This window comes from Blastococcus sp. SYSU DS0753 (assembly GCF_054051175.1).
Genome location: NZ_JBJHAT010000007.1, coordinates 56,765 through 114,435, shown reverse-complemented (window position 1 = coordinate 114,435; position 57,671 = coordinate 56,765). Strand labels below are relative to the sequence as shown.

Annotated in this window: 46 protein-coding genes (2 of these 46 running past the window's edge); 29 read left to right on the top strand and 17 right to left on the bottom strand. The window is 73.7% G+C overall.

The window, feature by feature from the left end:
- From ACI799_RS08550 to ACI799_RS08530, 5 genes are all read right to left on the bottom strand, one after another.
- Positions 1–592, bottom strand: partial view of an alkaline phosphatase D family protein gene (locus ACI799_RS08550; RefSeq protein WP_456598857.1) — the 5' end (the start) only. 989 nt of this gene lie to the left of the window's left edge; 592 of the gene's 1,581 nt are visible here — the first part of the coding sequence; the start codon lies at positions 590–592; its stop codon lies beyond the left edge, outside the window.
- A gap of 134 nt (positions 593–726) precedes the next feature.
- Positions 727–1,794 (bottom strand): DNA polymerase domain-containing protein, encoded by a 1,068-nt coding sequence (locus ACI799_RS08545; protein ID WP_456587794.1) that lies wholly within the window; start codon positions 1,792–1,794, stop codon positions 727–729.
- A gap of 34 nt (positions 1,795–1,828) precedes the next feature.
- Positions 1,829–3,388 (bottom strand): alpha/beta hydrolase, encoded by a 1,560-nt coding sequence (locus ACI799_RS08540; protein ID WP_456587795.1) that lies wholly within the window; start codon positions 3,386–3,388, stop codon positions 1,829–1,831.
- Positions 3,389–3,474: 86 nt separating this feature from the next.
- Positions 3,475–4,545 carry an ATP-dependent DNA ligase gene (locus ACI799_RS08535; RefSeq protein ID WP_456612876.1) on the bottom strand — a complete coding sequence of 357 codons (1,071 nt, stop codon included), beginning with the start codon at positions 4,543–4,545 and terminating at the stop codon, positions 3,475–3,477.
- A 60-nt stretch (positions 4,546–4,605) separates the two neighbouring features.
- Positions 4,606–5,208 carry an NUDIX hydrolase gene (locus tag ACI799_RS08530; RefSeq protein WP_456598854.1) on the bottom strand — a complete coding sequence of 201 codons (603 nt, stop codon included), beginning with the start codon at positions 5,206–5,208 and terminating at the stop codon, positions 4,606–4,608.
- Between the two features lie 93 nt (positions 5,209–5,301).
- On the opposite strand from ACI799_RS08530, the gene ACI799_RS08525 reads away from it, so the two are divergent.
- The gene (locus ACI799_RS08525) at positions 5,302–5,886 is read left to right on the top strand and encodes a maltokinase N-terminal cap-like domain-containing protein (RefSeq protein WP_456587798.1); all 585 of its coding nucleotides are present in this window, start codon (positions 5,302–5,304) and stop codon (positions 5,884–5,886) included.
- Between the two features lie 21 nt (positions 5,887–5,907).
- Here ACI799_RS08525 and ACI799_RS08520 read toward each other — a convergent pair whose 3' ends face one another.
- Both ACI799_RS08520 and treZ read right to left on the bottom strand, forming a co-directional pair.
- Positions 5,908–6,648, bottom strand: coding sequence for a dihydrofolate reductase family protein (locus ACI799_RS08520; RefSeq protein ID WP_456587799.1), 741 nt, complete (start codon positions 6,646–6,648; stop codon positions 5,908–5,910).
- Between the two features lies 1 nt (position 6,649).
- Positions 6,650–8,404: a malto-oligosyltrehalose trehalohydrolase gene (gene treZ / locus ACI799_RS08515; RefSeq protein WP_456612875.1), complete on the bottom strand. Its 1,755-nt coding sequence runs from the start codon at positions 8,402–8,404 to the stop codon at positions 6,650–6,652.
- A gap of 479 nt (positions 8,405–8,883) precedes the next feature.
- Between treZ and ACI799_RS08510 the strand changes: the two genes are divergently transcribed.
- Positions 8,884–9,777, top strand: coding sequence for an ATP-grasp fold amidoligase family protein (locus ACI799_RS08510; protein WP_456612874.1), 894 nt, complete (start codon positions 8,884–8,886; stop codon positions 9,775–9,777).
- A 2-nt stretch (positions 9,778–9,779) separates the two neighbouring features.
- Here the strand turns inward: ACI799_RS08510 and ACI799_RS08505 are convergent, their stop codons facing one another.
- Entirely contained in the window at positions 9,780–10,520 is a 741-nt protein-coding gene (locus ACI799_RS08505; protein ID WP_456612873.1) for a hypothetical protein, read from the bottom strand.
- Between the two features lie 201 nt (positions 10,521–10,721).
- On the opposite strand from ACI799_RS08505, the gene ACI799_RS08500 reads away from it, so the two are divergent.
- Together ACI799_RS08500 and ACI799_RS08495 are read left to right on the top strand one after the other, a co-directional pair.
- Positions 10,722–11,486, top strand: coding sequence for a hypothetical protein (locus ACI799_RS08500; protein ID WP_456612872.1), 765 nt, complete (start codon positions 10,722–10,724; stop codon positions 11,484–11,486).
- A gap of 241 nt (positions 11,487–11,727) precedes the next feature.
- A complete protein-coding gene (locus tag ACI799_RS08495; RefSeq protein WP_456587804.1) occupies positions 11,728–12,687 on the top strand; it encodes an ATP-grasp fold amidoligase family protein in 960 nt (319 codons plus the stop codon).
- Between the two features lie 49 nt (positions 12,688–12,736).
- Here the strand turns inward: ACI799_RS08495 and treY are convergent, their stop codons facing one another.
- A complete protein-coding gene (gene treY / locus ACI799_RS08490) occupies positions 12,737–15,085 on the bottom strand; it encodes a malto-oligosyltrehalose synthase (protein WP_456612871.1) in 2,349 nt (782 codons plus the stop codon).
- On the bottom strand, positions 15,082–17,193 hold the full coding sequence (gene glgX, locus ACI799_RS08485; RefSeq protein ID WP_456598848.1) for a glycogen debranching protein GlgX: 2,112 nt from the start codon (positions 17,191–17,193) through the stop codon (positions 15,082–15,084). The genes treY and glgX overlap by 4 nt, the downstream gene beginning before the upstream one ends.
- Before the next feature lie 505 nt (positions 17,194–17,698).
- Between glgX and uvrB the strand changes: the two genes are divergently transcribed.
- The 5 genes from uvrB to ACI799_RS08460 all read left to right on the top strand — a co-directional run bounded on the left by uvrB (position 17,699) and on the right by ACI799_RS08460 (position 26,454).
- Positions 17,699–19,813 carry an excinuclease ABC subunit UvrB gene (gene uvrB, locus ACI799_RS08480; RefSeq protein WP_456587807.1) on the top strand — a complete coding sequence of 705 codons (2,115 nt, stop codon included), beginning with the start codon at positions 17,699–17,701 and terminating at the stop codon, positions 19,811–19,813.
- A 286-nt stretch (positions 19,814–20,099) separates the two neighbouring features.
- Positions 20,100–21,245, top strand: coding sequence for a TerC family protein (locus ACI799_RS08475; RefSeq protein ID WP_456587808.1), 1,146 nt, complete (start codon positions 20,100–20,102; stop codon positions 21,243–21,245).
- Positions 21,246–21,387: 142 nt separating this feature from the next.
- A complete protein-coding gene (locus ACI799_RS08470) occupies positions 21,388–22,488 on the top strand; it encodes a TerC family protein (protein ID WP_456612870.1) in 1,101 nt (366 codons plus the stop codon).
- Positions 22,489–22,545: 57 nt separating this feature from the next.
- Entirely contained in the window at positions 22,546–24,510 is a 1,965-nt protein-coding gene (locus ACI799_RS08465) for a S9 family peptidase (protein ID WP_456590307.1), read from the top strand.
- 273 nt (positions 24,511–24,783) lie between these two features.
- Positions 24,784–26,454: a M28 family metallopeptidase gene (locus tag ACI799_RS08460; RefSeq protein ID WP_456590308.1), complete on the top strand. Its 1,671-nt coding sequence runs from the start codon at positions 24,784–24,786 to the stop codon at positions 26,452–26,454.
- Positions 26,455–26,561: 107 nt separating this feature from the next.
- On the opposite strand, the gene ACI799_RS08455 is transcribed toward ACI799_RS08460, so the two are convergent.
- The gene (locus ACI799_RS08455; RefSeq protein WP_456596471.1) at positions 26,562–27,149 is read right to left on the bottom strand and encodes a sugar O-acetyltransferase; all 588 of its coding nucleotides are present in this window, start codon (positions 27,147–27,149) and stop codon (positions 26,562–26,564) included.
- Positions 27,150–27,235: 86 nt separating this feature from the next.
- Between ACI799_RS08455 and ACI799_RS08450 the strand changes: the two genes are divergently transcribed.
- The 7 genes from ACI799_RS08450 (at position 27,236) to ACI799_RS08420 (ending at position 35,523) form a co-directional block, all read left to right on the top strand.
- On the top strand, positions 27,236–27,517 hold the full coding sequence (locus ACI799_RS08450; RefSeq protein ID WP_456590310.1) for a hypothetical protein: 282 nt from the start codon (positions 27,236–27,238) through the stop codon (positions 27,515–27,517).
- Positions 27,518–27,676: 159 nt separating this feature from the next.
- Positions 27,677–28,975 (top strand): glycosyltransferase family protein, encoded by a 1,299-nt coding sequence (locus tag ACI799_RS08445; RefSeq protein WP_456590311.1) that lies wholly within the window; start codon positions 27,677–27,679, stop codon positions 28,973–28,975.
- Positions 28,962–30,227 (top strand): glycosyltransferase, encoded by a 1,266-nt coding sequence (locus ACI799_RS08440; RefSeq protein WP_456590312.1) that lies wholly within the window; start codon positions 28,962–28,964, stop codon positions 30,225–30,227. Before ACI799_RS08445 ends, ACI799_RS08440 begins: the two co-directional genes overlap by 14 nt.
- Positions 30,227–31,402 (top strand): glycosyltransferase family 4 protein, encoded by a 1,176-nt coding sequence (locus ACI799_RS08435; RefSeq protein ID WP_456590313.1) that lies wholly within the window; start codon positions 30,227–30,229, stop codon positions 31,400–31,402. The genes ACI799_RS08440 and ACI799_RS08435 overlap by 1 nt, the downstream gene beginning before the upstream one ends.
- A complete protein-coding gene (locus ACI799_RS08430; protein WP_456598844.1) occupies positions 31,399–33,285 on the top strand; it encodes an ABC transporter ATP-binding protein in 1,887 nt (628 codons plus the stop codon). Before ACI799_RS08435 ends, ACI799_RS08430 begins: the two co-directional genes overlap by 4 nt.
- Positions 33,272–34,483 (top strand): aminoglycoside phosphotransferase family protein, encoded by a 1,212-nt coding sequence (locus ACI799_RS08425; RefSeq protein WP_456598843.1) that lies wholly within the window; start codon positions 33,272–33,274, stop codon positions 34,481–34,483. Before ACI799_RS08430 ends, ACI799_RS08425 begins: the two co-directional genes overlap by 14 nt.
- On the top strand, positions 34,480–35,523 hold the full coding sequence (locus tag ACI799_RS08420; RefSeq protein WP_456598842.1) for a phosphotransferase family protein: 1,044 nt from the start codon (positions 34,480–34,482) through the stop codon (positions 35,521–35,523). The genes ACI799_RS08425 and ACI799_RS08420 overlap by 4 nt, the downstream gene beginning before the upstream one ends.
- Positions 35,524–35,585: 62 nt before the next feature.
- On the opposite strand, the gene ACI799_RS08415 is transcribed toward ACI799_RS08420, so the two are convergent.
- A complete protein-coding gene (locus tag ACI799_RS08415) occupies positions 35,586–36,251 on the bottom strand; it encodes an MBL fold metallo-hydrolase (RefSeq protein ID WP_456590317.1) in 666 nt (221 codons plus the stop codon).
- Positions 36,252–36,298: 47 nt separating this feature from the next.
- On the opposite strand from ACI799_RS08415, the gene ACI799_RS08410 reads away from it, so the two are divergent.
- Positions 36,299–37,756 (top strand): amidase, encoded by a 1,458-nt coding sequence (locus ACI799_RS08410; protein WP_456590318.1) that lies wholly within the window; start codon positions 36,299–36,301, stop codon positions 37,754–37,756.
- 162 nt (positions 37,757–37,918) lie between these two features.
- Complete coding sequence (uvrA, locus tag ACI799_RS08405) at positions 37,919–40,816, top strand: excinuclease ABC subunit UvrA (RefSeq protein WP_456590319.1); 2,898 nt, start codon at positions 37,919–37,921, stop codon at positions 40,814–40,816.
- Positions 40,817–40,880: 64 nt separating this feature from the next.
- Here the strand turns inward: uvrA and ACI799_RS08400 are convergent, their stop codons facing one another.
- Positions 40,881–42,146 carry a cytochrome P450 gene (locus tag ACI799_RS08400; protein WP_456590320.1) on the bottom strand — a complete coding sequence of 422 codons (1,266 nt, stop codon included), beginning with the start codon at positions 42,144–42,146 and terminating at the stop codon, positions 40,881–40,883.
- Positions 42,147–42,437: 291 nt separating this feature from the next.
- Between ACI799_RS08400 and ACI799_RS08395 the strand changes: the two genes are divergently transcribed.
- The 11 genes from ACI799_RS08395 (at position 42,438) to ACI799_RS08345 (ending at position 53,936) form a co-directional block, all read left to right on the top strand.
- Positions 42,438–42,713 (top strand): hypothetical protein, encoded by a 276-nt coding sequence (locus ACI799_RS08395; RefSeq protein ID WP_456612869.1) that lies wholly within the window; start codon positions 42,438–42,440, stop codon positions 42,711–42,713.
- A gap of 134 nt (positions 42,714–42,847) precedes the next feature.
- On the top strand, positions 42,848–44,884 hold the full coding sequence (uvrC, locus tag ACI799_RS08390) for an excinuclease ABC subunit UvrC (RefSeq protein ID WP_456596477.1): 2,037 nt from the start codon (positions 42,848–42,850) through the stop codon (positions 44,882–44,884).
- A complete protein-coding gene (gene rapZ / locus ACI799_RS08385) occupies positions 44,881–45,855 on the top strand; it encodes an RNase adapter RapZ (RefSeq protein WP_456590323.1) in 975 nt (324 codons plus the stop codon). Before uvrC ends, rapZ begins: the two co-directional genes overlap by 4 nt.
- Positions 45,856–45,890: 35 nt before the next feature.
- Positions 45,891–46,823: a gluconeogenesis factor YvcK family protein gene (locus ACI799_RS08380; protein ID WP_456590324.1), complete on the top strand. Its 933-nt coding sequence runs from the start codon at positions 45,891–45,893 to the stop codon at positions 46,821–46,823.
- 140 nt (positions 46,824–46,963) lie between these two features.
- Complete coding sequence (whiA, locus tag ACI799_RS08375; protein ID WP_456590378.1) at positions 46,964–47,938, top strand: DNA-binding protein WhiA; 975 nt, start codon at positions 46,964–46,966, stop codon at positions 47,936–47,938.
- A 338-nt stretch (positions 47,939–48,276) separates the two neighbouring features.
- Positions 48,277–49,281, top strand: a complete 1,005-nt coding sequence (gap, locus tag ACI799_RS08370; RefSeq protein ID WP_456590325.1) for a type I glyceraldehyde-3-phosphate dehydrogenase — start codon at positions 48,277–48,279, stop codon at positions 49,279–49,281.
- On the top strand, positions 49,281–50,486 hold the full coding sequence (locus ACI799_RS08365; protein ID WP_456612868.1) for a phosphoglycerate kinase: 1,206 nt from the start codon (positions 49,281–49,283) through the stop codon (positions 50,484–50,486). The genes gap and ACI799_RS08365 overlap by 1 nt, the downstream gene beginning before the upstream one ends.
- Before the next feature lies 1 nt (position 50,487).
- A complete protein-coding gene (gene tpiA, locus ACI799_RS08360; protein ID WP_456612867.1) occupies positions 50,488–51,297 on the top strand; it encodes a triose-phosphate isomerase in 810 nt (269 codons plus the stop codon).
- A gap of 71 nt (positions 51,298–51,368) precedes the next feature.
- Entirely contained in the window at positions 51,369–53,120 is a 1,752-nt protein-coding gene (locus tag ACI799_RS08355) for an ABC transporter substrate-binding protein (protein WP_456612866.1), read from the top strand.
- A gap of 110 nt (positions 53,121–53,230) precedes the next feature.
- Positions 53,231–53,467 (top strand): preprotein translocase subunit SecG, encoded by a 237-nt coding sequence (gene secG, locus ACI799_RS08350; RefSeq protein WP_456590329.1) that lies wholly within the window; start codon positions 53,231–53,233, stop codon positions 53,465–53,467.
- A gap of 82 nt (positions 53,468–53,549) precedes the next feature.
- The gene (locus tag ACI799_RS08345; RefSeq protein WP_456598837.1) at positions 53,550–53,936 is read left to right on the top strand and encodes an RNA polymerase-binding protein RbpA; all 387 of its coding nucleotides are present in this window, start codon (positions 53,550–53,552) and stop codon (positions 53,934–53,936) included.
- A 1-nt stretch (position 53,937) separates the two neighbouring features.
- Here the strand turns inward: ACI799_RS08345 and pgl are convergent, their stop codons facing one another.
- The 4 genes from pgl to ACI799_RS08325 form a co-directional block, all read right to left on the bottom strand.
- The gene (gene pgl / locus ACI799_RS08340) at positions 53,938–54,753 is read right to left on the bottom strand and encodes a 6-phosphogluconolactonase (protein ID WP_456596482.1); all 816 of its coding nucleotides are present in this window, start codon (positions 54,751–54,753) and stop codon (positions 53,938–53,940) included.
- Complete coding sequence (locus ACI799_RS08335) at positions 54,750–55,790, bottom strand: glucose-6-phosphate dehydrogenase assembly protein OpcA (RefSeq protein ID WP_456590332.1); 1,041 nt, start codon at positions 55,788–55,790, stop codon at positions 54,750–54,752. Before ACI799_RS08335 ends, pgl begins: the two co-directional genes overlap by 4 nt.
- Before the next feature lie 49 nt (positions 55,791–55,839).
- Positions 55,840–57,357, bottom strand: coding sequence for a glucose-6-phosphate dehydrogenase (gene zwf, locus ACI799_RS08330; protein ID WP_456598835.1), 1,518 nt, complete (start codon positions 57,355–57,357; stop codon positions 55,840–55,842).
- Positions 57,358–57,462: 105 nt separating this feature from the next.
- A protein-coding gene (locus tag ACI799_RS08325; protein WP_456612865.1) for a glucose-6-phosphate isomerase crosses the window boundary here: on the bottom strand, positions 57,463–57,671 show its 3' portion. It continues 1,396 nt past the right edge of the window; the window shows 209 of its 1,605 coding nt (coding positions 1,397–1,605); its start codon lies off the right edge, out of view; the stop codon is at positions 57,463–57,465.

Sequence of the window (57,671 nt, the reverse complement as noted above, 5' to 3'; positions counted from 1 at the left end):
CGGAGTGGATGAAGAAGTCCGGGGAGAGCCGGCGAACCGCCTCGAACCCGGTCATGCCGCCGGTGTCGGGGTTGATGCCCCACCCCTGGCCGGCGACGTCCCCGGACCAGGCGAAGCTCACGTCCCGGCGGTCGCCCGGGGCGGTGCGGAGCCGACCGGTCAGCGGCTCGCTGGTCTGCCCCGCGTCGTGCTCGGCGAAGCTGACCCGGTAGAACAGCTCGGTCCCGGCCGGCAGGCCGGAGAGGAGCACCTTGCCCGTGTGGTCGGTGTGCGGCCCGACGTCGACCGACCACCGGCCACGGGGCGTGCGGAAGTCCTCGGTCGCCGCCACCTCGACCACCATGCGCGCGGGGCGGTCGGTCTTGGACCAGACGACCGCCGAGCGCGCGGTGACGTCCCCGCTCTGCACGCCCCAGCGCACCTCCGGCCGCGACCGGGCCAGGCCCGGCGCGGCGAAGGCCCGGGGGGCGGGGCCCAGCACGGTGCCCGCCCCGATGCCGGCCCCGACCACGGCGGCGGCCTGCAGCAGGCGCCTCCGGGTCAGCGCGGCCTCGGCCGACGAGCCGTCCAGGGAACTCGATGATCCGGTCACGTGTGCCTCCTCGACGTGGGGTGTCCGGCGGACAGCGTCGTGTCCGGGGAGGACGCCGGGAGGACGGCATGGCGACCCGCGGAGGAGCATCCGGTGAACGCAGTGACCGCCGGCTCCGGGGAGGCGCTCGGGGATCAGTCCCCGGTGGGGGCGGTGCGGCGGGCGCGGCTGGGCTGCACCCTCATGGGCTCGCCCGGCATCTTCGGGTAGTCCGGTGGATAGGGCAGGTCGCCGAGGCCGTCGTCGGCGGCCTGGCGCTCGGCCAGCTCCAGCAGCGGTTCGATGCCGAAGGCGTGCTCGGCCAGCCCGGCGTGCTTGTCACCCACGGCCGCGAAGCGGGCCGGCATGCTCAGCACGTCGAAGTCGGTGGGGTGCACGTCGGGCAGCTCGTCCCAGTCGACCGGCGCGGAGACGGGGGCGTGCGGCCGGGGCCGGATCGAGTAGGCCGACGCGATCGTGCGGTCCCGGGCCATCTGGTTGTAGTCGATGAAGATCTTCTCGCCGCGCTCCTCCTTCCACCAGGACATCGTCACGCGGTCGGGGAGACGGCGTTCCAGCTCGCGGCCGAAGGCGATCACCGCCCGGCGGACGTCGGTGAAGGTCCAGCGCGGCTGGATGGGCACGTAGACGTGCACCCCGCGGCCGCCCGAGGTCTTCGGCCACCCCTCCATGCCGAACTCGTGCAGCAGCTCCCGCACGTGCGGCGCCACCCACACCGCGTCGGAGAAGTCGGTGCCCGGCTGGGGGTCGAGGTCGATGCGGATCTGGTTCGGCGACTCGACGTCGGTCTTGTCCACCGGCCAGGGGTGGAACGTGAGCGTGCCGAGGTTCGCGCACCACGCGACGACGGCGACCGAGTCCGGGGCGATCTCGTCCGCGGTGCGCCCGCTGGGGAAGGTGATGTGCGCGGTCGGCACCCAGTCCGGGGCGTTCTTGGGCACCCGCTTCTGGTAGAACGCGTCGCCGTGGGTGTCCGCCCGCGTGGCCATCTTCGCGTCGGGGGAGTAGCCGCCGGGCCAGCGCTCCAGCGTCGTCGGCCGGTCCTTCAGCGCGAAGAGGATCCCCTCGCCCACGGCGAGGAAGTACTGCACGACGTCGATCTTGCGGATCCCGCGATCGGGGAAGTAGGGCTTCTCCGGGTTGGACACCCGCACCTCGTGCCCGTCGACGTCGAGGACGACGGCGTCCTTGCTCGTGGCCATGCAGTCGCTCCGCTCGCTCCGGGGCCGACGAGTGTCACGCCGGACAGGTCAGCCCGTCCATGGGGGGCGCCAGGTCGATGAGGTAGGCGTTGATCGCCCCGGTGACGCAGTCGGTCTTGGGGTAGGCGGTGTGGCCCTGCCCCTCCCAGGTCAGCAGCACGCCGTTGTCGAGGTCCTCGGCGAGGTCGACGGCGCCGGCCAGCGGGGTCACCGGGTCACCGGCGTTCCCCGCGACGACGATCGGGTTGCTGCCCTCGGCGTCGCGCTCCGGAACCGGGGTGCGGTCGGCCTCCCACACCGAGCAGGTGAACAGCCCGGCGGCGGAACCGGCGCCGAAGAGCGGGTACCGCTCGCCCCACTCGGCGGCGAGCTGGCGGACCCGGCTCTCCTCCACCGTCTCCTCGGTGTCGGCGCAGTTGATGGCCACGTTGGCGTCGAGGAGGTTGGAGTACGACCCGTCCTCCAGCCGCCCGCTGTAGTCGTCGGCCAGCGAGAAGAGCGCCCGGGCGTCGCCGTCGCGGGCGGCGGCGAGGCCCTGCGCCAGCTGCGGCCACGACGCGGTGTCGTAGAGCGCCGCCTGCACCGCGGTGAGGACGACGCCGGGCGTGGCCTGGCGGGTCTCGCCCTCCTCGCTGCTCGGGATCGGCGCGGCCTGTGCCTGTGCGAGCAGGTCCTCGAGGAAGCGCCGGGGGTCGTCGCCCAGCGGGCAGCCGGCGATCAGGCCCCGGCAGTTCTCGGCGAAGGCGTCGAAGCCGGCCTCGAACCCGGCGGCGCTGGCCTCCGCCTCGGCGATGGCGTCGTCGTCGGGGTCGACCGCGGCGTCGAGGACCATGGCGCGCACCCGGTCGGGGTAGAGCTCGGCGTAGGTGGAGCCCAGCGTGGTGCCGTAGGAGTAGCCGAGGTAGTTGAGCTGCTCCTCGCCCAGGGCCTCGCGCAGCCGCTCCATGTCGTGCGCGGTGTCCACGGTGTTGAACGTGCCGAGCGCCTCGCCGTACTCCTCGGCGCAGCCCTCGGCGATCTCGCGGGAGAGTGCGAAGACGCTGTCGAGCTGCTCGTCGGTGGTGGGGCGGGGCTCCGCGGCGATCGCGCGGTCCTTGAGCTCCTTCGGGATGCACTCGACGGGTGTGGACAGACCCACGCCGCGCGGGTCGAAGCCGACGACGTCGAAGCGGCGCAGCACGTCCTCGGGGAGGGTGAGCGCCAGCCCGATGGCGGCGTCCGCGCCGGAGCCGCCCGGTCCACCGGGGTTGACCATGAGGGAGCCGATGCGGTCGGTCTGCCCGGCCAGCACGGCGCGCACCAGGAAGAGCGGCAGCGTGGCGCCCCCGGGCTCGTCGTAGCTGATCGGCACGTCGGTGCGGCCGCACTCGAAGGCGATGTCGCGCTCGCTGCCGGGCTGGCCCTCGATCAGCGGCTCGATCTGCGCGTCGCAGTCGGTCCACTCGATCGGCGCCGCCTCGGGCTCGGCCGGGGCCGTGGTGGTCGCCGCCGGTTCCTCGGCGCTCTCCCCGAACGACGTGCAGCCGCTCAGCGCGAGGGGCAAGGCCAGCAGCAGGCCGGACGCGGCGGCCGGGAGGCCTCGGTGCAGACGCATGATCACGAGCATAGGGACCTTTCTGCCCCCCACCGCTCGCACGCTCGCGGCGGGCCCCAGCAGAAAGGCCGCCGCGGAGCACCGTCTCAGCCCTCCAGGACCTCGCCCAGGTCGTAGCGGACCGGCACTTCGAGCTGGTCGTACGTGCAGCTGCGGGGGTCGCGGTCGGGGCGCCAGCGGAGGAACTGACCGGTGTGACGGAGTCGACGGCCCTCGAGCTGGTCGTACTTGATCTCCACGACCAGCTCCGGCCGCAGCGGGACCCACGAAAGGTCCTTCTTCGCGTTCCACCGGCTCACCGCTCCGGGCATCCGCTGCTCGCCGTCGGCCTGCATCTGGGCGTTCGCCCAGTCCTGCCAGGGGTGGCCGTCGAGCGCCTCGGCGCGGTAGGGCGCGAGCTCCTCGACCAGCTCGGCCCGGCGCTTCATCGGGAAGGACGCCGCGACGCCGATGTGCTGCAGCTCGCCGCCGTCGTAGAGCCCGAGCAGCAGCGAGCCGACGATCGGCCCGCTCTTGTGCCAGCGGAAACCCGCGACGACGCAGTCCGCCGTCCGCACGTGCTTCACCTTGGTCATCAGCCGCTGGTCGGGGCCGTAGGGCAGGGCGGCCGACTTGGCGACGACGCCGTCCAGGCCGGCGCCCTCGAAGGTCTCGAACCAGCGCTCGGCGGTCGCGGGGTCGCGGGTGACGCCGGTCAGGTACACGGGCGCCCGGGCGCCGGCCAGCGCGGTCTCCAGCCGGGCCCGCCGGTCGGCGAACGGCGTCTCGAGCAGCGACTCGTCGCCCACGGCCAGCAGGTCGAACGCCACGAACGACGCCGGCGTCTGCTCGGCGAGCAGGGTGACGCGGGACTCGGCGGGGTGGATGCGCTGCAGCAGCGCCTCGAAGTGCAGCCGGTCGCCCCGCGGCACGATGATCTCGCCGTCGACGACGCAGCGCTCCGGCAGGTTGGCCTTGACCGCCGCCACGACGTCGGGGAAGTAGCGGGTGAGCGGGCGCTCGTTGCGGCTGCCCAGCTCCACCTCGTCGCCGTCGCGGAACACGATGCAGCGGAAGCCGTCCCACTTGGGCTCGTAGAACCAGTCGTCGCCGGTCGGCACCTTCGTCGCGGCCTTGGCCAGCATCGGCTTCACCGGCGGCTGCACGGGCAGATCCATGCCGGTCAGTCAAGCAGCACCACCGCACCGGCGGCGGCCGCGTCGCGGCGGTGGCCACGGCTAGCGCCAGGCGAAGACCGGCTGCTCGTAGTGGACGACCCGCTGCACCTCGCCGCGGCAGGCGATCCGGCAGAACTGGTGGACCACCGCCGCCGTGGGCGCGTGCACGTGGCCGCCCAGCAGCGGCAGCCGGATCACCGGCGCCTCGGACTCGGGGATGGTCTCGACGACCGGGTCGACGTCGAGATCGGCCAGCGGCACCTCGTGGACGGCGGCCACCTCGCGTTCGGACCCGGTGAGGCGGTCGACCGGACCGGCCCAGCAGGCCACCGGCGTCATCACGTAGCCCGAGCGCGTCACGTAGTCGTCGAGCAGCCCGAGGACGGCCGAGGGCCCCAGGTCGAGCCCGACCTCCTCGCGCAGCTCGCGGAGGGCGCCCTCGACGGGGCCCTCACCGGCGTCGAGCCGCCCGCCGGGCAGCGCCCACTGACCCGCGTGCGCCCGCAGCCCCGCGGCGCGGCGGGTGATCACCAGGCAGGGAGCGCCGTCGCGGACGGTCACGCACACGGCGACGGCCGCCTGCTTCAGCTCGGGCCGCTCCGCGGCCACCCGCGGGAAGCCGGCGAGACGCCCGGCCATGCCGTCCCGGTCCAGCGGTTCCACGGGCTCTCCTCGTACCGGCTCGCGGGCCTCGTCCGTCGCCCCACCCTCGCACGCCACCTGCTGCGGTGCCGTCCACGGGAGCAGGATGGGGCCATGGCGACGATCCACCGGACGACGATGGTGCCGACCAAGCTCGAGCTGATCGGCGGGTGGCTGCCCCGCCAGCCCTGGTACCGCCCGCCGGGCGCGCCGCCGGCGCTGCGGCGCGCCGGGGGGTTCCGGCTGGACGACCCCGCGGGCGAGGTCGGGCTCGAGTTCATCGTGGTCGCCGACGGCCCCCCAGGGCGGGAGACGACCTACTTCGTGCCGCTGAGCTACCGCGGCGCACCCCTCGCCGGGGCGGAGGAGGGGCTGCTCGGCACGTCCGAGCACGGCGTCCTCGGCACGCGCTGGATCTACGACGCCGCGCACGACCCGGTCGCCGTCGCCCAGGTGCGGGCATTCGTCGCGGGGGCGGCCGAGGCGCAGCACCAGGACGACAGCGACACACCCGATCCCTCGGTGGCGCGCCGCTGGACCGGTGCCGGCGCGCCGGAGGCCACCGGCTCGGTCGAGTTCGTCCGGGTCCTGCAGCCCGGCGACGGCGCACCGGGGGAGGGCGCGGGCTCGATCGAGGCCGAGTGGACCGCGGCGGACGGCACCGTCGTGCGCGGGACCGTCGCCGTCGTCCGGGCGTGACCCCGGGCCGACGGTTCCTCCCTACGCGAGCGACGCGCCGTCCACGCCGTACCGGGTGAAGAGCATCCCGTCCTCCTCGAGCACCTGGCGCAGCGTCAACCGCACCGGTGCCGGCAGGGCTGCGTCGAGCAGCCGGGCCTCGCCGCCGACCAGCGCCGGTGACACCGACAGGTCCAGCTCGTCGACGACCCCGGCCGCCAGCGCGGTGCGCAGCAGCTGCGGGCCGCCCTCGCAGGTCACCTGCTCCAGCCCGCGCCCGGCGAGCGCCTCCAGGGCGGCGGGCAGGTCCACGTCGTCGTCGCCGCAGACCAGCACGTCGACACCGGCATCGGCCAGCGCCGAGCGGCGGCCGGGGTCGGCCGCCGCGCAGGTGACCAGGACGGTCGGGCGGACGGCGTCGGCCACCAGCCTGCTCGCGGGGTCCAGCGACGCCCGCCGGGACACCACGGCGACCGGCATCGCGGGCGTGCGGCCGAGGGACTCCCGCAGCCGGCCGACCGGCGAGTCGGGCAGCACCGGCCGGTAGCCCTCGGTCGCCGCCGTGCCGTGCCCGACGAGGACGACGTCGGCGAGCGCGCGCAGCACGCGGAACACCCGGCGGTCGCCGGGCGATCCCAGGCCGGCGCTCACCCCGTCGACGGTGACGGCGCCGTCGAGCGAGGCGATGAAGTCCATGCGCAGCCACCGCCCGGGCGGGCAGCGGTAGGCCTCGACGAGGCCGGCGTCGTCGAGCTCGGCCGGCTCGGGGAACAGCCGGCGCACGTCAGCGGGTGCCGAGCACGGCCGCGCTCTCCGGCGGGAGCGTCACCGTGCGTCCGTCGAGGTCCGGCAGCTCACCGGTCGCGAAGAGCACGTCACCGGCCGGCACGTCGAGGTCGATCTCCCGCGGCTGGTCCGCCAGGTTCGCCACCACCCGCAGGGAGCCCCGGTGCACGACCAGCCAGCGGTCGGCGTCGTCCCAGTTGACCTGCACGGCGGAGAGGTCGGCGTCCACCAGGTCCGGGTGCGCCCGGCGCAGGGCGAGCAGCGAGCGGTGCACGGCCAGCAGCCGGTCGTGGGGCTCCGCGCCCAGCTCCGACCAGTCCAGCTTCGACCGGGTGAAGGTCTCGGGGTCCTGCGGGTCGGGCACCTCGTCGGCGTCCCAGCCGTGCTCGGCGAACTCGCCCTTGCGCCCCTCCGCCGTCGCCCGGCCGATCTCGGGGTCGGTGTGGCTGGTGAAGAACTGCCACGGCGTGGCGGCGCCCCACTCCTCGCCCATGAACAGCATGGGGGTGAACGGGCTGGTCAGCACGAGCGTCGCACCGACGGCCAGCAGCCCGGGGGAGAGGGAGGCCGAGATCCGGTCGCCCACGGCACGGTTGCCGATCTGGTCGTGGTCCTGCAGATAGGTGATGAACTTCCAGCCCGGCAGCCGTGCGGTGTCCACCGGCCGGCCGTGGTGCCGGCGCCGGAAGCTCGACCACGCGCCGTCGTGGAAGAAGGCGCCGGTGAGGGTCTTGGCCAGGCCGCCCAGCCCGGCCTGCGCGAAGTCCCGGTAGTAGCCCTGGTCCTCGCCGGTCAGCGTGGCGTGCAGCGCGTGGTGGAAGTCGTCGCTCCACTGGGCGTGGATGCCCGTGCCGCCCGCCACCCGCGGGGTCACCATCCGGGGGTCGTTGAGGTCGCTCTCCGCGATCAGGGTCAGCGGCCGCCCGACGGCCGCCGAGAGGCGGTCCACCTCCTGCGCCATCTCCTCCAGGAGATGGGTGGCCCGCTCGTCGACCAGGGCGTGGACGGCGTCCAGCCGCAACCCGTCGACGTGCATGTCGCGCAGCCACATCAGCGCGTTGTCGAGGATGTAGCGGCGCACCTCGTCGGAGTCCGGCCCCGAGAGGTTGACCGATTCCCCCCAGGTGTTCGCGCCGCCCTCGCTGAAGATCGGCATGAACAGCGGCAGGTAGTTCCCCGACGGGCCGAGGTGGTTGTAGACGACGTCCTGGATCACGCCCAGGCCGCGCTGGTGGCAGGCGTCGACGAAGCGCTGGTAGGCGGCGGGGCCGCCGTAGGTCTCCTGCACCGCGTACCAGAGCACGCCGTCGTAGCCCCAGTTGTGGGTGCCGTCGAAGGCGTTGACCGGCAGCAGCTCGACGAAGTCGATCCCGAGGTCGACCAGGTGGTCCAGCCGCGCGACCGCGGCGTCCAGCGTCCCCTCCGGGGTGAAGGTGCCCACGTGCAGCTCGTAGACGGAGCCGCCGGCGAGCTGGCGGCCGGTCCACGCACCGTCGCCCCAGCGGTGGGCGGACGGGTCGAACCGGCGGGACAGCCCGTGCACGCCCTCGGGCTGGCGACGGGACCGCGGGTCGGGGCGGGGCGTGCTGTCGTCGTCCACGAGGAAGCCGTAGTCGGCCTCCGGCCCGGCCTCCACCTCGGCGCGCCACCAGCCGCCCTCGTCCCGGCGCATGTCGTGGACGGTGCCGTCGACCTGGACCCGCACGCGCTCGGGCAGCGGGGCCCAGACGGAGAACTCGACGGGTGCGGACATGCGGGGGCCTCCAGGGGGGCGGGCGGGACGGACCTGGCCGAGGGGTTCCAGGCGCGAGCTTCATGCCCGCACCGCCGGCGCCCAACCACGCGATCGAGGTCGCTGCGCTCGACGGCGCGATCGAGGTCGGTGCGCTCGACGCCGCGACCGGCCGGGGAGTCGCGTGACCGGCGTCCTCGGCGCGTTGTCGGAGGCCCGGGACGAGGACGTCCGGCCGGAACTTCTCCGCGGTGGTGCTGGAGAGCGTCTGCGCGACCGCGCTCGCCGGGCTGCTGCCGGTGATCATCGCCGTCCGTGCGAAGGTGATCGATGCGATCCGCTTCTGAGCGGCCCGGATCCGCCGGCGGCGTGCGTCCACCGCGGCGGGGTTCCGGGACGGTAGCTCCCATCCAGACCCTCCGCGGCCGCGGGGTACCCGTGTGCGCCACGGAGAGACGACCGCCGGAGATGCCGGCGTCCCGCGCAGGGAGGACTCCACGATGCCCCGCAGTCGGCTGAACTCGGCTCTCCGCTCCTACCTGCAGCCGGCGCACCGCCGGGTCGCGGGGCTGCTGCCGCCGACGGCCCGGCGGCGGTACCTGTACCTGGCCGGACACTGGCGGCTGCCTCGGCTGCGGGACCCGCGGACGTTCTCGGAGAAGGTCAACTGGCGCATCCTGAACGACCGGCGGCCCGAGCTGGCGTGGACGTGCGACAAGCTGGCGATGAAGGAGCACGCCTCCCGGCTGCGGGACGAATCCGGGATCGCCGTGCCCGAGACGCTGTGGTGGGGCGAGGATCTCGGAGCGGTGGTCGGCCGCGCCTTCGACCGTCCGTGGGTGCTCAAGCCGAACCACCGCAGCGGTCTCGTGCGGTTCGGGGCGGCCACGCAGGTGATCGACGCCTCGACGGTGGAGGCGACGCGGGACTGGTCGCGGGACGACGAGGGAGTGCTGCTGGGGGAGTGGGCCTACCGCCAGGCCCGGAAGCTGTTCCTGGTCGAGGAGCACATCGCCGCCGGTGAGCCGCTGGACGACTACAAGTTCTTCGTCTTCCACGGGAAGGTCGCCGCGATCCAGGTGGATCGGGGCAGGTTCACGACGGGGCAGGCGAGGAACTTCTACACGCCCGACTGGGAGCCCCTCCCCGTGCAGAAAACCGTGCGGAGCGGGCCATCGACGGCAGCCCCGAAGAACCTGGCCGCGATGCTGCGCGCAGCGGAGGTGCTCGCCCACCCCTTCGACTTCATGCGGGTCGACCTGTACGACGCGGGGGGCATCGTCTGGTTCGGCGAGCTCACGCCGTACCCGGGCGGCGGTGTCACGCGGTTCGAGCCGGTGGAGTTCGACGCGTGGCTCGGGGCGCGGTGGTCGGTGCCGCAGCCGCCGCGCTGAGCTCAGCGCCGTCGCAGCACGTCCAGCGCCGCGGCGGGTTCCCGTAGCGCCTTCCTCGTCTTGCGGCCGAGGTCGCGCACCGCGACGAGGACGGGATTGGCGAACCGGACCCCCTCGTCGTGCGTGAGCCGGCAGGGCCGGCACCGGCCGCACGGCTTGCCATCCAGCGGGCGGAAGCAGGACCAGCGGAGCAGGAGCAGATCCAGGAAGCCGTGGGCCTGCGCGACCTGCCGCATCTCCTCCTTGGTCAGGTGGATCACGGGGAACGACCAGAACCGGAAGAGCTCCGACTCCGGTGAGCCGTTGAGCTGCCCCGGCTCGTCGAAGACCCTGCGCTGCCAGTCGCTGAGGCCGGACTCGTAACGCTCGATGCAGAGCTCGACGTCCGACCACCCGAGCGCCTCGGCGGGACCACTCAGCCAGACGTACTGGGTGCCCATCGTCGTCTCCCGGCGCAGGCGCTCCCCGATCGCCGCGTCACGTGGGCCGGGCGGGTGGTCGCTCGCCAGGACGAATGCGGTCGGGGCCAGGAGGGAGGGGTCCCCCAGCCGTGCGAGCACCCCTGCGCGCATGGCCTCCATTGCGCGGAGCTCGAAGAGCGTGCTGGGTCGACCGGTGTCGATCACGTAGATCGGCTGCACCGGGCGCCGCTCGACGAGCAACAGCTGCAGCAGCCGGAACGACGAGTCCCAGCCGCCGGTCCACAGCAGTCGCACCGGCTCCGCGTCTCGTCCTGCTGTCACGCAGCCGGATGCTACCCACGGGGAGTCGCTCGGCTCGGCCGGCGACCGGGGGCTTCGCCGTTCGGCGCCACGACCGGCTCCGACCCGGCCGTCTGCGTTCGCGCAGGGCACGACCGAGGACGGCGACAGGAGAGGCGGGGCTAAGGTCGCCGGATCGATGACTGCCCACGGGGCTCGAGATGGCGGGAGACGGTCACGATGGTGCCGATCGGCAATACCCGACGCTTGCTCGTCGCGCTCAGCGTGGCCGCGATCGTCATCAACCTCGTGAGCGTCGTGCTGCGGGTGGTCGCGGCCCAGCCGGCGAACGCGGCCGAGCTCGACAGCGGCGTGCGGCAGCCGGTCTTCTTCGGCTTCCAGGGCCTGCTGCGGATCTTCAGCGTCGACCAGGAGGCCAATCTGGCGTCCTGGCTGTCCGCGACGATCCTGCTGCTCTCGGCCCTGGTCGTCTGGGGGATCGCGGTGGACCGTCGCACCGCGGAGGACAGGTGGTGGCGGCACTGGGCGTTCCTCGCCGTCGCCTTCGCCTACCTCTCCGCCGACGAGGCGGCCAGGTTGCACGAATCGGCCGAGGTGGTGGTCGATTCGCTGATCGACGCCCGCGGCATCTTCTCGTTCGGCTGGATCCTGGTCGCGGCGCCCGTCGTCGTCGCCTTCGCGCTGGCCTACCTCGGATTCCTGCGCGCGCTGCCCACCTCCATCGGTCGACTCGTCGTGATCGCCGCCGTGCTGTACGTCGGAGGGGCGATGGGCGTCGAGGCCATCGGCGGCCTCGCCTACGACCTCAACGGTGGCCAGAAGGGCAGCCTGGCGTTCGTCGTGGCCTCCTCGATCGAGGAGTCACTGGAGATGGCCGGTGCCATCGTCTTCCTGGCGGCGATGATCTCGGTGTCCCGGTCGACGGTGCGGCTCGCCCGACGACCGGTCGACCTCGCCGAGCACCGGCCGGGCACCTCGCTGTCGTGACCACCTGAGCCACCTGCGGTCCGACGGCCGCGGAATGCCGCCTGCTCCCTGAGCGATCCCCGCTCGCCGGGGACGCCGTCTCGACGGGTCACGTGGCCCAGCCCGCCGGCGGCTCTCGCTCGACGGAGGGAGGTGGGGGGGCGTTGTCCGCACTAGCCTCTCGGCCACGGTGGGATACCTGTGTCCACCACGGTCAGGAGAACGTCGGACGAACAGGTGCCCCGCGCGGAAGGAGCTCGTGATGCCCCGGAGCCAGCTCAACGCGGTTCTCCGCTCGCGCCTGCAGCCCGCGCACCGCCGGTTCGCCGGCTTCCTGCCGCCGGCCGCCCGGCGGCGGTACCTCTACCTGGCCGGGCAGCGGCGCCTCCCTCGGCTCCGCGACCCGCGGACGTTCACCGAGAAGGTCAGCTGGCGCATCCTCCGGGACCGCCGGCCCGAACTGGAGTGGACCTGCGACAAGCTGGCGATGAAGGAGCACGCGCGTTGTCTCCAGCAGGAGGCCGGCGTGCTGGTGCCCGAGACCCTGTGGTGGGGCGAGGACCTGGGCGAGGTGGTCGGTCGCGCGTTCGACCGCCCGTGGGTGCTCAAGCCGAACCACCGCAGCGGCCTGGTGCGCTTCGGGGCGGCCTCGGAGGTGATCGACGCGTCGACCGTGGCGGCGACGCGGGAGTGGCTGCGGGACGACCAGAGTGCGCTGCTGGGGGAGTGGGCCTACAGCAGGGCGCGCAAGCTGTTCGTGCTCGAGGAGCACATCGCCGGGGGAGCGCGCCTGGACGACTTCAAGTTCCTCGTCTTCGACGGCGAGGTCGCCGCGATCCAGGTGGACCGGGGCAGGTTCACGCGCGAGCAGACGCGCAGCTACTACACCCCCGAGTGGGAGCAGATCCCCGTCCAGCTCGTCGCCCCGTGCGGGCCGCCGATGGCGGCGCCGGAGAACCTGGCCGCCATGCTGCACGCCGCGCGGGTCCTCGGGCGGTCCTTCGACTTCATGCGGGTCGACCTCTACACCACGGGGAACGCGGTCTGGTTCGGCGAGTTCACGCCGTACCCGAGCGGGGGCACGATGCGGTACGAGCCCCGTTCGTTCGATGCCTGGCTCGGGGAGCACTGGTCCCTGCCGACGGCACCGCACCCGGTGCCGGAGCCAGGACCCCGGCGGCGTCGTGCGACCGCACCGCCCGAGGCCCGGATGGTGTCGTGACGTCGGCTGGTGGCGCGGGAGGATGCTCCGGCGCCACCGGCGGTGCCGCCTACTCCCGCACGAGCAGCGCCACCGGCAGGCGGGAGAGCACGACGTCGGCAGCGATACCGGCGACGTCCGAGACCGCCCGTCCACCGGTGAGCAGGTCCCGCCACGCGCCGTTCGGCAGCTGGAGCGCGGTGTCGCCCCAGCCGTCCTGCGCCAGCTTCGCCGGCAGCCGCGTGCCGACCACGACGACACCACCGCGGTCGTAGGCGATCACGTGGTCGGCCGCCGCCCCGGTGACCGCCACCGGCTCGTAGGCGGTGAACCACTCGGGGTGGTCCCGGCGGGCGCGCAGGGTGCGCGACACGACCAGCAGCTTCGCCGCGCCGGTCTCGTCCACCGCGGGCACCTCCCCGCCGTCGAGCCGGGCGAGCAGCTGCCGGCGCAGGGCGTAGTCCACGGGGCGGCGGTTGTCCGGGTCGACCAGGGAGAAGTCCCACAGCTCGGTGCCCTGGTAGACGTCGGGGACACCGGGCATCGTCAGCTGCAGGAGCTTCTGGGTCAGCGAGTTCGACCAGCCCAGCGGCGCGATCCGGGTGACGAAGGCGTCGATCTCCGACCGCGTCGTGGGGTCGTCGAACGCGGCGTCGACCAGGGCGTGCAGCTGCTCCTCGAACTCCTGGTCCGGAGCGGTCCAGGTGGTCGAGGTGCCGGCCTCGCGGGCCGCCTTCTCCGCGTAGGTGTGCGCCCGCTCCCGGGAGAGCGGCCACGCGCCGACCAGGTTCTGCCACACCAGGTGGGCCAGCGAGCGGTCGGCCAGCGGGTGCCGGGTGATCCAGCCCCGCACGAGCCGCGCCCAGTCGGCGGGGAGCTCGGCGAGTACCGCCAGCCGGGCGCGCACGTCCTCGCTGCGCTTGGTGTCGTGCGTGGACAGCGTGGTCATCGACCGCGGCCGCAACGCCAGCCGCCGGCGCTGTGCCTCGTGGAACTCGGCCACCGTGCTGCCGAAGCGGGCCGGGTCACCGCCCACCTCGTTCAGCGCCGCGAAGCGCGCCCACCGGTAGTACGCGCTGTCCTCGACGCCCTTGGCCATGACCGGCCCGCTGGTCTGCTCGAAGCGGGTGGCCGCCTCGGTACCGGCCTGCGAGAGCACCGGGTGCAGCGCCTCCAGCGCCGGCGCCAGGTCGGGGCGGCGTTCCCGGACCGCGGCCACGGTCCGGTCCAGGTGCTCCCGGCCGTCGGGCAGGTAGCTCCGGTAGACCGGGAAGGAGGCGAGCAGCTCGGCCAGCGCCTCGGTCTCCTGCTCCCGGTCGACCGCGCCGCCGCCCGCCCCTCCGAGCGCGCCGATGACCCGGACCAGCCGGGCGACCTCCGAGCCGAGCATCCCGTCGGTGACCTCGCGCTTGCAGTCGTGGACCAGCTGGGCGTAGTCGACCCGCCGGCCGGCGAGTTCGGTGTCCAGCGCGGTCAGCGCCGGCTCCCCGGCCGGGTCGACGAGCACCTCGTCCACCTCGGCGAGGGCGTCGTAACCCGTCGTCCCCGCCGTCGCCCAGCTCTCGGGGAGGTCCTCCCCGGGTTCGAGGATCTTCTCCACGACCGTCCACCGGCCGTCCGACGCCTGGGCCAGGCGGTCCAGGTATCCCTTCGGGTCGGCCAGCCCGTCCGGGTGGTCGATGCGCAGCCCGTCGACGGCGCCGTCGTGCACCAGTCGCAGCACCAGCTCGTGCGTGGCCTGGAAGACCGCCGGGTCCTCGACCCGCAGCCCGGCGAGCGTGTTGATCGCGAAGAAGCGCCGGTAGTTCAGGTCGCTGTCCGCGCGGCGCCAGTCCACCAGCTCGTAGTGCTGCCGCGCGTGCACCTCCTGCGGCGTTCCGTCCCCGGTTCCGGGGGCGATGGGGAAGCGGTTGTCGTAGTAGCGGAGCTCCCCGTCCACCACCTCGAGCTTCTCGACGTCGTCCGCGGAGCCCAGGACGGGGATGCGGACCTTCCCGCCGCCGAAGTCCCAGTCGATGTCGAAGGCGTCCGCGTGCGCGCTGTCCCGGCCGTGCTGCAGCACGTCCCACCACCACGGCGCCGCCGCCGGGTCGTCGACGCCCATGTGGTTGGGCACCAGGTCGAGCACCAGCCCGAGCCCGTGCTCGTGCAGCGCGGCGACGAACCGGTCGAAGCCGGCCTGCCCGCCCCGCGCCTCGTCGATGTGCGCGTGATCCACGGTGTCGTACCCGTGGTTGCTGCCCTCGGCCGAGCGGAGCAGCGGGGAGGAGTAGGCGTGGGTGACGCCGAGGTCCGCGAGGTAGCCCGCGACCTCGGCGGCGTCCTGCAGCGGGAAGCCGGCGTGCACCTGCAGCCGGTACGTCGCCGTGGGGTCCGCGCGGCGACGCTCGTCCCCGGGCACCTGGATGGGCTCGCTCACTGGGCGGGACCCGTCAGGACGATGATCGAGCGGGCCTGCACGGTCACCGTCTCGCCGGGCTTCACCTCGACCGGCTCCACCTCGTGCATCTCGGCGGTGTCGAGCACCGGCGTCCAGCTCCGCGAGTAGTCGGCGCTGGGCAGGGTGAACTCGATCGGCTCGTGCGAGGCGTTGAACGCCAGGTAGAAGTGGTCGTCGGAGACGTACTCGCCGCGCTCGTCGGTCTCCCGGATCCCGACGCCGTTGAGGTAGACCGCCAGCGACTTGGCGTAGGCGGCGTCCCAGTCCTCGTCGGCCATCTCCTCGCCGGTCGGGGCGAGCCAGGCGATGTCGGGCACCGGGTCGCCCAGCCCGCGGCGGACCGGCCGGCCGTGGAAGAACCGGCGACGGCGGAACGTCGGGTGGTCGGCGCGGAGCTTGGTGACCTTCTTGGTGAACTCCAGCAGCCCCTCGTCGACGTTCTCCCAGTCGATCCACGTCAGCGGCGAGTCCTGGCAGTAGCCGTTGTTGTTGCCGCCCTGCGAGCGGCCGAGCTCGTCACCGTGCAGCAGCATGGGCACGCCCTGGCTCAGCATCAGCGTGGTGATGAAGTTGCGCTGCTGGCGGGCCCGGCAGGCCAGCACGTCGGGGTCGTCGGTCTCGCCCTCGACCCCGCAGTTCCAGCTGCGGTTGTGGCTCTCGCCGTCGTTGTTGCCCTCACCGTTGGCCTCGTTGTGCTTATCGTTGTAGGAGACGAGGTCGCGCATGGTGAAGCCGTCGTGCGCGGTGACGAAGTTGATGCTGGCCACCGGTCGCCGGCCCGAGTGCTGGTAGAGGTCGGAGGAGCCGGAGATGCGGTCGGCGAACTCCCCGATCGTGCCGCCTTCGCCGCGCCAGAAGTCGCGGACCGTGTCGCGGTACTTGCCGTTCCACTCGGTCCACAGGGCCGGGAAGTTGCCGACCTGGTACCCGCCCTCGCCGACGTCCCAGGGCTCGGCGATCAGCTTCACCTGGCTGACGACCGGGTCCTGGTGCACGAGGTCGAAGAAGGTGGCCAGCCGGTCGACGGCGTGCAGCTCGCGGGCCAGGGCGGAGGCGAGGTCGAAGCGGAAGCCGTCGACGTGCATCTCGGTGACCCAGTAGCGCAGCGAGTCCATGATGAGCTGCAGCGCCTGCGGCGTCCGGACGTTGAGCGTGTTGCCGGTGCCGGTGTAGTCCATGTAGTACTGCTCGTCGCCCTCGACGAGCTTGTAGTACGCCCGGTTGTCGATGCCCTTGAACGACAGGGTCGGGCCCAGGTGGTTGCCCTCGGCCGTGTGGTTGTAGACGACGTCGAGGATGACCTCGATGCCCGCCTCGTGCAGGGCGCGCACCATGCCCTTGAACTCCTGCACCTGCTGACCCGCCGTCGTGTCGCTGGCGTACTCGTCGTGCGGCGCGAAGAAGCCGATCGAGTTGTAGCCCCAGTAGTTGCGCAGGCCCTTCTGCTGCAGGGTGTCGTCCTGCACGAAGCGGTGCACCGGCAGCAGCTCGAGGGCGGTGATGCCCAGGTCGGTGAGGTGCTCGATCGTCGCCGGGTGGGCGATGCCGGCGTACGTACCGCGCAGCTCCTCGGGGATCCGCGGGTTGGTCATCGTCAGCCCCTTGACGTGGGCCTCGTAGATGACCGTCTTGTTGTAGGGGGTCTTCGGCGGGCGGTCGACGCCCCAGTCGAAGAACGGGTTGACGACGACGGACTTCGGCATGTGCGGGGCCGAGTCCTCGTCGTTGCGCTCCTGGGTCTCGAAGTCGTAGCCGAAGACCGAGGGGTGCCAGGCGACCTGGCCGTCGATCGCCTTGGCATACGGATCGAGCAGCAGCTTGTTCGGGTTGCAGCGCAGGCCCTGCGAGGGGTCGTAGGGCCCGTGCACCCGGAAGCCGTACTTCTGGCCCGGGTGGACGCCGGGGAGGAACGCGTGCCAGACGTACCCGTCCATCTCGGGCAGCCGGACCCGCTCCTCGTTGCCGTCCTCGTCGAACAGGCACAGCTCCACCTTCTCGGCCACCTCGCTGAAGATCGCGAAGTTGGTTCCGGTGCCGTCGTACGTGGCACCGAGGGGATAGGCGCTACCGGGCCACACCTGGGTCATCTGGGTCGTTCCTCCTGCGCAGGGCGCCCCGGGGCTGGGGGCGGGAGACCCGGGCGCGTGCTCGCGTGACCGGGTCGGGACGGACGTCGGGACCCCGGTGCCCGCGTCCGGGGCTCGCCACACCTCCGGCGGGCGTGAGACCGGCGACCGTGCCCCGGGTCTCCGGCGGGACGCCGCTCCGACGGACGACGACGCCCCCCGCGGCGGACCGCGGGGGGCGTCGTGCGCAGGTCCGGCCGGGATGCCACCGGGGGCCCGGCCGACCGGGGGGCGGCGGTGCCACCTGCCCGGTGGGGTGGGGCCGGCGGCGCGCCGGGTCCGACCTCGCCCGGGGAGCCCCGGGTGGCGCTGGTCCTCGGCGCGGACCGCTCCTGCGACTGGGCACGCTAGGGGTGCGAGCCGGAGCAGACAAGTACCGGCCCCGCCGCCGCCGTCCCCTCCGCCCCAGCCACCGCCCGGTGCGCGCGCGACGCCTTCTGTCACACCGCCGACGTACCGTCGTCGCGTGCGCACGACCACCGATCTCCGGCCCACGCAGGGGCGCTTCCGCGTCGTCAGCGAGTTCGAGCCCGCGGGCGACCAGCCGGCGGCGATCAAGGCGCTCGCCGAGCGGGTGAACGCCGGGGAGAAGGACGTGGTCCTGCTCGGCGCCACCGGCACCGGCAAGTCCGCGACCACGGCGTGGCTGATCGAGCAGGTGCAGCGCCCGACGCTGGTGATGGCGCCGAACAAGACCCTCGCCGCGCAGCTGGCCAACGAGTTCCGCGAGCTGCTGCCCGACGCGGCGGTCGAGTACTTCGTCTCCTACTACGACTACTACCAGCCCGAGGCCTACGTCCCGCAGACGGACACCTACATCGAGAAGGACTCCTCGATCAACGAGGAGGTCGAGCGGCTGCGGCACTCGGCCACGAACAGCCTGCTCACCCGGCGCGACGTCGTGGTGGTGTCCACGGTCTCCTGCATCTACGGCCTGGGCACGCCCGAGGAGTACGTCGACCGCGCGCTGAAGATCTCGGTGGGGGAGGAGCGGGACCGCGACGAGCTGCTGCGCACCCTGGTCACCGAGCAGTACACCCGCAACGACCTCGCCTTCACCCGTGGCACGTTCCGGGTGCGCGGCGACACGATCGAGGTCTTCCCGGTCTACGAGGAGCTCGCCGTCCGGATCGAGATGTTCGGCGACGAGGTGGAGCGGCTGTACTACCTGCACCCGCTCACCGGCGAGGTCGTGCGCGAGGTGGAGGAGCTGTTCGTCTTCCCGGCCAGCCACTACGTGGCCGGCCCCGACCGCATGGAGCGGGCGATCGCCTCCATCGAGGCGGAGCTGGAGGTACGCCTGGCGGAGCTCGAGAAGCAGGGCAAGCTGCTGGAGGCGCAGCGGCTGCGCATGCGCACCACCTACGACATCGAGATGATGCGCCAGGTCGGGTTCTGCTCCGGCATCGAGAACTACTCGCGGCACATCGACGGCCGGGCGGCCGGTAGCGCCGGTGCCTGCCTCATCGACTACTTCCCCGACGACTTCCTGCTGGTCATCGACGAGTCGCACGTGACCGTGCCGCAGATCGGCGGCATGTACGAGGGCGACATGAGCCGCAAGCGCACGCTCGTCGAGCACGGGTTCCGGCTGCCGTCGGCGATGGACAACCGCCCGCTGAAGTGGGAGGAGTTCGCCGACCGGATCGGCCAGACGGTGTACCTCTCGGCAACGCCCGGGGACTACGAGCTCGGCCGCGTCCAGGGCGACGTCGTCGAGCAGGTCATCCGGCCGACGGGGCTGGTCGACCCGGAGGTGGTGGTGAAGCCGACGAAGGGGCAGATCGACGACCTGGTGCACGAGATCCGCCTGCGCACCGAGAAGGACGAGCGGATCCTGGTCACCACGCTCACCAAGAAGATGGCCGAGGACCTGACCGACTACCTGCTCGAGCTGGGCATCAAGGTGCGGTACCTGCACTCCGAGGTCGACACCCTGCGCCGCGTCGAGCTGCTCCGGGAACTCCGGCAGGGCGAGTATGACGTGCTCGTCGGCATCAACCTGCTGCGCGAGGGGCTGGACCTGCCCGAGGTGTCGCTGGTGGCGATCCTCGACGCCGACAAGGAGGGCTTCCTCCGGTCGGGCAAGTCGCTGATCCAGACGATCGGCCGCGCGGCGCGCAACGTCTCCGGCCAGGTGCACATGTACGCCGACAAGATCACCCCGTCCATGGCCCAGGCGATCGACGAGACCAGCCGCCGGCGCGAGAAGCAGATCGCCTACAACACCGAGCGGGGCATCGACCCCCAGCCGCTGCGGAAGAAGATCGTCGACATCCTCGACGGCATCTACCGCGAGGCGGAGGACTCCGAGTCGGTCGAGCTCGTCGGCGGATCGGGGCGGCAGCAGTCCCGCGGCAAGGCCCCGGTGCCGGGGCTGTCGTCGAAGGGCAAGGTCAAGGCCGGCTCGATCGACGTGCAGGGCCTGCCGCGTGCCGAGCTGGCCGACCTGATCACGCAGATGAACGAGCAGATGCTCGCCGCCGCCCGCGAGCTGCAGTTCGAGGTCGCCGCCCGCCTGCGGGACGAGCTGAACGAGCTGAAGAAGGAGCTGCGCCAGTTCGACGCCGCGCACGCCTGACGGCGGCCGGTCGGTGGGCCCGGGAGCGGGGCCGGGCGGCGCGCCTGGACGCACGGGCGGTGGTTCCGGCGCCCTCGGGGTAGCGTGTCGCCCAGCACCCCGGCGCCCGCATCCGACGACGTCTGCACGGCGGCGGGATGCACAATGGAGGGGAGTATCCCCGCGCGGCAGCGTCGTCATCACGAGGTCCCATGGCCTCCGGTGCTGCCGGCCGCAGGCCTCGGGCCGGCGGCGGGAGAGACCTCCGGTGCCGGATGGCTGGCAGTGATACCGGAGGTCTTCTGCAATGGACGTGCCCTTCTGGGTGTGGGCGGTCACGGTCGGCGCGATCGTGGGCATGCTCGTGTTCGACTTCTACGGGCACGTGCGCACGCCGCACGCGCCGACCCTGCGGGAATCGGCCACCTGGTCGGCCATCTACGTCGGGATCGCGGTCGTCTTCGGACTGCTGATCCTGTGGGCCTACGGCGGCACGTACGGCGGTGAGTACTTCGCCGGCTACATCACCGAGAAGAGCCTCTCGGTGGACAACCTGTTCGTCTTCGTGCTGATCATGGCGAGCTTCGCGGTACCGCGGGAGCTGCAGCAGAAGGTGCTGCTGTTCGGGATCGCGTTCGCGCTGGTCCTGCGGACCGCCTTCATCCTCGTCGGCGCCGCGGCGATCAACAACTTCAGCTGGGTCTTCTACCTCTTCGGCGGATTCCTCATCTACACCGCCTGGGCGCAGGCGCGCAGCGGCGGGCACAACGAGGACGAGGAGTTCAAGGAGAACCTCCTCCTCCGCCTCACCCGCAAGGCCGTGCCGACGACGAAGGAGTACCACGGCGACCGGATGGTCACGAAGCTCGAGGGCAAGCGCTACATCACGCCCCTGGCGATCGCACTGGTGGCCATCGGCAGCGCCGACATCCTCTTCGCCGTCGACTCCATCCCGGCGATCTTCGGGCTGACCCAGGAGACCTACCTGGTGTTCAGCGCCAACGCCTTCGCGCTGCTCGGGCTGCGGCAGCTCTTCTTCCTGATCGACGGCCTGCTGGACCGCCTGGTCTACCTGGCCTACGGCCTCGCGGTGATCCTCGGCTTCATCGGGATCAAGCTGCTCATCCACGCCCTGCACGAGAACGAGCTGCCGTTCATCAACGGTGGGGAGCACGTCACCGTGGTGCCCGAGATCCCGACGTGGCTGTCCCTGACGGTCATCCTCGTCACCCTGCTGATCACCACCGTCGCCAGCCTGGCCAAGAACAAGCGCGACGAGGCAGCCGGCTACACCAGCCCGACGGGTGCCGGGGACCCGGGCGCCGACCGGACCGGGCGCAACGTGCCCGCTCCGGGGAGCCACGACGGTCTGGACACCCCCGGGCGCGGCGAGGGTCCGCCGGACCCGAGGAACGCCCCGGTGACTTCGCGGGACGACGGCTCGACGGACTGAGCCCCGGCCGGCTCCGCCCGGGGTGGTCTCCCCGGGCGGAGCCGGCCGTCCGGCGGGCCGCGGCGGCACGTGAGCAGCCTCACCGCCCCCGGCCCGTCGTTCGCCGGGCGGGCCGCCGTTCCGGTACGTAGCGTTCCGGCGCGTGGCCCTCCCCGTCTGGTTCGAGGTCGCGACGCTGGTGGGGCTGACCGTCCTGCTGCTCGCCGACCTCGCCATCGTCGCCCGCCGCCCGCACGAACCCAGCACGAAGGAGGCGGGAGGCTGGGTCGCGTTCTACGTGGCGCTGGCCCTCGTGTTCGGCGGAATCCTGTTCTGGGTCGCCGACGGCACCTCCGCGACCGAGTTCTACGCGGGCTGGCTGACCGAGTACTCGCTCTCGGTCGACAACCTGTTCGTGTTCGTGATCATCATGGCCCGCTTCCGGGTGCCGCGGCACCTGCAGCAGGAGGCCCTGATGGTCGGCATCATCATCGCGCTGGTCCTGCGCGGCATCTTCATCCTGCTGGGCGCCGCGGTGATCGAGCGCTTCACCTGGGTCTTCTACGTCTTCGGCGCGTTCCTCGTCTACACGGCGATCAACCTGGTCCGCCACCGCGGCGAGGACGAGGACTACGAGGAGAACCCGTTCATCCGGCGCATGCGCCGGGTGCTGCCGATGACCCAGGACTTCCGGGGCGCCAAGGTCCGGGTCACGGAGAACGGCGCGAAGCTCTGGACGCCGATGATCATCGTCTTCCTCGCCCTGGGGACGACGGACCTGCTCTTCGCGCTCGACAGCATCCCGGCGATCTTCGGCCTCACCCAGGAGGCGTTCATCGTCTTCACGGCCAACGTCTTCGCGCTCATGGGGCTGCGTCAGCTCTACTTCCTGCTGGGTGGCCTGCTCAAGCGCCTGGTCTACCTCTCGCTTGGCCTCGCCGTGATCCTCGCCTTCATCGGGGTCAAGCTGGTGATGGAGGCGCTGCACACGAACGAGCTGCCGTTCATCAACGGCGGCGAGCACCTCGAGGCCGTTCCCGAGATCCCGATCTGGCTGTCGCTGTCGGTCATCCTCGGCGTCCTCGTGGTCGCCACGATCGCCAGCCTGCTGCGCACGCGGGGCCAGCTCGTCTCGGCCGACGAGCCGGTGATCGAGCCGGAGGAGGCCGAGGCGGTGGCGCCGGGAGGGCCCGAGGCCGCAGCAGCGGCCGAGGCGCGGATCGCCGACACCAGCGGCCCGGGCGGAGGCGGCGCAGCACGCTGACGGCGACGGCCCGGCCGCCGGGCGGCCGGCCCCGATCCCTCGGCTAGCGTCGCCGGCATGCGCCCGTCGGACCTCGCCCTCCTGCGCACGCCGGGGACGCCGACGGTCTCGCCCGACGGTCGGATGGCGGTCGTGGCCGTCGGCTGGCCCGACCCCGTCGCCGACGAGTACCGCAGCCAGCTGTGGGCGGTGCCCACCGACGGCTCCGCGCCCGCGCGCCCGCTCACCACCGGCCGGTGCGACACCGACCCGCAGTTCTCCCCGGACGGTCGGTGGTTGGCCTATCTGGGCGCGGAACCAGGTGGCCGTCCGCAGCTGCAGGTGCTGCCCGCCGCCGGTGGCGCGCCGCGCCGGCTGACCGACCACCCGCTGGGTGCCGGTGCGCCGGCCTGGTCCCCGGACTCCCGCCGCATCGCCTACGTCGCACGGGTGCCCGAGCACGGCCGGTACGGCACGGTCCCCGGTGTGAGCCCGGAGGCCGAGCCGCCGCGCCTGATCACCACGCTGACCTACCGCCGGGACGGGCTGGGCTTCTTCCGCGACCGCCCCGCCCAGGTCTTCGTCGCCTCGCTGCCGGCCGACTTCGCCGACGACACCGCCGCGCCCCCGCAGCCGGTGCAGGTGACGGCGGGGGAGGCGGACTGCGCGGACGTGGCCTGGCACCCGGGCAGCGCCGAGCTGGCGTTCGTGTCGGCGCGCCACGACCGGGCGGACCGGGACCTGGTCCGGGACGTGTACGTCATCGGCCCCGACGGGTCCGCGCTCCGTCGCGTCACGCAGTCCCGCGGCGACTGCTCCTCCCCGGCGTACACGCCGGACGGCGCCACGATCGTGCTCACCGCGATCCCCGACCTGGGCCCGGACGGCGTGGACGCGGCCGCCCGGCAGGCGGTGCCCTGCCGGGTCCCCGTCGACGGCGGCCCGCTGGCGGTGCTCCTCGACCCCGAGCAGCACGGGCGGGGCGACACGACCCCCGCGACCGTGCTGGCCGACGGAGCGGTGCTGGTCGGCGTCCAACGACGGGGCGCGGTCGAGCTGCTGCGGGTTCCGCTGGACGGCGGGCCACCCGAGACGCTCGTCGACGGCCCGTTCACCGTCCGGGGCATCGCCGCCGGGGGCGGGGTCGTCGTCGCCACGGTGGGCCACGACCGGTCGGCCGGGGAGCTGCTGGCCGTCGGCGGTGGGGGGCGCCGGCTGCTCACCGGCTTCGGCCGCCACCTCGGTGCCACCGGTCGGCTGCACCGGATGCGGGAGTGCACCGCGCACGCCCCCGACGGGTACCCGGTGCACGGCTGGGTGACCGCGCCACCGGGGCCGGGCCCGCACCCGGTGCTGCTCGTGGTGCACAGCGGGCCGTTCCGCCAGTGCGGATGGGAGCTGGCGGAGGAGGTCCAGGTCCTCGTCTCCGCCGGGTACGCGGTCGTGCAGTGCAACCCGCGTGGTTCCTCCGGCTACGGCGCGGCGCACGGGCGGGCCGTCCGGGGCGCGTGGGGCGGCCCGGACGCCGAGGACGTCCTGGCCTTCCTCGACGCGGTGCTCACCGAGCCGGCGCTGGACGCCGGTCGGGTGGGGATCATGGGCAGCGCCTACGGCGGCTCGCTGGCCGCGCTGCTGATCGGCCGGACGAACCGGTTCGCGGCGGCCGTGGTGGAGGGGGCGCTCATCGACCCGGTCGCCTTCGCCGGTACCTCCGACGCGGGCTGGTACCTGGTCGACACGCATCTGGGCAGCGACCCCGAGCGGTTGGCGGCGCAGAGCCCGCTGGCCCGGGCAGGGACGATCCGCACCCCGACCCTGGTCGTCCACGCGGAGGAGGACCGGCGGACGCCGCTGGAGCAGGGGCAGCGGCTGTACGCGGAGCTGGTCCGGCGCGGGGTGCCGGCAGAGCTGCTCCTGTTCCCCGGCGAGGGGCACGAGCTGGCGCGACGCGGCCGCCCCCGGCACCGGGTGGACCGCCTGGAGCACCTGCTCCGCTGGTGGCGCCGGTGGCTTCCGGTGGACGGGGCCGGCCGGGCGGGCTGAGGTCCCGCCCGCCCGGCGACGGTCGCCGAGCGTCGCAGCCCGTCACGGAGGGTCGTTTCCGTTTTCTGCGTGTCGTGACCTGGCTCACGCCTGAATCCGCTGGTCGGCCGCGGAGAAGAGCCCTCGACGGGTGGGTGCCGCGCGGGCTCCTGCCAGTTCCGGATCGCGAACTCCCCCTATGCAAGCTCCCTCTCCTCCGGTGGAGTTCCGGTGCCGGCAAGGGCGCCGGCGCCGGCGGGGATCCCGCCGACCACCGATCGAAAGGGATCGAGCGTGAACGAACGACGGACCGCGTCCGCACGACGGACGGCGGCTCGAGCCATCGCACTGGGCACCAGCGGACTGCTGCTGGCGCTGGCCCTCCCCGCCACGGCCACCGCCGCACCGCGGGACTCGAACACCCTGCCCCGGGATCCGTGCGACCGCCGGCACAACATCACGTACGAGAAGCTGCTGGAGTGCGTCGACCTCGAGGACATCCTCGAGCACCAGCGCGCGTTCCAGGAGATCGCGGACAACAGCGACGACCCGGTCTACCCGGGCAGCCGCGCGGCGGGCACGGACGGCTACGCCGACAGCGTGGAGTACGTCGCGGGCCTGCTGCGGCAGGCCAGGTTCGACGTCACGCTCGACCCGGTCGAGGTCACGTTCAACTTCCCCGCCGAGCTGCGCCAGCTCACCCCCGTCGAGGCCGAGTACGAGACCGGGGTCTTCACCGGCAGCGGCTCGGGCACGGTGGAGGGCGCCGTCGTACCGGTCGACCTCGCACTGACCGACCCGGCCGCCTCCAGCAGCGGCTGCGAGGCCGAGGACTTCGCCGGGCTGGACCTCACCGGCCCGGCCGACATCGCCCTCGTCCAGCGCGGCACCTGCAACTTCGGCGACAAGGCGGCCAACGCCGAGCAGGCCGGCGCCGAGGCGGTGATCATCTTCAACCAGGGGAACGGCCCCGACCGCATGGAGCTGATCGTCGCCAACGCGGCGACCCTCGGCGACGGCACCACGGTGCAGCACGGCATCCCGGTCGTCGGTGCCAGCTTCGCGCAGGGCGAGGCCCTGGCGGCCGACGGTGCCACCGCCTTCGTGAAGGTGCTCCCCGCGGAGACCCGCACCGACTACAACGTCATCGCGGAGCTGCGGGGCAGGGACCGGAACAACGTCGTCATGGCGGGTGCCCACCTGGACAGCGTCGAGGTCGGACCCGGTATCAACGACAACGGCTCGGGGTCGGCGGCGCTGCTCGAGACGGCGCTGTCGATGGCTCGGATGAAGCCGCACAACACGTTGCGGTTCGCGTGGTGGGCCGCGGAGGAGCAGGGGCTGGTCGGCTCGACGAGCTACGTCGAGAAGCTGCCGCAGTCCGAGCTCGACCGCATCGCGCTCTACATGAACTACGACATGGTCGCGTCGCCGAACTACGTGCAGATGGTCTACGACTCGGACGAGTCCACCTGGGACGCCTCGGCCCCGATCCCGGCGGGCTCCACCGCGATCGAGGACCTCTACGAGTCGTACTACACCAAGATCGGGGTGCCCTACGACGACGCGGAGTACTCCGGCCGCAGCGACTACCAGGCGTTCATCAACGCCGGCATCCCGTCCGGGGGTCTGTTCACCGGCGCCGAGGTGCGCAAGACCGAGGAGCAGGCGGCGATCTGGGGCGGTACCGCGGGCGAGCAGTTCGACCCGTGCTACCACCTGGCCTGCGACCAGATCGACAACATGGCCCTCGACGCGCTGGACGTGAACAGCGACCTCATCGCCTTCGCGATGCTCACGTTCGCCTTCTCCACGGAGTCGGTGAACGGCGTCCCGGGCCGACCGGTCCCCGGTCCGGCGTTCGAGCTGCCGGCCCCGGCCGGCGAGCAGGGCACGTTCAGGGAGGCGGCCGGCGGCGGCGGCCTCGCGCACGACCACGTGCACGGTCACGAGGTCGTGGACTGACGACTGACGGCTGACGGGGCGCGGTCGCACCGGCCGCGCCCCGTCGGCCTCCGACCGGTCGAGCCGTCGCCGGCGTTCCCACGGGGACGCCGGCGGCGGCTCGTCGGCTACCGGGCCTCGTCCAGGTGGCGCACGACGCGTGCCGGGTTGCCGACCGCGACGACGTCGGCCGGCAGGTCCCGGGTGACGACGGCGCCCGCGCCGACGACCGTGTTCGCGCCGATCGTGACGCCCGCCAGGACGATGACCCCGCCGCCGAGCCAGACGTTGTCGCCGATGGTGATCGGCTGCGCGGCCTCCCACTTCTGCCGCCGCGGCTCCGCCTCCACCGGGTGCGTGGGCGTGAGCAGCTGGACGTTGGGCCCGATCTGCACGTCGTCCCCGATGGTGATGGGGGCGACGTCGAGGGCGACCAGCCCGAAGTTGGCGAAGCAGCGGGCGCCGACGGTCAGGTGCCGGCCGTAGTCGACGCGCAACGGCGGGCGCAGCTCGGTGTCCTCGCCGACCGACCCCAGCAGCTGCTCGAGCAGCTTCCGGCGCAGCCCGGCCTGGCGGACCGACGTCGCGTTGTAGGCGTCGGCGAGGTCGAGGGCCCGCGAGCTGAGCTCGCCGAGCTCCGGGTCGTCGGCGAGGTACGGCTCGCCGGCCAGCATCCGTTCGCGCATGGAGCGACCGTCGTCCCGCGGCGTCGTCATGCGCCCAACCTACGGTCGGGGCACTCCCCGGCGCCCCGGGCGTCCGGGGGATGCCGGACGGGGCCCGGGGGCCTACCGTGCGCAGGATGGCGCTCATCTACCCGGTCCGGATCGACTCCCCGGAGCCCGACGAGGACGCGGCCCCCGACTTCGCCGAGCTCGCCGCCGACCTGTCGGACCAGTGGCTCGTCGAGGTCGACCTGGGCGAGGACGGCGACGACGCCTGCTTCGGCCCGCTCACCCCCCGCGCGGCGTGGGACCTGGCGCTCGGCGTCGACGAGCGGCGCCCGGAGTGGTCGGTCTCCGTGCTCCCGCTGCACGTGCCCGGCACGCCCGACGAGCTGGTGGCGCTCTTCACCGAGGACTGACGCCGCGAGCGGGGCCGGCCACGCGCCCCGCGTGCCGTTCGACCCGCCCGTGGATGAGGTCTCTCTCATCCACGGCTCACCGGGGTGCCACGCGAGCTGGGCACGGTGGGGTCACCCACTCGACACCGGACGGCCACGTCCTCGTCGCCGGAGGACCTCATGTCGCCGACACCCCAGCCCTCGCGCACCTCACAGGCCTCGCCGCGGCTGCGGCGGATCGCGTTCTACTCGCACGACACCCAGGGTCTCGGGCACACGCGCCGAAACATCGCCCTGGCCGCCGCGCTGGTGGCGGCACGCCCCGACACGGACGTGCTCCTGCTGACCGGCAACCCGGAGGCGGCGATGCTTCCGCTCCCACCGCGCACGGACGTCCTCACGCTGCCCACGATCCGGAAGACCGACGACGGGGACTACGCAGCCCGTGCGCTGGCCAGCCCGCTCGAGGTGGTGCTGGACGTCCGGGCGCGCATCCTGGACGCCGCTCTGGGAGCCTTCGCCCCCGACCTGCTGGTCGTCGACAAGGTCGCCGCCGGGGTCTGCGGCGAGCTGCTCCCGGCGCTGAGCACGCTCCGCGAGCTGGGAGACACCCGCGTCGTCCTGGGGCTGCGGGAGGTGCTCGACCGCCCCGAGGTGGCGATCGAGGAGTGGGAGCGGTCGGCCACCACCGAGATCCTCGTCGACTACTTCGACGCGGTGTGGGTCTACGGCGATCCCGTCGTCTACGACCCGGTCGCCGAGTACCGCTTGCCGCCCGAGGTGGTCGCCATGGTCCAGTACACCGGCTACCTCGGGCACGGCCGCCGGGACACCGTTCGCCCGCGAAGCCGCCCGACCGCCCGGCTCACCCCGCCCGCCGAGCCCTACGTCCTCTGCACCGTGGGTGGTGGGCAGGACGGCCAGGAGCTGGCCCGGGCCTTCGCCTCGGCGCCGCTGCCCGAGGGGCACCGGGGGGTGTTGCTCACCGGGCCGTTCATGGCGGCCTCCGTGCGCGACGCCGTCCGGGCCGCTGCCGCGGCCGACGAGCGCCTGACCGTCCTCGATTTCGTGCCGGACAGCGAGGAGTTCTTCGCCGCGGCTGCCGCGGTGGTCTCGATGGGCGGGTACAACAGCGTCTGCGAGCTCCTCGCCGCCGGCGTCCGGGCGCTCGTCGTCCCGCGGGTGGCCCCACGCGAGGAGCAGCTGGTACGTGCCGAACGGCTCGCCGAGCGCGGGCTGCTCGACTACTGCCGCCCGGCCGACCTGAGCGGCGCCGTGCTGGGCGACTGGTTGGCGACCGCGGTCAGCACGCCCGCCCCGGCCGGTGCGCCGGTCGACCTGGACGGGCTGCGCCGGGTCCCGCACCTGGCCGACCTGGTGCTGGGCGGCCGGTCCCGTCCGCCCCTCGGCCGCTCCGCCCGCGGGACCGGTGGCGCGGGCGGCACCGCGCTGCAGGAGGTCCGTCGTGCAGCTGCCTGAGCCCATCCGCCCCGGCCGCGTGGGCTACGTGCTGAAGATGTACCCACGGTTCTCCGAGACCTTCGTGGTCACCGAGCTGCTCGCCCACCAGGAGCGCGGTCTCGACGTCGCGGTCTTCTCCCTGCGGCCACCGGCCGACGGCCGCTTCCACGAGTCGCTCGCCCGCCTGCGGGCGCCGGTCACCTACCTGCGCTCGTCGAGCATCCGCGCCGACGACCTGTGGACGGCGTTCCGGGACGCCCGCGCCGGGCTGCCTGACCTCGCCCACCACGCCGACGAGCTGTGGGACGCCGACGCGCTCGACGCCGCGCAGGCGCTGGAGCTCGCACTCGCCGTCCGCGCCGGGGGAGTCACGCACCTGCACGCCCACTTCGCGTCCGTCGCGACCACGGTCGCCCGGCTCGCCGCGCGGCTGGCGGGGATCACGTACTCGTTCACCGCCCACGCGAAGGACATCTTCCACAGCGAGGTCCGGCACGAGGAGCTGCGCGCCAAGCTGGTCGACGCCGCCGACGTCGTCACGATCAGCGACTTCAACCTCGCGCACCTGCGCGGCCGCTTCGGTTCCGCCGCGGACCGGGTCCGGCGGGTCTACAACGGCCTGGACCTCGCCGCCTTCCCGCGCAACCCGGTCACGGACCGCCCGCCGGTGATCGCGGCGGTGGGCCGGTTGGTGGAGAAGAAGGGGTTCGCGGACCTGCTGGACGCCGTCGCCTTGCTGCGCGCCCGTGGCCGCGAGCTCTCGGTGCAGCTGGTGGGCACCGGACCGCTGGCCGGCGAGCTGGCCGCCCGGGTCGGCCGGCTGGGGCTCCACGACGTCGTGACGATGACCGGGGCGCTCACCCAGGAGGAGGTGCGGAGGGTGGTCGGCTCGGCCGCCGTCTTCGCCGCGCCCTGCGTCGTCGGCGTCGACGGGAACCGCGACGGGCTGCCCACCGTGCTGCTGGAGGCGATGGCACTCGGGACGCCGTGCGTCGCGACGCCGGTGACCGGCATCCCCGAGGTCCTGCGGGACGAGGAGACCGGCCTGCTGGTGCCCGAGCGCGACCCCGGGGCGCTCGCGACCGCTCTGGGCCGACTGCTGGACGACGCCGACCTGCGCGCCCGGCTGGCGACGTCGGCGCGGCACCGCATCGAGGCCGACTTCGACGCCCGCCGGCAGGCGGCCGGCGTCGCGGCCGGCTTCCCGCCCGCTGCAGCTCCCACGGGGAGCGCGTCGACGGCCCGCACGCAGGCCGTGGTGGCCGGCTGATGCGCGTCGCCGTCGTCTGCACCGATCCGGGCATCCCGGTCTTCGGCAGCAAGGGCGCGTCGGTGCACCTGCAGGCGGTCCTCCGCGAGCTCGCCGCCGACGGGCACGAGGTGCACGTCCTCAGTCCCCGCCTGGGCGGCGAGCCGCTGCCCGGCCTCACGCTGGACGGTCTGCCACCGGTCACGGGAAAGGACGCTGACCGGGAGCGCTCCGCGCAGGCCTGCGACGCCGCCGTCGCCGCCTGCCTCGATCGGATCCGACCCGAGCTGGTCTACGAGCGGTACTCGCTGTGGGGGCGGACCGCGACCGCCTGGGCGCAGGGAGCCCGCGTGCCCAGCGTGCTGGAGGTCAACGCGCCGCTGCCCGCGGAGCAGGCCGCGCACCGGTCGCTGGCCGACCGCGCGGGCGCCGAGGCCGTCGCCTCCGCGGCCCTCTCCGCGGCGACGGCGGTCGTGTGCGTCAGCGACCCGGTCGCCGCCTGGGCACGGTCGGTGTCCCGCCGTCCCGACCGGGTGCGGACCGAGCCCAACGGGGTCGACGTCGAGCGGGTGCAGCCGACGTCGCGGCCGGTGACCCCGGCATGGGGCACGCCGTTCACGGTCGGCTTCGTCGGCACCCTCAAGCCGTGGCACGGCGTGGAGACGCTGGTCGACGCCGTCGCCGCTCTGTCCGTGGACGACCCGACCTGGCGGCTGCTGCTGGTGGGTGACGGGCCGATGGGGCCGGCCCTGCTGACCCGGGCGGCGGAGGTCGGCGCCGTGGCCGAGGCGACCGGCGCCCTGCCGCCGGCGGACGTGCCGGCCCAGCTGCAGCGCATGGACGTCGGAGTGGCGCCCTACCCCGCCGACGAGAACAGCTACTTCTCCCCGCTGAAGGTCTACGAGTACCTCGCCGCCGGGCTCCCGGTCGTCGCGAGCCGGGTCGGGCAGGTGCCGGGCATCCTCGGCGGCGGGCCCGACGGGCGGCCGCTGGGCCGGCTCGTCCCGCCCGGCGACCCGGCCGCGCTGGCCGCCGCCCTGTCGGCCTTGCGCGCGGATGCCGCCGAGCGGAAGCGCCTCCGCTCCGCCGGGCGCGCGGCCGCGGTGTCCCGGCACACCTGGCGGGACGTCGTCCGCCGCTCGCTCGCGCACGCGCTCGGGACGGCCGCGCCGGCGGGGCCGGGGGTGCCGCGGTGAGGACGGGCACGCCGATCCGCCGTGAGCGGCCGATCGGCCTGCGCTCGGCGCTGCCGGGGCTGCGGCGCACGCTGCGCCGCTTCGGCCCGCACGTGCGCAGCCAGCGCCGGCTGCTCCTGCTGGGGCTGCTCGCCCTGTTCGCCGAGGTCGCCATGCGGCTGCTGGAGCCCTGGCCGCTGGCCTGGGTCATCGACGCCGTCGTGGTCGCTGCCGGCGCCGACCTCTCCGTCGCACCGCGTGACGACCTGGGCACCGTGCTGGTCGTCGCCTCGATCGCCGTCTTCGCGGTCGTCGCGCTGAGGGCGCTGGCCTCCTTCGGCATGACCGTCTGCTTCGCGCTGGCCGGGAACCGGGTGCTCACCCGGGTGCGCGGCGAGCTGTACGCCCACCTCAACCGGTTGTCGATGGCGTTCCACGACCGTGCGAGGACCGGGGACCTGGTCACGCGGGTCACCGGGGACGTCGGCCGGCTGCAGGAGGCGACGGTCACCGCGGCGCTGCCCCTGTTCGGTAACGCCGTGACGCTGCTCGGGATGCTCGCGGTCGTCGCCGCGCTCAACCTCCAGCTGGCGATGGTCGTGCTGCTGGTCTTCCCGCTCTTCGGGCTGATCAGCGTGCGGCTCACCCGGCGGATCAGTGGCGTCTCGCGGACCCAGCGCACGGCCGAGGGAGCGCTGGCGTCGCTGGCCACCGAGTCGCTCGGGGCGATGACGGTGGTGCAGAGCTACTCCCTCGAGGAGCGCATGCAGCAGCGCTTCGGCGGCAGCAACGAGCGAAGCCTGCGCGACGGCGTGCGGGCCAAGCGGCTCTCTGCCGGGCTGGAGCGCAGCACCGACGTCCTCGTAGGCCTGGCCACGGGCATCGTCCTCTACGTCGGGGCCCGTCAGGTCCTGGCCGGTGACCTGACTCCCGGCGAGCTGACCGTCTTCCTCACCTACCTGAAGACGGCGTTCAAGCCGATGCGCGACATCGCGAAGTACACCGGCCGGATCTCCAAGGCCGCCGCGTCCGGGGAGCGGATCGTCGACGTCCTGGAGGAGGAGCCGGGGCTGCGGGACGCCCCGTGGGCACGCCCGTGCCCCGCACTGCTCGGCTACGTCGAGTTCGACGACGTCCACCTCGCCTACGAGCCCGGTCATCCCGTGCTGCGGGGCGTGAGCGCGCGGGTGCGGCCGGGGGAGCGGATCGCCGTCGTCGGCCCCTCGGGGGCGGGGAAATCCTCCCTCGTCTCGCTCCTGTCCCGGCTGCGCGACCCGGACACGGGCACCGTCGCCTTCGACGGGCACGACCTCCGCGACCTCACCGTCGCGTCGGTGCGCGCGAGCGTGTCCATCGTGCTCCAGGAGAGCGTGCTGTTCGCCGCATCGGTGCGGGAGAACATCGCGCTCGGTGTCGACCGGGAGGTCACCCAGGAGGAGATCGAGGCGGCCGCCCGGCTCGCCGGTGCACACGACTTCGTCAGGCGGTTGCCGCAGGGCTACGACACCGTGGTCGGCGAGCGCGGCTCGACGCTGTCCGGCGGCCAGCGGCAGCGGATCGCCATCGCACGGGCCGCTCTCCGCGACGCCCCGATCGTCGTCCTGGACGAGGCGCTCACCGGCCTCGACGAGGACACCGAGGCGGAGGTGACCGCGGCGCTGGCCCGGCTGACCCACGGGCGCACCACGTTCGTGATCACCCACGACCTCGCCGCAGCCCGGAACGCCGACCGGGTGTTCTGGATGGAGGACGGCCGGGTGCTCCGCACCGGGCGGCCCGAGGCGGTCCTGCCGACCGGGCCGGTCCCGCTGCCGGCGGAGCACCCGCGCACCGCGCCGATCTCCGTCGTGCCGGCGGACCGGCCGGCGACGCGGTCCGAGGAGTTCCCCCGTGCAGCCCGCTGACGCCGACCTCGCCGCCCGTGACCCCGGTCTGCCGGGCCTGCCGGTGCTGCTGGACGACGACGTGCTGGCCGGCTGGCTGGCCGGGCACGGCCTCGGGACCGCGCGACGCCGCTACCTCCGGTACAAGCCGGGCACCGGCTGCGTGCTCGGCCTGGAGCTGCGCACCGGGGCGGGCGCGGTCCCCGCGGTGCTCAGCGCCTGGGCCGGCCACAGCGCGCCCAAGCTCGCCAAGACCCGGCGCCGGGCCCCGGGCGGAACGGTGCTCGCCGTGGACGAGGGCAGGCGCCTGCTGCTCACCACCGGGGCGGCCGACCGCGACCTGCCGGGTGTCGCCGCGCTGGCCGGGCCGGGCGGCGGGCCCGGCGTCCTGGCTCCGCTGCTCCCGGGGTGGCCGCTCGCCGCGGCGACGATCCGGGTGCTGCGGTACAAGCCCGCCCGCCGGTGGGTCGGCGTCCTCACCGCCGCCGGCCGGGAGCCGGTGCTGATGCGTGTCCACCGGCCGGCCGTCACCGCCGAACTGGTGACCGCCCTCTCCGCGTTCGGCACGGCCCGGGTGCGCACGCCGGGGCTCGTCGCCGCGGATGCCGGCCTCGGCCTGACGGTCATGGAGTGGCTGCCCGGTGAGGCGTTGAGCGACGTCCCCGTCGGCGACCGTGCGCCGCTGCTCCGCGCCACGGGCCGGGCGCTGGCGCAGCTCCACCAGCACTCCGCCCCGGGGCTGCGGCGCCGTCCCGAGACGGTCGCGGAGAGCACGCGGGCCGGAGCCCGCCTCGTGGCGCGGCTGCTCCCCGCGCAGGCCGGCCGCGCCCTGGGCCTGGCCGCGGTGATCGCGGCGCGGCTCCGACCACCGCCCGGGCTGCGGGTCTGCCACGGTGACTTCTCGGCCGACCAGGTGGTCGTCGGGCCGAGCGGCCCGGCGCTCGCCGACCTCGACGAGCTGGCGCTCGACGATCCTGCCGCCGACCTCGCGTCGATGATCGCCGGCGCCCGTCTCGACGGTGGCGGGCACGGGGGGGACGTGGAGCCGGTGCTCGCCGGCTACGCCACGATCCGTGCGCTGCCCCCGGCTCGTCAGCTGGCCGCCCACACCGCCGCTGCGCTGCTGCGCCGGGCGCCGGAGCCCTTCCGGCTGGCCGAACCCGCGTGGGACAGCGGTCTGGTCCGCGCCCTGGACGCCGCCGAGCGGGCCCTGTCGTGAACGGGAGCCGGACGCGCACCCGGCTCGCCGCCGCCTGCGCCGCCGTCGAGAGCCTGGGCGGTCGGCTGCTGCGGGCCTGGCCGCGAGGTCCGGAGCACCTGCTCCTGGAGGCCACGCTGGGCGGGGGGCCGACCGCGGGGCAGTGGTTCGGCGATCCCGGACGCGCCCGGGCGGTCGCCGAGGCGACCGTCGGCGCGACCGTGCATGGCGGCCTCGTGCTGCAGCCCCAGGGCGCCGACCGGCGGTTGCGCGGCCTGGGCGAGCTCCTCGCCGCTCCGGGCGCCGCTCTGCTGGCCCACCGCCCGGAGCGGCGCGCGGTGCTGCGCCACGGCGGACCGGACGGAGCAGTGGCCTACACGAAGGTGGTGCGGCCGGACCGGTTGCCGGGCCTGCTGCTCGCGGCCCAGCGGGTGCCCCGGCTGCCGGTGCGCACACCGCGGTTGCTCGGGTCCGACCTCGGACTCGGCCGGCTGACCACGGCCGCCCTGCCGGGCCGGCCGCTGCACGAACTGCTCGCCTCCGCAGCCGCGGTGCCGGCCTGCCGGTCGCTGGGCACGGCCCTGGCTGCGCTGCACCGGGCGCCGGTACCGCCGGGTACGCCGGTGCACGACGCAGCGGCGGAGGTGGCGGTGCTCCGTCGGTGGGCGGAGCTGGCCCGCACGTTCGGAGCGGCGGACGTCCCCGGTGTCGAGGACGTGGCCCGCGCACTGGCGGACCGGCCGGCCGGTCCACCGGCGCTCCTGCACCGGGACCTGCACGACCGGCAGGTGCTCGTGGCCGACGACGGGTCCGTCGGGCTGCTCGACTTCGACCTGCTCGCCGCCGGGGAGCCGGCGCTCGACGTGGCCAATCTGCTGGTCCACCTGGAGCTGCGGGAGCAGCAGGGTCTTCTCGGAACCGCGGCGGTGCTGCGCGACGCGGTGCTCGAGGGGTACCGCCCGTCCACCGCCACGCTCACCCGACTACCGGCCTACGCGGCGGCGACCCGGCTCCGGCTCGCCGCGGTGTACGCCTTCCGTCCCGGCGCGGCGGTCAGCTGACCTCGCCGGGGTACCTGTCGACGGCCGGATGGCGCCTGGTGCACCCGGAACCACCGGCGGGGTCACCAGCCGCGCTCGCGCCACTCGCCCAGGTGCGGGCGCTCCGCGCCGAGGGTGGTGTCCCGCCCGTGCCCGGGGTAGATCCAGGCGTCGTCCGGGAGGACGGCGAACAGTCGCTCCTCGACGTCGTCGATCAGGCTGGCGAAGTCCTCCGCCGACCAGGTCTTGCCCACGCCGCCGGGGAAGAGGCTGTCGCCGGTGAAGACGTGCACCCCCGCGTCGGCGGGGCCACGCCAGACCAGCGCGATGCTGCCGGGCGTGTGCCCGCGCAGGTGCACGACCTCGAGCGTCTGCTCACCGACCGCCACGGTGTCGCCGTGCTCGGCCGGCCGCGTCACCGGAACGGGCAGGGCGGCGGCGTCGGCCGGGTGGGCGACGGTCGCCGCCCCGGTCTCGCGCACGACGTCGGGCAGCGCCCGGTGGTGGTCCCAGTGCCCGTGGGTGGTGACGACCGTGCGCAGGTCGGCGTCGCCGACCAGCGAGCGGAGGGTGGCCGGCTCGTCGGCGGCGTCGACCAGCAGGGCCTCGCCGGTGGCGGTGCACCGGAGCAGGTAGGCGTTGTTCGCCATCTCGCTGACCGCGACCTTGCTGATGGTCAGCCCGGGCAGCTCGCGCACGTCGGCGGGGCCGCCCACCGTGACGTCTCCGGTATAGGTGGGGGTGCTCATCCGGACTCCGTTCGGAAAGTGTCGGCGGGCGCGGTTACGGTCCAGTCATGGACGCTAGCGGAGGTGTCGGCACCGCTCAGGGCGACGCTGCAGGAGGCGGGGCCGCGGGGGGCGAGCCGCAGGAGCCCGGGGCGCGGATCGTCGGGCTGACGGCGACGGAGATCGCGGCGCGGGTCCGCGCGGGCGAGCTGACGGCGGTGGAGGTGGTCCGCGCGCACCTCGACCACATCGAGGCGGTCGACGCGCGGGTCGGCGCCTTCCGCGTCGTCCGGCGCGAGGCGGCGCTGGCCGAGGCCGCCGCGGTCGACGCGAGCCTCACCCGCTTCGCCCTCCCGCTGGCCGGGGTGCCCGTCGCGGTGAAGGACAACGTGCCGGTGGCCGGCGAGGTGTGCACCGACGGCTCCCCGGCGCGGGAGAGCGGACCGGAGCGCCGCGACCACGAGATCGTCACCCGGCTGCGCAAGGCCGGCGCGGTCGTCGTCGGCATCACCCGGGTGCCCGAGCTGTGCCTGTACGCCGCCACCGACGGCCCGGGCACGGTCACGCGCAACCCCTGGGACACCGCCCTCTCGCCGGCGGGCAGCTCGGGCGGCAGTGCGGCGGCAGTGGCCTCCGGCGCCGTCCCGCTCGCCCACGGCAACGACGGGATGGGCTCCCTCCGGCTGCCCGCCGCGGCGTGCGGGCTGGTCACGCTCAAGCCCGGCGTCGGGGTGGTCCCGGGTGGCATCGGCGCCGACGACTGGTCGGGCATGGCCGTCAACGGCGCGCTGGCCACCACGGTCGCCGACCTCGCGGTCGCGCACGCCGTGCTGGCGGGGGAGCGGCCCACGGCCCCGGCCGCGCCCGGACGTCCGCTCCGGATCGCCGTCAGCACCCGGTCGCCGCTCCCCGGCGTCGGCGCGGACGAGGCCACCCGCGCGGCGGTCGACGCCGTGGTGAACCAGCTGCGGGCGGCCGGGCACACGGTGGTGCGCCGGAACCCGCCGGTCACCCCGGCCGCCGCGGCCGGCGCGCTCGCGCGGTGGATGGCCGGGGCGGAGGACGACGCGGAGTTCCTCGGCATCGACCGTGCGCGGCTGCAGCCCCGCAGCCGCACGCACGCCCGCGTCGGCAGGCTGGTGCGCCGGCTCGGGCTGGTGCGGCCCCGGACGCAGGAGCGGTTCCGGGAGCGGATGGAGCGCTTCTTCGACGACGTCGACCTGCTGCTCACGCCGGTCACCACCGGTCCGCCGCTGCCCGCCCGGCCCTGGCACGAGCGGTCCTTCCTGGCCAACCTCACGGCCAACGCGCGCTGGTCCCCGTGGACGGCGGCCTGGAACCTCGCGGGCATCCCGGCCGCGGTCCTGCCGGCCGGCGCCCGGCCGGGCGGGCCCCCCGTGCCGGTCCAGTTCGTCGGGCCGCCGGGTGCCGAGGAGCGGCTACTCTGGATCGCCGGCGAGCTGGAGTCCCGTCGGCCCTGGCGCCGGTACGCGCCCGTCTTCGACCCCACCGCGACGCCGGCCTGAGCCCGAGCGCGCAGCGGCCGCCCGGTGACCGGGCGCAACTCACAGCGCCGGGTGGACGACCGCGGGCCGCGCCGGAGTTGCACGGGCTGGGCCGCGATCGGACCACGACCGCCGCCGTCCAGGCCACCACCGCACCACCCACCAGCGACCGACAGGGATCACATGGACCGGCTCGTCGTCCGCGGCGCCCGCGAGCACAACCTCAAGGACGTCCACATCGACCTCCCCCGTGACGCGCTCATCGTCTTCACGGGGCTGTCGGGGTCGGGCAAGTCCAGCCTCGCCTTCGACACGATCTTCGCCGAGGGGCAGCGGCGGTACGTCGAGTCGCTGTCGGCCTACGCCCGCCAGTTCCTCGGCCAGATGGACAAGCCCGACGTCGACTTCATCGAGGGGCTCTCGCCGGCGGTGTCGATCGACCAGAAGTCGACCAACCGAAACCCCCGGTCGACCGTCGGCACCATCACCGAGGTCTACGACTACCTGCGGCTGCTGTACGCGCGGGCCGGGCAGCCGCACTGCCCGAACTGCGGCAAGCCGATCTCGCGGCAGACCCCGCAGCAGATCGTCGACCAGGTGCTGGCGATGGAGGAGGGCACCCGCTTCCAGGTGCTCGCCCCCGTCGTGCGGGCGCGCAAGGGCGAGTACGTGGACCTGTTCAGCTCGCTGCAGACCCAAGGGTTCTCCCGCGTCCGCGTCGACGGCACCGTGCACCCGCTCACCGAACCGCCGGCGCTGAAGAAGCAGGAGAAGCACAGCATCGAGGTGATCGTCGACCGGCTCACGGTGAAGGAGAGCGCCAAGCGCCGGCTCACCGACTCGGTGGAGACCGCGCTCGGGCTGGCCGGGGGGCTGGTCGTCCTGGACTTCGTCGACCTGCCGGAGGGTGACCCCGCGCGCGAGCGCACCTTCTCCGAGCACCTGGCCTGCGTCGACGACGGGCTGTCGTTCGAGGCGCTCGAGCCGCGCTCGTTCTCCTTCAACTCGCCCTTCGGCGCCTGCGGCGAGTGCACCGGGATCGGCACGCGCAAGGAGGTCGACCCCGAGCTCGTCGTGCCGGATCCCGGCAAGAGCCTCAACCAGGGCGCGATCGCCCCGTGGTCGAGCTCGATGAGCAACGAGTACTTCACCCGACTGCTGACCGGTCTCTCGCAGCAGATCGGCTTCTCGATGGACGATCCGTGGGAGCGGCTGCCGGCCAAGGTGCAGAAGGCGATCCTGCACGGCTCGCCCGACCAGGTGCACGTGCGCTACAAGAACCGGTACGGCCGCGAGCGCAGCTACTACGCCGCCTTCGAGGGTGTCCTGCCGTTCCTGGAGCGCCGGCACGACGACACCGACAGCGACTACATGCGGGACAAGTACGAGGGCTACATGCGCGACGTGCCCTGTCCCGTCTGCCACGGCACCCGGCTCAAGCCGGAGATCCTCGCGGTGAAGCTCAACGGCCGCTCCATCGCCGAGGTCACCAACCTCTCCATCGGCGAGGCGTCGCAGTGGCTCGGCGCGCTGGAGCTCGGGGAGCGGGAGAAGGCGATCGCCGATCGCGTGCTGCGCGAGATCCAGGCCCGGCTGTCCTTCCTCGTCGACGTCGGGCTGGACTACCTCTCCCTCGACCGCCCGGCCGCCACCCTGGCCGGCGGTGAGGCGCAGCGCATCCGGCTGGCCACCCAGATCGGATCCGGCCTCGTCGGTGTCCTCTACGTGCTGGACGAGCCGTCGATCGGGCTGCACCAGCGGGACAACACCAAGCTCATCGAGACCCTCGTGCGGCTGCGCGACATGGGCAACACGCTGATCGTCGTCGAGCACGACGAGGACACCATCAAGACCGCCGACTGGGTGGTCGACATCGGCCCGGGAGCCGGTGAGCACGGCGGCGAGGTGGTGGTCAGCGGCACGGTCGAGGACCTGCTCGCCAGCGAGCGGTCGCTGACCGGCCAGTACCTGTCCGGGCGCAAGGAGATCACCGTCCCGGCGAAACGCCGCGAGCGGACCCCGGGGCGCGAGCTGGTGGTGAAGGGCGCCCGCGAGAACAACCTGCGGGGTGTCGACGTCACCTTCCCGCTCGGCATGCTCGTCGCCGTCACCGGCGTCTCCGGGTCGGGCAAGTCCAGCCTGGTCAACGACATCCTCTACAGCGTCCTGGCCAACGAGCTGAACCGGGCGCGACTGGTGCCCGGCCGGCACCGCACGGTCACCGGGCTGGAGCACCTGGACAAGGTCGTGCACGTCGACCAGTCGCCGATCGGCCGCACCCCGCGCTCGAACCCGGCCACCTACACCGGCGTCTGGGACCACGTGCGCAAGCTGTTCGCCCAGACCTCGGAGGCGAAGGTCCGCGGCTACCTGCCGGGCCGGTTCTCCTTCAACGTGAAGGGCGGCCGCTGCGAGGCCTGCTCGGGCGACGGCACGCTGAAGATCGAGATGAACTTCCTGCCCGACGTCTACGTGCCGTGCGAGGTGTGCAAGGGCGCCCGGTTCAACCGGGAGACCCTCGAGGTGCACTACAAGGGCAAGACGGTGTCCGAGGTCCTCGACATGCCGATCGAGGAGGCGGCGGACTTCTTCGCCGCCATCCCGGCCATCGCCCGGTACCTGCGCACGCTCACCGACGTCGGCCTGGGCTACGTCCGGCTCGGCCAGCCGGCGACCACGCTCTCCGGTGGTGAGGCGCAGCGGGTGAAGCTCGCGAGCGAGCTGCAGAAGCGGTCCAACGGGCGCAGCATCTACGTCCTCGACGAGCCCACCACCGGTCTGCACTTCGAGGACATCCGCAAGCTGCTGCTGGTCCTCCAGGGGCTGGTGGACAAGGGCAACTCGGTGCTCGTGATCGAGCACAACCTCGACGTCATCAAGAGCGCCGACTGGCTGGTCGACATGGGGCCCGAGGGGGGCTTCCGCGGCGGCATGGTCGTCGCGGAGGGCACGCCGGAGTTCGTCGCCTCGGTCCCGGAGAGCCACACCGGCCGATACCTCGTGCCGTTGCTGGACGCCGACGCCGTCGCCGCGGCGGCGGCCGGCCCGGTGAAGAAGCGGGCGCGCAAGAAGGCCAGCTGACCGGTGGACGTCGACGGCCCGCGCCCGCACGCCGGGGCCCGGGCCGTCGACGTCGCGGGCGGCTTCAGCCCGCGGCCGGAACCGCCGTCGGCAGCGGCCGGACGTCGGAGATGACGAAGCCGGAGGCCGGCAGCGTCGGCAGCCGGCGCAGGCTGACGCTGAGGTCCTGGACCCCCACCCGGTAGCGCATCGACCGGGTCAGCTGGCGGATCGCCTCGGCGATGAGCAGCCGGGTCATCGGCTCGCCGGGGCAGCGGTGGTCGTCCCCGTACTCGCCCGCGCCCTGCGGCACCAGCGTGTAGGCATCGCCCTCCCAGTCGCGGAACCGCTCGGGGCGGAACGCCTCGGGGTCCGGCCACAGCCGCGGATCGTGGTTGGTGCCGTACAGGTCCAGCAGCACCCGCAGGCCCACCTGGAAGTCGTGCCCCTGCCAGGTGAACGGCCGGCGCACCCGCCCGCCGATCAACGGGAAGAACGGGTAGTACCGGCGGACCTCGTCGACGAAGGCCATGAGGTCGGTCTCGTCACCGTCGGCGAAGGTGTCGTACCAGGACGGGTGACGCAGCAGCGCCATCGCCGCGAAGACGACGTACCGGCTGACGGCGACGATGGGCCGCAGGACGTTGAGCAGCTCCACCCCGGCAGCCGGCAGGGTGAGCGGCTCCCCGGCGGTGTCGCGATGGGCGGCGATCACGGCCAGCGCGCTGCCGGCCGGCGGCTGCAGGGCGCCGCGGCGGGTGCGCTCGACGAGGTCCCGCGCCCACCGCTCCGAGCGGTTGCGCAGCACCCTGGCCAGCCAGTTCCGTGGCCCCAGGTCACCGGCGTGGTCGACCATCGCCGACATCTCCCGGGTGCGCAGGCGCACGTCGCGCTCGCTCATCGGCAGCCCGGCCCAGCCCGCCGCCACACGGGTCAGCACCTCGTTCACCGCGTCGTGCAGCGCGACGCGACCGGCCCGCTGCCAGCGGGGGACGGCGCGGCGCCACTCGTCGGCGAGCCGCTCGGTGATCGCCTCGCTGCCGGTGCCCTGGAGCACGCTGAGGAACATGTCCTTGCGGTGGCGGTGCGGTTCGCCGTCCAGCGCCTGCACGCTGCCCTCGTCCTGGAGCAGGCGCAGCACCGACGAGGGGAACGCCCCCGTCCGGGTGAAGCGCTCACCGCTGTAGAAGATCCGGGCCGCCTCGGCGCCGCGCATGCAGACCGCCGGCTGCAGCAGCAACCGGGTGCGGAAGGCGTCCGTATCGAGCTGGTCACAGCGCCGGGAGATGAAGGCGTAGCCGTCGCGCAGCAGGGCCAGCGAGCTGTCGGGCGCGGGGAGGGTCGGGATCATCGGTCACCTCTTCCGGTCGTCGTTCCGGGCCACCCGGCACGCCTGCCCGGTGCCGCGATCGCCGAACCACGCGGCGCTGCTCGGCGTGCTGGTCGGGCGCCGTGGCGGATCGCGCGTGGGCGTGCTGCGTGGGGTCGGCGCACCCCCGGGCCGCCGGACCGCGGGGCCGCCGGACCGGGGGGTGGAGGCCACGGGGGTTGAGCGGGAAGCCCGACCGCCGTACTCTCGTTGTGACCGACGTCACGTAGAGCATTCGAGCAGCGTGGCGGAGTCCCTCGGAGGAGGACAGCGATGAGTGCGCTGACGCCCGACTGCGACCCCGATCTCTCGAACTGCGGCTCGCCCGTGTCCGGCGGGGGAGTGCGGTCGACGATCGTCCTGCTCGCTGTGCTGGCCTTGTCCGCGTCCGTCCTCACCGGTGGGGCGTCGGGCGTGATGACGGTCGCGGCCGGCGGTGCGGGAGCCGTGTCGGCCCTGGTGCTGGCGCGGCGGGCGGTTCACCTCGCCCAGCGCGCGACTGCCGGGCTCGCCGCCCACGCGCCCTGGCGGTCCCGCCCGGTCGTCTGAGCCGGCGTCCCCGAGCCCGGTGCGGCGCGCTGGCGCCGGACCGGGCTCGACGCCTGCCCGCAACCGCTGGGGCGGTTGTGACGGACGGGTGCGCTCGCTGACGACGTGTCGGTGCGGCGACCTAGTGTGGAGGCATGGCCGACCCCTCCACGTACCGCCCGGCGGTCGGCTCCATCCCGGAGTCCCCGGGGGTCTACAAGTTCCGTGACCCGAACGGCCGGGTCATCTACGTGGGCAAGGCCAAGAGCCTCCGGCAGCGGCTGAACAGCTACTTCGCCGACGTCGCGGGCCTGCACCCGCGCACGCGCCAGATGGTGACGACGGCGTCGAGCGTGGAGTGGACCGTCGTCGGCACCGAGGTCGAGGCGCTCCAGCTCGAGTACAACTGGATCAAGGAGTTCGACCCCCGCTTCAACGTCCGCTACCGCGACGACAAGAGCTACCCGAGCCTCGCCGTGACGCTGAACGAGGAGTACCCGAGGCTGCAGGTCATGCGCGGGCCCAAGAAGAAGGGCGTCCGCTACTTCGGCCCCTACGCCCACGCCTGGGCGATCCGCGAGACCCTCGACACGCTGACCCGCGTCTTCCCGGCACGGACCTGCTCCACCGGCGTCTTCAAGCGCGCCGGCCAGATCGGCCGGCCCTGCCTGCTGGGCTACATCGGCAAGTGCGCCGCCCCGTGCGTGGGCCGGGTGAGCGCCGAGGAGCACCGGCGGATCGTCGACGACTTCTGCGACTTCATGGCCGGGCGCACCGACTCGATGATCAAGCGGCTCGAGCGGGAGATGGGCGAGGCCGCCGAGGCGATGGAGTACGAGAAGGCCGCCCGGCTCCGCGACGACATCGGTGCGCTCAAGCGGGCGATGGAGAAGCAGGCCGTCGTCCTCGGCGACGGCACCGACGCCGACGTCGTCGCCTTCGCCCAGGACGAGCTCGAGGCGGCCGTCCAGGTCTTCCACGTCCGCGGCGGGCGGGTGCGCGGGCAGCGGGGCTGGATCATCGACAAGGTCGAGGACGTCACCACCGGCGAACTGGTGGAGCAGTTCCTCCTCCAGGTGTACGGCGGGGTCGACGAGGAGACCGGCGTCGGTGAGGCCGGCGAGGCCGTCCCGCGCGAGGTGCTCGTCCCCGAGCTGCCCGACGACGCCGACGTCTACGTCGAGCTGCTCGAGGAGCTCCGCGGCGGCCGGGTCTCACTGCGCGTGCCGCAACGGGGCGACAAGCGCAGCCTCATGGAGACCGTCGAGCGCAACGCCAAGGAGGCGTTCGCCCGGCACCGGGTGAAGCGGTCCAGCGACCTGACCGCTCGCTCGCTCGCGCTGTCGGAGCTCCAGGAGGCGCTCGAGCTGCCCGACGCACCGCTGCGGATCGAGTGCATCGACATCAGCCACGTCCAGGGCACCAACGTGGTGGCCTCGATGGTCGTCTTCGAGGACGGGCTGGCGAAGAAGTCCGACTACCGCCGGTTCTCCGTCACCGAGGGCACCGACGACACCGCGGCCATGGCCGAGGTGGTCCGCCGCCGCTTCGCCCGGCACCTCAAGGACGAGGCCGACCGCCGGGACGAGCAGGGGATCGCCGCCGAGGAGGGGCGCCCCCGCCGGTTCGCCTACCCGCCGAACCTGCTGGTGGTCGACGGCGGTGCTCCCCAGGTGGCCGCGGCCGCGCGCTCGCTGGACGAGCTCGGCATCGTCGACGTCGCCGTCTGCGGGCTGGCCAAGCGCATGGAGGAGGTGTGGCTGCCGGGGGAGAGCGACCCGGTGATCCTGCCGCGCACCTCGGAGGCGCTCTACCTGCTGCAGCGGGTGCGCGACGAGGCCCACCGCTTCGCCATCACCTACCACCGGCAGAAGCGGTCCACCGGCATGCTGGTCTCCCTCCTGGACGACGTCCCCGGGCTCGGGGAGACGCGTCGCAAGGCGTTGATGAAGCAGTTCGGCTCGCTCAAACGGTTGCGGGCCGCGACAGTGGAGGAGCTCATGGCGGTACCCGGCATCGGCCGGCGGACGGCGGAGGCGGTGCAGATGGCGGTGGCCGAACCGGTGCCGGCGCCCGAGGAGGGGAAGCCGCCGGCGGCGGAGACCACCCTCGCGCCCCAGGGCCCGGCCGAGCAGGGCGTCCCGCGCGCCGGCTCCGGGAACACCGCCGAGGTCGGCCGGGTGGCCTCGTGACCGCGGACGCCGGCAGGGAGGCCGAGGCGCCGGCCCAGGGGCCCGGCACCACGCCCCCGGTGGGGCCCCAGAACGACGTCTCGCCGGCGATGGACCCGGCGAGCACGGAGACCCAGCCACTCGAGGTCGTCGTCGTCACCGGGCTCTCGGGCGCCGGGAAGAACAGCGCCGGCCGGGTGCTCGAGGACCTCGGCTGGTTCGTCGTGGACAACCTGCCGCCGGCGCTGCTGCTGCCGATGGTGGAGCTGGGCGCCCGCGGGGACCTGCGCCGGTTCGCCGCCGTCGTCGACGTCCGCAGCCGGGCCTTCTCCAGCGACCTACAAGAGGCCATCCGGGTCCTCTCCGAGGCCGGGCACCGGCCCCGGGTGGTGTACGTGCACGCCCGCGACGAGGTGCTGGTCCGGCGCTACGAGTCCGTCCGTCGGGAGCACCCGCTGCAGGGGAACGGCACGCTCATCGACGGGATCACCGCCGAACGCGCGCTGCTCACCGGCATCGCCGGCGAGGCCGATCTGTGGGTGGACACCAGCGATCTCAACGTCCACCAGCTACGTGCCACCCTGGAGAACGCGTTCGCCCGCGACGGCCAGACCCCGCCCCTCACCGCGACGGTGATGAGCTTCGGCTTCAAGTACGGGCTGCCGCTGGACGCCGACCTCGTGGTGGACGCCCGCTTCCTGCCGAACCCGCACTGGGTGCCGGAGCTGCGGGGGCACACCGGGCGCGACGCCGACGTCCGCGACTACGTGCTCGGGCAGCAGGACGCCGCCAACTTCCTGGACCGGTACGGCGAGGTGCTGCGGCTGCTGCTGCCCGGCTACCGCCGCGAGGGCAAGCGCTACCTGACGCTCGCGGTCGGCTGCACCGGCGGGAAGCACCGCAGCGTGGCGATCGCCGAGGAGTTCGCCCGGCGGCTGGGCGCCGAGGGCATCGCCGCCGTGGCCCGGCACCGCGACCTGGGGCGCGAGTAGTGGCAGGGCCGACGGTCCCGGGACGAGCGCCCCGGGTGGTCGCCTTCGGCGGCGGGCACGGCCTGGCGGCTGCGCTGGCCGCCTGGCGCCGGATCACCCCGGCGCTGACCGCCGTGGTGACGGTGGCCGACGATGGCGGCTCCTCCGGGCGGATCCGGCGGGAGATGCCGGTGCTGCCGCCCGGCGACCTGCGCATGGCGCTGGCCGCGCTCGCGGGTGAGGCCGAGCGCGAGCAGACCCTCGCCACGCTGTTCCAGCACCGTTTCGGTGGCAGCGGTGTCCTGGCCGGCCACCCGGTCGGCAACCTGCTCCTGACCGGGCTGACGGAGATGTTCGGCGGTGACACCGTCCGGGCCCTCGACGAGCTCTGCTCGCTCGTCGGTGCCGCCGGCCGGGTGCTGCCCATGGCCGACGAGCCACTGGACCTGGTCGCCCGGGTGGAGACCGCCGACCCGGACGACCCGGCCCGCGTGCGCACCATCCGCGGGCAGGTGGCGATCGCGGCGACCCCGGGCCGGGTCCGCGAGATCCGGCTCGCCCCGGCCGATCCGGTGGTGCACCCCGCGGTGCTCGAGGCGATCGCCGCGGCGGACGTGGTCTCGCTCGGGCCCGGCTCCTGGTACACCTCGGTGCTGCCGCACCTGCTCGTGCCCCGGCTCCGTGCCGCCCTGGCGGCGACCCGGGCACGGGTGGTGGTGGTGCTGAACCTGGAACCGCAGCCCGGCGAGACGGACGGCTTCTCCCCGGAGGAGCACCTGTCCGTGTTGCAGGTCCATCTGGACGGAGTGGCGTTGCACACCGTGATCGCGGACGTGGAATCGGTGGTTGACCGCCGTGGTCTGCTTGAGGCGGTCCGCGGGTGCGGCGCGGAGCTGCTGCTGGCGCCGGTCGCCGAGCCGGACGGCGCGCCGCGGCACGACCCGGTGCGGCTGTCCGCGGCGCTGGCCTCCGTGGTCGGGCTGCGGTGAACGAATAGCGGTGTGCGAGCGGGTACCAGGTGGACGGTCGACCGGCCGGCACGAGGGGGAGAGGGGACGGCGTAGATGACGCTGACCCGGACTGCGGGGGCGGCAAACCCCGGGGGAACGTGGGGGTGGACGGCGTGGCGATGACCGCGATGGTGAAGGACGAGCTCTCCAGGGTGGAGTGCACGAAGACCTCCGAGCGCAAGGCCGAGGTGACCGCGCTGCTGCGGTTCTCCGGTGGCCTGCACATCGTCGGTGGTCGCGTGGTCATCGAGGCCGAGCTGGACACCGGCTCGGTCGCCCGGCGGCTGCGGCGGGACATCAGCGAGGTCTACGGCTACACCAGCGGGGTGAGCGTGCTCGCCGGCGGCAACATCCGCCGCGGCGTGCGCTACCTGGTCCGCATCGCCAAGCACGGCGAAGGTCTGGCCCGCCAGACCGGCCTGGTCGACCAGCGCGGACGCCCGGTCCGGGGCCTGCCCCCGGCGGTCGTGTCCGGCAGCATCAACGACGCCGAGGCCGCCTGGCGCGGAGCCTTCCTCGCCCACGGTTCCCTGACCGAGCCCGGCCGCTCCTCCTCTCTGGAGGTCACCTGCCCCGGCCCGGAGGCGGCGATGGCCCTCGTCGGAGCCGCTCGCCGCCTGGGCATCGCCGCCAAGGCCCGCGAGGTGCGCGGGGCCGACCGGGTCGTCGTCCGGGACGGCGACGCGATCAGTGCGCTGCTCACCCGCATGGGCGCCCACGACGCGGTGCTCGCCTGGGAGGAGCGGCGGATGCGCCGGGAGGTCCGGGCCACCGCCAACCGCCTGGCCAACTTCGACGACGCCAACCTGCGCCGCTCGGCGCGGGCCGCCGTCGCCGCCAGCGCCCGGGTCGAGCGGGCCCTGCAGATCCTCGGGGAGGACGCTCCGGAGCACCTCCTCGTCGCCGGCCGGCTCCGCCTGGAGTTCGGTCAGGCCTCGCTGGAGGAGCTCGGGCAGCGGGCCGACCCGCCGATGACCAAGGACGCGGTCGCCGGCCGCATCAGGCGTCTGCTGGCCATGGCCGACAAGCGGGCCAAGGATCTCGGCATCCCCGACACGGAGTCGGTCGTCACCGACGACATGCTGACCCAGTAGCGGCCCGTCCCGCCCGGCACTGCTCGACCGTTTCGTCGACCGGCCCGTCGCCCCCGGGGTGGCGGGCCGGTCGACGTGCGGGCGCCGGCCCGACGTCCTGACTCACCTCTCGGCCTCTTGGCTCACCTGACGGGGTCCTGGCTCACCTGACGGGGTCCTGGCTCACCGTCGACACTGAGCCAGGACCCCTGTTGATCAGGTGACCTGATCAACATGGGGCGGGTGCTCGAACGGGGCGAGTGGGAGCCGCGTCTCGCCGCGACCGATAGGGTCTGCACGGAGCGAGGCCGCGCGGTCCGCGCGGCAGCCAACGTGACGGTTCCCATGGGAGGTCTGCAGTGACGGTCCGGGTAGGCATCAACGGATTCGGCCGGATCGGCCGCAACTTCTGGCGTGCCGCCGCCGCCAGCGGCCAGGACATCGAGATCGTGGCGGTGAACGACCTCACCAGCAACGAGGCGCTCGCCCACCTGCTGAAGTACGACAGCATCCTGGGCGTCCTCAAGGAGGACGTCGCCGCCGACGGCGAGGGCATCAAGATCGGCGGGAAGACCATGAAGGTCCTCTCCGAGCGCGATCCGGCCAACCTGCCGTGGGGCGACCTGGGCGTCGACGTCGTCGTCGAGTCCACCGGTTTCTTCACCAAGGCCGCCGACGCGCGCAAGCACGTCGACGCCGGTGGGGCCAAGAAGGTCATCATCTCCGCGCCGGCCACCGACGACGACATCACCATCGTCATGGGCGTCAACGACAACCTGTACGACGGCTCGCAGACGATCATCAGCAACGCCTCGTGCACCACCAACTGCCTGGCCCCGCTGGCCAAGGTCCTCAACGACGCGTTCGGCATCGAGCGCGGCCTGATGACCACCATCCACGCCTACACCGCCGACCAGAACCTGCAGGACGGCCCGCACAAGGACCTGCGTCGCGCCCGCGCCGCCGCCCTCAACATGGTGCCCACCTCCACCGGTGCGGCGAAGGCGATCGGCCTGGTCCTGCCCGAGCTCAAGGGAAAGCTCGACGGCTACGCCATCCGCGTCCCGGTGCCCACCGGCTCGGCGACCGACCTCACCGTCCAGCTGACGAAGCAGGCCTCGGCCGACGAGATCGACGCCGCCTACCGCGAGGCCGCCGCCGGCCCGCTCGGCAAGTACCTCACCTACACGGACGCGCCGATCGTCTCCTCCGACATCGTCACCGACCCGTCGTCGTGCATCTACGACGCCAAGCTCACCAAGGTCTTCGGGCCGATGGCCAAGGTGCTCGGCTGGTACGACAACGAGTGGGGCTACTCCAACCGCCTCGTCGACCTGACCACCCTGGTGGGCAAGTCCCTCTGATGCGCTCCGTCGACGACCTCATCGCCGAAGGCGTGTCGGGTCGGCGCGTGCTCCTGCGCGCCGACCTGAACGTCCCGCTGGACAAGAAGACCCGCGCGATCACCGACGACGGCCGCATCCGCGCCAGCCTGCCCACGCTCCAGGCACTGCGGGAGGCCGGGGCGCGGGTGGTCGTGGCCGCCCACCTCGGCCGCCCGAAGGGCGCGCCCGACCCGCAGTTCTCGCTCGGGCCGGTCGCCGCCCGCCTGGGCGAGCTGCTCGGGACGACGGTCCCGCTGGCGTCCGACGTGGCCGGCGAGGACGCGCAGGCCAAGGCCGCCGCCCTCGGCGACGGCGACGTCCTGCTGCTGGAGAACGTCCGCTTCGAGGCCGCCGAGACGGCCAAGGACACCGCCGAGCGGGGCGCGCTCGCCGACCGGCTCGCCACGCTGGCCGACGTCTACGTCGACGACGCCTTCGGCGCGGTGCACCGGGCGCACGCCTCGGTCTTCGACGTCGCCGAGCGGCTCCCGCGCTACGCCGGGCGGCTGGTCGCCCGCGAGCTCGAGGTGCTCACCCGGCTCACGACCGAACCCGAGCGGCCGTACGTCGTCGTGCTCGGTGGCTCCAAGGTCAGCGACAAGCTCGCGGTGATCGAGGCGCTCCTGCCCAAGGTGGACCGGCTGCTCGTCGGCGGCGGGATGTGCTTCACCTTCCTGGCCGCGCAGGGGCACGGGGTCGGGAAGTCGCTGCTGGAGACCGACCAGGTCGAGACCTGCCGCCGGCTGCTGGCCGAGGCCGGCGACCGGATCGTGCTCCCGGTCGACGTCGTCTGCGCGCCGGAGTTCAGCGCGGACGCCCCGACCACCACCGTGGCGGTCGACGCCATCCCGGACGACCAGATGGGCCTGGACGTCGGCCCGCGCACCGTGGAGCTCTTCGGGACCACCCTGGGCGACGCCCGCACGGTGTTCTGGAACGGGCCGATGGGGGTCTTCGAGCTGGCTCCCTTCCAGGCGGGCACCCGCGGGGTGGCCCAGGCGGTCTCCGCCGTCGCCGGCTTGTCGGTCGTGGGCGGCGGGGACTCGGCGGCCGCTGTCCGGGTGCTGGGCCTCGACGAGGACGCCTACGGGCACATCAGCACCGGCGGTGGTGCGTCGCTGGAGTACCTGGAGGGCCGGGAGCTCCCGGGCCTCGCCGTGCTGGCCGACCGAGCGGGGGAGTGAGATGGCCCGCAACGACCGCCGCACCCAGCCCCGCGAGGGCCGCCGACCGCTCATCGCCGGCAACTGGAAGATGCACATGACCCACCTGGAGGCCATCGGGCTCGTCCAGAAGGTCGTGTTCTCCCTCAAGGAGAAGGAGCTCGACGCCACCGAGGTCGTCGTCCTCCCGCCCTTCACGGCCCTGCGCAGCGTGCAGACGCTGGTGGCCGGCGACAAGCTGGCGATCGGCTACGGAGCCCAGGACCTCTCCGCCCACGACGCCGGCGCCTACACCGGTGAGGTCAGCGGGGGCATGCTCGCTGCGCTCGCCTGCACGTACGTGACCGTGGGGCACTCCGAGCGGCGGGCGCTGCACGTGGAGGACGACGCCGTGGTGGCCGCCAAGGTGCAGGCGGCGGTGCGCCACGGGCTCGTGCCGATCGTGTGCGTGGGGGAGGGGCTCGACGTCCGACAGGCCGGCGACCACGTCGCGCACTGCACCCGGCAGCTGGACGCCGCGCTCGAGGGCCTGACCGCCGAGCAGGTGGGCGGGCTCGTGGTCGCCTACGAGCCGGTGTGGGCCATCGGCACCGGCGAGGTGGCCACCCCGGAGGACGCGCAGGAGGTGTGCGGTGCCCTGCGGGCGCGGCTCGCCGAGCGCTTCGGCACCGAGACCGGCGCCGGCGTCCGTATCCTCTACGGCGGGTCGGTGAAGGCCGCCAACACGGCCGGGATCCTGGCCGGGGCGGACATCGACGGCGCACTCGTCGGTGGGGCCAGCCTGGACGCCGACGAGTTCGCGCAGATCTGCCGGATCGCCGGCGGTAGCTGAACCCTGCTGCCCGTCCCCGGCCGCAGACGGAAGGGGACGGGCAGCAGGTGGAGCCTTCGACGCTGGAGCGGGTGACCGACCGGCTCCCGCCGTGGGCCCGGGACTGGTCCCCGCGGCGCCTGCTCGCGGCCGCGGCGGTGATCCTGCTGGTCGCCGTCCTCGCGGTCAGCTGCCTGGGTGGCGCGGGCGGCCGGGCCGACGTGCCGGTGCTCGCCGACGGACCCGACGCCGGCATCGAGGGTGTCCGGTCGCCGTCGGACGAGCGCGGCGGCACGCTCCGGGTGGTCGCCCCGTCCATCGACAGCCTGGACCCGCAGCGCTCCTACCTGCCGGGGGTGTGGAACCTCATGCGGCTGTACTCCCGCACCCTCGTCACGTTCGCCAGCGCGCCGGGGGAGACCGGCGAACTCGTCCCGGACCTGGCCACCGACCTGGGCACCGTGTCCGAGGACGGGTTGCGCTGGACCTTCACCCTCAAGGACGGCGTCCGCTTCGAGAACGGCCGGCCCATCACCAGCGCCGACGTGAAGTACGGCATCCAGCGTTCGTTCGCCTCCGACGTGATCGTCGGGGGCCCCACCTACCTCGTGGGCCTGCTGGACGACCCCGCCAACCCCTACCCGGGGCCGTACTCCACCGACGAGGACGACCCCGACCTGACCTCGATCGAGACGCCCGACGACCGCACGATCGTCTTCCAGCTGCGCGCCCCGCAACCTGACCTGCCGTACGTGCTGGCGCTGCCGTCGGCCAGCCCGGTACCGGCGGAGGCCGACACCCGCGGTGCGTACGGCGACGACCCGGTGTCCTCCGGGCCGTACGCCATCTCCTCGGTCGACCCGCAGACGGGCATCCTGCTGGAGCGGAACCCGGAGTGGGACCCGGCCACCGACCAGGTGCGGACGGCCCTGCCCGACAACGTGGTGGTGCGCACGGACCTCTCGGGGCTGGCGCGGGACCAGGCGCTGCTCGCCGGCTCCGCCGACATCGACATCTCGGGCACCGGGGTGATGCCTGCGACGACGGCCCGCCTCGCCGGGGACGACGGCGAGCAGCTGCTGGACCGGGTCGACGACGTCACCACCGGCGCCGTGCGTCTGCTCGCGCTGCCCACCGACGTCGCGCCGATGGACGACGCCGCCTGCCGGGCCGCCGTCGCCGCGGCCATCGACCGGCGTGCCGTCCAGTCCGCACTCGGCGGTGCCGTCGACGCGGTGCGCAGCAACCAGCTGTGGCCCCGGGCGCTGCCGGACGGGCCGGGAGGGGGCGACGACGGCCCGGACCTGGATGCCGCCCGGGCCGCCCTGGCCGAGTGCGGCCAGCCCGACGGGTTCGCCACCGTCCTCGCCGTGCCCGACGTGCGCAGCAGCGTCGACGTCGCCGAGGAGATCGCCGGCCAGCTGGGCGAGATCGGGATCGACGTCGAGGTCCGCCCGCTGGACCCGGCGACCTTCTACGCGACCGACGTCGGCAACCCGGACAACGTGGCCCGCAGCGGGTACGGGCTCGTGCTGGCCACCCGGACCGCGGACTTCCCGACGGCCGGGTCCTTCCTCGTCCCCCTCGTCGACGGGCGCAGCATCGCCCGGGTGGGCAATCCCAATCACGCCCGGCTGGACGACCCGGAGGTCAACGCCCTGGTCGACCGGGCGAAGGCGGGGGAGGTGGCGTGGGCGGAGGTGGCCGAGGCGGCGCTGGCTCGAGCCGCCTACGTCCCGCTGGTCGAGACGCGCATCCAGCTCCTGGCGGGGCAGCGGCTGCGCAACGGCCTGGTCATGCGGCCGTACGACGGCTACGACGTCGCCACTGCAGGCGTCCGATGACAGCCGCGGGTCGGCGCCGGCAGGGCTGACCGGACCACCCGGCCCCGTCGGCTACGCTCGAACCGAGAACTGGCGTCCGTCGCCGGTCGCCGATACTTCCGGAGAGGTCAATGGAGCTGTTCCTCAACGTGCTGCTGGTCCTCAGCAGCCTGCTGCTGGTGGTGCTGATCCTGCTGCACCGCGGCAAGGGGGGCGGGCTCTCCTCGATGTTCGGGGGCTCGGTGTCCTCCTCGCTGTCCGGGTCGTCGGTGGTGGAGAAGAACCTCAACCGGCTGACCGTGCTCACCGCCCTCATCTGGACCGTCTGCATCGTGGCACTGGGCATCCTGATCAAGGTCAACCCCTGACCGCACGCCTCGTGCGCTGAATCACAACCGGCACGCAATCGTGACCGGGAAGCGCCCCGTCAAGCCCTAGACTTCCCCCGCGGTGGTCGGCGTCGCCGCAACCCGGACCGACGATCAGGGGGCACACGTGGCTGGTGGGAATGCGATCCGGGGCACCCGGGTCGGGGCGGGTCCGGTCGGCGAGGTGGAACGCGGCGAGTCCGCGCCCCGGCGCCGGATCCCCTTCTGGTGCGCCAACGGGCACGAGACCCGCGTGGTGCTCGCGAGCGAGGCCGAGGTACCCGAGCTGTGGGACTGTCCGCGCTGCGGGCTGCCGGCCGGGCAGGACCGCACCGCCCCGCCGCCGGCGCCCCGGATCGAGCCCTACAAGACGCACCTGGCGTACGTGCGGGAACGGCGCAGCGACGCCGACGGCGACGCCCTGCTCGAGGAGGCGTTGCACCGGCTCCGCGTGCGTCGCGGGGGCTGACTCAGCCGGCGGGCCGGGGCAGGCGTGAGGCGGCATCGGCGTCGAGCAGCCAGCGCGTCGCCCGGGTGCCGTGGACCCCTGCCGCGGGGAGGTCGACCGGGTCGGCGCCGTTCAGCGCCGCCGCCACGGCCTCGGCCTTGCCCTCGCCCGCGACGAGCAGCCAGACCTCCTCGGCGCTGTTGATCGCCGGAAAGCCGAGGCTGACGCGCGTGGGCGGCGGCTTGGGGCAGTCGTGCACGGCGAGCACCGGCCGGGCGTCCCGGGCCGCGGGGGAGTCCGGGAAGATCGACGCCGTGTGACCTTCGGGCCCCATGCCGAGCAGCAGCACGTCGAAGCGCGGCAGGTCCCGGCCCTCCCCGGCGTGGCCCCGCAGCTCCGTCAGGTAGGCCGCGGCGGCCTCCTCGGGCGATCCACACCCGGAGTCGGACGCCGGCATCGCGTGCACCCGTTCCGCGGGGACGGGGACGCGGTCCAGCAGCGCCGCGCGGGCCTGCTTCTCGTTGCGCTCGTCGTCGTCGGCGGGGACGAAGCGCTCGTCGCCCCACCACACGTCGACGGCGGTCCAGTCCACGACCTCCCGCACCGGCTCCGCCGCGAGTCCGGCGACCCGTTCCAGCACGGCGATGCCGATGCCGCCGCCGGTCAGCACGACCGACGCCGTGCCGTGCACGGCCTGGGCGGCGGCGAGCCGGGCGACGAGCGCCTCGGCGACCGCGCGGGCCAGCCGGTCGGCGTCCGGCTCGATCACGACGGCGGGCACGGGCCGGTCGCCGTCCGCCAGCTCGGCGGACACCCGGTCCCCAGGGGACAGGCTCATCCGGTTCCTCCTTCCGTGGCGCCTTCCCGGACGGGGGACCCGTCCGGGGCAGCGGGGTCGAACCACACGTGCTTCCGGACCGGTGCACGGTCCGACAGCCCCGTGAGGCCGGTCGCCGCCTCCAGCGCATCGCTGTAGGGCTCGTCGGGATCCAGCCGGTGCAGCTCCTCGCTGAGCAGGTCTCCGAGCGGCCGATCGGGGAGGGCCACGCTCGAGTCGGGCCGGTAGGGCTGGGTGATCACCGCGCCGCCGCGGTGGTCGGCGCGGATCCGCACCTCCTCGTCCTGGTCGAGCTGCAGGGTGATGGCCTCGACGCCGCTCGGTCCGGTGCGGCGCTCGGCGGTGGTGACGTCGATCGGGCAGCCGCCACGGGAGGAGAGCCACCCCGCCAGCAACCGGGTGGTGGCGTTGTGCGGGTCGCCCTCGATCGTGCCGCCCTGCAGGTGCACCGCCCCGCCGCGCCGGCCGGACACGGAGTCCAGCGTCGAGGCGAGCGCCGCGCGCCAGGCGGTGCTCCGGGTCCACGCCAGGTCGGAGTCACCGGGGGCGTAGTCCTCCGCCCGGACCCGGAGGGCCGCCAAGGGGTCCTCGGCGAGCGAGGTGTCGGTGATCCGGCGGTCGGCGAAGACCCCGAGGGCGTCGGTGGCGATCCGCTCCGGCGGTGCTTCGTGCCACCAGGTGACCACCGGGGCGTCGGCCGCCAGCAGCGGGAGCACGACCGACTCGGCGTGCAGTGCGAGCCGCCCGTACATGCGCATCACCACCGCCTCGCCAGGGCCCAGGCGGCCGCCGATGAGGACCTCGGCGTCCAGTCGCGGGCCGGGGGCGTCGATCTGCCGGCGCACCACGATGAGCAGCCGGCAGGGGTGCAGCTCGGCGGCGTGCGTCGCCGCCTCCTCCGCCTCGGTCACCCGGCTCTCGTCGGCGACGACGACCAGCGTCAGCGCGACGCCGGACAGGACCGCACCGCCGGTGCGCCGCTGGGCGGCCAGTTCCTTCACCACCGCGGATCCGGTGGTGTCCCAGAGGGTCGTCACGGGGTCTCCTCCGCTCGCGTCGGGTGCGGGCTGTCGGTGCGCGGGCCGGTCACGGTCGCCGCCAGCGGCGGCCCTCGGCCGCGAGCATCTCGTCGGCGGCCCGCGGGCCCCACTCGCCCGCCCGGTAGGGATAGGGGTCGCTGCCCTGCCAGAACTCCTGCAACGGGTCGATGACCGCCCAGGACGCCTCCACCTCCGCGTTGCGGGGGAAGAGGGTGGCGTCGCCGAGCAGGACGTCGAGGAGCAGCCGCTCGTAGGCCTCGGGGCTGCTCTCGGTGAACTGCTCGCCGTACAGGAAGTCCATGGACACGTCCCGGACCTCCATCACGCTCCCGGGGACCTTAGAGCCGAACTTGAGGGTGACCCCTTCGTCGGGCTGCACCCGCACGACCAGCTGGTTGTTGCCCAGTTCCTCGGTGTCGGTCTCGGCGAACGGCAGGTGCGGTGCCCGCTTGAACACCAACGCGATCTCGGTGACCCGGCGCGGGAGCCGCTTGCCGGTGCGCAGGTAGAACGGCACCCCGGCCCAGCGCCGGGTCTCCACGCCCAGCCGCACCGCCGCGTAGGTCTCGGTGGTCGATCCGGGGTCGACGCCGTCCTCCTGCCGGTAGGCCCGGGCGCGCTGGCCGGCCAGCCACCCCTGCTGGTACTGCCCGCGGACCGCGAACGTGCGCAGGTCCTCGGGCAGCGAGATCGCCCGCAGCACCTTGAGCTTCTCGGTGCGGATCTCCTCGGCGGAGAACTCGACCGGCTCCTCCATCGCGGTCAGCGCCAGCAGCTGCAGCAGGTGGTTCTGCAGCACGTCCCGCGCCGCACCGGTCTTCTCGTAGAACCCGGCCCGTCCGCCGATCCCCACGTCCTCCGCCATGGTGATCTGCACCGAGTCGACGTGGTGGCCGTTCCACACGGGCTCGAAGAGGCTGTTGGCGAACCGCAGCGCCATCAGGTTCTGGACGGTCTCCTTGCCCAGGTAGTGGTCGATGCGGAAGACGTCGTCCGCCGTGAAGACCGAGTCCACCAGCGCGTTGAGCTCCCGGCTGGACCCCAGGTCGGTCCCGAACGGCTTCTCGACCACGACCCGGCGCCAGCGCTCGGACGTGCTCTCGGCCATGCCGGTGCGCTGCATCTGCTTCAGCACGATGGGGAACATCGCGGGCGGGATCGACAGGTAGAACGCCGCGTTGCCACCGATGCCGTGGCTGCCCTCCAGCTCGTCAAGGTGCTCGGCCAGCTCGTCGAAGGCGTTGTCGTCGTCGAAGCTGCCCTGGACGAAGCGGACCGTGCCGGCCAGGCGCTCCCAGACCTCCTCGCGCCAGGGCGTGCGGGCGTTGCGCCGGGCCGCTTCCCGGGCCAGCTCGGCGAACTCGGTGTCGCCCCAGTCGCGGCGGGCGAAGCCGAGCAGGGCGAAGTTCGTGGGCAGCAGGCCGCGGTTGGCCAGGTCGTAGACGGCGGGGAGCAGCTTCTTGCGCGCGAGGTCGCCGGTGATGCCGAAGACGACCAGGGCGCAGGGTTCGGGCACGCGGGGCAGCCGGCGGTCCCGCGGGTCGCGCAGCGGGTTGGGGATCATCGTCCGTCCTCGTGGTCGGGGGGACCCGTCGTCCGGCGTGTCGGACCGGGCGGCGGAGTGGGTCGGGCGCGGATCGAGGGGCGGCTCGCTGGTCGGTGCCCCAGATCAGCAGCCCAGCGCGGTGAGCAGCTGGTCGATGCCGGCCTCGCGGTCGGTGAGGTGCAGGTGGAGCAGCGGGCAGCCACGATCGGCGAGCGCCTTGCGGTCGCCGGCTGCCTGCGCCGCCTGCAGCATGCCGAAGGTGTACGGGCGGTCCGGCACCGGGAGGTCCTCGCCGAGTGCCCCGGTGAGCTGCAGGAAGACGCCGACCGGAG

Excerpts from the sequence above, each read along its gene's own strand:
- ACI799_RS08545 (WP_456587794.1), bottom strand. The coding sequence starts at position 1,794 with ATGGCCACGAGCAAGGACGCCGTCGTCCTCGACGTCGACGGGCACGAG.
- ACI799_RS08540 (WP_456587795.1), bottom strand. The coding sequence starts at position 3,388 with ATGCGTCTGCACCGAGGCCTCCCGGCCGCCGCGTCCGGCCTGCTGCTG.
- ACI799_RS08535 (WP_456612876.1), bottom strand. The coding sequence starts at position 4,545 with ATGGATCTGCCCGTGCAGCCGCCGGTGAAGCCGATGCTGGCCAAGGCC.
- ACI799_RS08525 (WP_456587798.1), top strand. The coding sequence starts at position 5,302 with ATGGCGACGATCCACCGGACGACGATGGTGCCGACCAAGCTCGAGCTG.
- treZ (WP_456612875.1), bottom strand. The coding sequence starts at position 8,404 with ATGTCCGCACCCGTCGAGTTCTCCGTCTGGGCCCCGCTGCCCGAGCGC.
- ACI799_RS08510 (WP_456612874.1), top strand. The coding sequence starts at position 8,884 with ATGCCCCGCAGTCGGCTGAACTCGGCTCTCCGCTCCTACCTGCAGCCG.
- ACI799_RS08495 (WP_456587804.1), top strand. The coding sequence starts at position 11,728 with ATGCCCCGGAGCCAGCTCAACGCGGTTCTCCGCTCGCGCCTGCAGCCC.
- glgX (WP_456598848.1), bottom strand. The coding sequence starts at position 17,193 with ATGACCCAGGTGTGGCCCGGTAGCGCCTATCCCCTCGGTGCCACGTAC.
- ACI799_RS08475 (WP_456587808.1), top strand. The coding sequence starts at position 20,100 with ATGGACGTGCCCTTCTGGGTGTGGGCGGTCACGGTCGGCGCGATCGTG.
- ACI799_RS08465 (WP_456590307.1), top strand. The coding sequence starts at position 22,546 with ATGCGCCCGTCGGACCTCGCCCTCCTGCGCACGCCGGGGACGCCGACG.
- ACI799_RS08455 (WP_456596471.1), bottom strand. The coding sequence starts at position 27,149 with ATGACGACGCCGCGGGACGACGGTCGCTCCATGCGCGAACGGATGCTG.
- ACI799_RS08450 (WP_456590310.1), top strand. The coding sequence starts at position 27,236 with ATGGCGCTCATCTACCCGGTCCGGATCGACTCCCCGGAGCCCGACGAG.
- ACI799_RS08445 (WP_456590311.1), top strand. The coding sequence starts at position 27,677 with ATGTCGCCGACACCCCAGCCCTCGCGCACCTCACAGGCCTCGCCGCGG.
- ACI799_RS08435 (WP_456590313.1), top strand. The coding sequence starts at position 30,227 with ATGCGCGTCGCCGTCGTCTGCACCGATCCGGGCATCCCGGTCTTCGGC.
- ACI799_RS08415 (WP_456590317.1), bottom strand. The coding sequence starts at position 36,251 with ATGAGCACCCCCACCTATACCGGAGACGTCACGGTGGGCGGCCCCGCC.
- ACI799_RS08410 (WP_456590318.1), top strand. The coding sequence starts at position 36,299 with ATGGACGCTAGCGGAGGTGTCGGCACCGCTCAGGGCGACGCTGCAGGA.
- uvrA (WP_456590319.1), top strand. The coding sequence starts at position 37,919 with ATGGACCGGCTCGTCGTCCGCGGCGCCCGCGAGCACAACCTCAAGGAC.
- ACI799_RS08400 (WP_456590320.1), bottom strand. The coding sequence starts at position 42,146 with ATGATCCCGACCCTCCCCGCGCCCGACAGCTCGCTGGCCCTGCTGCGC.
- ACI799_RS08395 (WP_456612869.1), top strand. The coding sequence starts at position 42,438 with ATGAGTGCGCTGACGCCCGACTGCGACCCCGATCTCTCGAACTGCGGC.
- uvrC (WP_456596477.1), top strand. The coding sequence starts at position 42,848 with ATGGCCGACCCCTCCACGTACCGCCCGGCGGTCGGCTCCATCCCGGAG.
- whiA (WP_456590378.1), top strand. The coding sequence starts at position 46,964 with ATGACCGCGATGGTGAAGGACGAGCTCTCCAGGGTGGAGTGCACGAAG.
- ACI799_RS08365 (WP_456612868.1), top strand. The coding sequence starts at position 49,281 with ATGCGCTCCGTCGACGACCTCATCGCCGAAGGCGTGTCGGGTCGGCGC.
- tpiA (WP_456612867.1), top strand. The coding sequence starts at position 50,488 with ATGGCCCGCAACGACCGCCGCACCCAGCCCCGCGAGGGCCGCCGACCG.
- secG (WP_456590329.1), top strand. The coding sequence starts at position 53,231 with ATGGAGCTGTTCCTCAACGTGCTGCTGGTCCTCAGCAGCCTGCTGCTG.
- pgl (WP_456596482.1), bottom strand. The coding sequence starts at position 54,753 with ATGAGCCTGTCCCCTGGGGACCGGGTGTCCGCCGAGCTGGCGGACGGC.
- zwf (WP_456598835.1), bottom strand. The coding sequence starts at position 57,357 with ATGATCCCCAACCCGCTGCGCGACCCGCGGGACCGCCGGCTGCCCCGC.